Origin of the sequence: Amphritea balenae (assembly GCF_003858655.1) — a bacterium.
Classification (GTDB): Bacteria; Pseudomonadota; Gammaproteobacteria; order Pseudomonadales; family Balneatricaceae; genus Amphritea; species Amphritea balenae.
Genome location: NZ_RQXV01000010.1, coordinates 115,343 through 159,520, shown reverse-complemented (window position 1 = coordinate 159,520; position 44,178 = coordinate 115,343). Strand labels below are relative to the sequence as shown.

The following is a 44,178-nucleotide window of genomic DNA, read 5'->3' as shown; positions in this document are numbered from 1 at the left end:
TGGCAATGACGTAATGCGTGGTGATGCGGGCAGTGACAGTATGACCTCAGGTGCGGGTAACGACCTACTGGAGGGCGGTGCTGGTGATGATAGTCTGAATGCAGGCGACGGTAATGATCAGATGGAGGGCGGCGAAGGCAACGATACTCTACAAGCCCGTTTTGGTCATAACAGCCTGTCTGGTGGTGATGGCGATGATGTTCTGAAGATCGACCGCTACAGTAACGGTTATAGCCAGCGGGGTTACAGCAACACGCTGGTTGGCGGGTTGGGTAATGACCGGCTGGAAGGCTGGACCGGAGCCGATACCTATCGGTTCAACCGGGGTGATGGTCAGGATACGATAAACGACTATAACAACGCTAATTACGGTGGTGCGGATAAGGTGATCCTGGGTGAAGGGATCCTGCGCGAGCATGTGTCTGTCAGCCGTGAGGGCAATCATATTGTGTTGTCGATCACCGATCCTGCCGGGGTGGCGGATGACAAGATAACGCTGATCAATGCGTTTAGTAACGCATACTCCAAGATGGAGTCGGTGGAGTTCGCCGACGGTACGATTTTGAGCAGTAGCTACCTTACTGAAGCTGCTTACAACAACGCCCCTCAGCTGATTGCTGAAATCTCAGATCAATCATTATCCGAAGGTTCTTTATTCTCCTACACTATCCCTCCTGAAAGCTTCACTGACCCCGATGCTGGAGATACTTTAAACTATCAGGTGACTGACGCCGATGGATCTGCTCTACCAGAGTGGCTGGCCTTTGATGCTGAAACACTGACTCTCTCAGGTACTCCTCCAATGGATGCCCCAAACTTGCAGCTAAAAGTCACAGCGACCGATAGCTACGGACTATCTGTCAGCAATGAATTCTCGCTAACGATCGAGCCTCTATATAATGAGATTGTGGGTACAAACAGTAAGGACGACATGCGGGGTACTGATGGAACTGATCATCTTTTAGGCTTGAATGGTGATGATATTCTTAGCGGACTTCAGGGTGACGACTGGCTTGAAGGTGGTGAAGGTAGAGATACCCTTTACGGTAATGAGGGAGATGATCGTCTTGAAGGGGGGAATGCCGTCGATAAGCTCTATGGCCATGCCGGTAATGATCACATTGTCGGTGGTGCTGGTAATGATGTGATGAACGGCGGTGATGGAGATGACATCTTCGTATTAACCGCAGGCGATAATGGTTTTGATACTGTATTCGGTGATCTCGGCTATGACATCTTGATGGGCACTGAGCAGGACGATCAAATTGCCCTTAAAAAACACAAACCTTACCAGTCTCTTGAACTGATTGATGGGGCTGAAGGCCACAATGTGATTATCGGGCATGACGGTAAAAACTACCTCGATTTATCCGAAACAGAATTAATTAATATTGCTCATATCGATGGCAGAGGGGGGAACGATACTCTGAAAGGCTCCGCTGGCAATGACCTCCTGATAGGGGGATTAGGCGATGACAGTCTCTTTGGTGGTGAGGGCGATGATCGATTCCTGACAGCATCTGAACAAGGGTATGACCGTTATAACGGTGGAGAAGGTTTTGATAGGGTGATAGCTACGGATGCTGATGATCAGATTGGCTTAAAGAGCCATGCCGCGACCAGTAGTATTGAACAGATCGATGGCGGTGCAGGCAGTAATATTATCCTGGGTAATCACATGTCTAACCGATTGATATTTACACAAACGGAACTTATTAATATTGCTGCAATAGATGGCGCTGCTGGTAACGATTATATCAAAAGCACTGATCTGAATGATGTATTGATCGGTGGAACAGGTAATGACCGTTTGTTGGGAGGCCTTGGCGGAGATGAATATCTGTTTGATGAAGGTGATGGTCAGGATGTTGTCTATGAGCTGAACGGAGGTGGAATAGATGATCTTGATCGCATTGTCTTCGGTCAGGCCGAAACCACCGATAGCCTGTGGTTTAGCCGTAACGGTGAAGACCTGGTGGTTGATGTGATTGGTAGTGATGATCAGGTAACGATTCAGCGCTGGTATAAAAGAGATACTTATAAGGTTGAACAGATAGAAACCCGCGATGCTATTTTGCACGATGAAAATGTCGATGCTCTGGTACAAGCAATGGCGGCATTTGATGCACCAACAGGTGTGGGTAGCGTGATACCGGATGAGGTTAAAGAGCAGCTACAGCCGTTGCTGTCATCGAGCTGGACGGTTGTTTAAGTGAACCTGAACCTGAACAAGCACTAAGAACCTGTCGTATAGCGGGTTTTTATGCCTACTGCCATGTAGTACTTATGCTTGGTATTGCCGGTTTTGAAGGTAGGATTAAAAAAGGGCTTATATTAAGCCCTTTTTTTTGTCGATAATTTATTATGCCGATAATTATTTCGCGGATCAGATCGTCGGACAGAACATCTCGTGTAGGGTATGGATAATACGGGTCGCAGTATTGCCTGACAGGGAGTAGTAGATAGTTTGAGATTCTCGGCGGGTGTTTACCAAGCCATCTTTTCGCAGTACCGCCAGATGTTGTGACAGCGCGGACTGACTCAGGTCCAGGCATTGATTAAGTTCGGTCACGGAAAGCTCTTTGCCATCCAGATAGCAGAGTATCAGCAGTCGACTCTCATTCCCCAGTGCTTTCATCAGCTTTGCGGCTTTGCTTGAATTCTCTTTCATCATCGCCAGGGTCTCTGGGCTCATCTGCTGATCTGTAATACTCAATGGTTTCTCCATCATCTTATTATTGCTGCAGCATTTTAAGGATCACTTTAAACCCCGCATATATCAGCCGATTCTAGAGTATTACCGGCTAAATCTCAATTTTCTAATGTAGCTCTTTAAAATATTAGTATATTCTAATATAATACATTCATTCGACAAAAAGTTATAACGTAAAACAGGTCTTCAACATGCTTAAATCCGCACTGATCAATCTGAGTATGAATCGCCCGAAAACGGTGTTCTGGGGGGTATTTCTTCTTGTTGTTCTGGCAGGCTTACAGATCCCTTCGATCAAGGTGGATACCGACCCGGAAAACATGCTGCCCCATGATAATGCGGCACGTTTATTCCATGATCAGGTTAAACAGACCTTCGGCCTGCATGACATGATTGTCCTGGGTGTGGTTAATACCGGTGAGCAGGGGATTTATAATCGTCAGAGTCTGACCGAGTTACAGACACTCTCTGAAGCGATCGTCGGGATGGAGGGTGTGATCAGTCAGGATCTTATGTCGCTGGACCGGGTTGATAACATCAGTCAGCTAAGCTCTGATAGCGACGGACCAGGTACTATCCGTTTTGAATGGATGATGAAACAGGTACCACAGGATCAGGCCGGCATCGACCAGATCCGTACTGCAGTTGAACGCTTGCCCCTGCTGAATAATACTCTGGTGTCCGGTGACGGACAGGCGGCGGGTATCTATATCCCGATTGTCAAAAAGTCCGAAAGCTACCGCATCTCCAATCTGATTCAGACAGAGATTGATAATCTGAAGGGTAGCAGTGAGTATTACATTTCAGGTTTGCCGGTCGCTGAGGATACCTTTGGTGTAGAGATGTTTATCCAGATGGCGATTTCAGCACCTTTAGCTGGTCTGATGATTTTTATTCTGATGTGGTTCTTCTTTCGTAGTCTGTTACTGATCAGTGCGCCAATGATTGTGGCGATGGGCTCAGTTATTATCACTATGGGACTATTGATTGGCCAGGGCTACACCGTGCATATCATGAGCTCAATGATCCCGATATTTCTGATGCCGATCGCGGTGGTTGATTCAGTGCATATCTTGTCGGAGTTTGCCGATCGCTATCGTCCGGGAGAGGATCCCAAAGCGGCGTTGAAAGAAGTGCTGAGTCATCTGTTTACACCGATGTTATTTACCTCAGTGACCTCGGCGGTAGGTTTTGCCTCGCTAGCCTTTACACCGATTCCACCGGTACAGATCTTCGGACTGCATGTGGCCTTCGGTATTATGCTGGCATTCCTGTTGACCATTGTTCTGGTGCCGGCTTATATCATCAGCTTGTCACCTAAGCGTATGGCCCAGTTGCAGGATCACAATATCGAAGAAGATGATCGCTCTCGCTTGGGACGGTTGCTGTCATATACCGGTCGCTTTTCTATTGCCAAAGCTAAGACATTGCTGGTGCTGTTTGTGCTGGTTATTGTCGGTAGTGGTTACGGCGTCGCACAGATTCAGATTAATGATAACCCGGTGCGTTGGTTTAAATCAGACCATCCGCTAAGGGTTGCTGACCGGGTGATGAATCACCATTTCCCAGGCACTTATAATGCATTCCTTGTGTTAGATAAATCAGGTGATCTTAAAACTGAACTACTGCAATCACTCAATGACAGAGCCGCTGAGCAGGGTGTCGATCTGCAGCCGCAACTGGCCGGGGTGTCCGGTGAAGACTTTACCGCTTATAGTGATGAGTTGATTAACCTGTTTGATCAACTTAGTTATGACGATGCAGATAATGAATCTTTATGGTTAGCGTTACTTGATCTGACTGAGCAGGCACAAAGCGAAGGGAAGTATTTTTTAACCCCTGAGGCGCTGCAATATCTGGACAACCTACAGAACTATCTCGATGGCTCTGAATATATTGGTAAGAGTAACGGCCTGCCTACTTTACTGAAAACCGTATACCGTGAATTGCAGGGAGGAGAGCAAGAACAGTATCGCTTGCCATCAAATGCAACCGCGGCGGCGCAGACAATCCTGAGTTTTCAGTCTTCACACCGACCTGATGATCTATGGCACATGGTAACCCCTGACTATCGTTCGACTGTTCTCTGGCTGCAGTTAAGTAGCGGTGATAATCAGGATATGAGTCAGGTGCTGGCACTGGTGGATGCCTATGTAGCTGAGCATCCTCTGCCGCAGGACGTAAAGCTTAACTGGGCAGGGCTGACCTATATCAACGTGGTATGGCAGGATGCCATGGTTAACGGCATGCTGAAGAGCCTGATGGGCGCTTTTGTGATGGTGCTGGTGATGATGGTTTTATTGTTCCGTTCGGTGAAAATTGGTCTGCTGTCGATGTTGCCTCTGACGGTCACTATCCTGTTTATCTATGGTCTGATAGGGGTAATCGGAAAAGATTACGATATGCCAATTGCGGTTCTGTCAGCGCTGACGCTGGGGCTGTCGGTTGATTTCGCCATTCACTTTCTGGAACGTACCCGGGCTATCTATCGTCGGTGTGGTGACTGGCAGCAAACCGTTAATGAAGTTTATAAAGGGCCATCCCGTGCCATCAGTCGTAACGCAGTGGTTGTCGCTATTGGCTTTACGCCACTACTGTTTGCGCCATTAGTGCCATATATTACGGTTGGTTTCTTCCTTGCCACCATTATGGCGGTATCGGCGGTTGTTACCATTGTTCTGTTACCTGCTGTAATGCAGATGATTAGTAATAAAGATGCACTATTCGGCGTTAAGAAAGACCAGTTAGAGAAGGAGAAAAGTCATGTTTAAGCATTTTTTAAGTATTGCTCTGGCTGGGGTATTAGGCCTGACTACAGCGGTGCAGGCTGAGGAACTAACCGATGTAAATGAGATTGTGAAAAAGGCCAATGTCGCATCCTATTATCGGGGTGATGATGGTCGCTCAGAAGCCCGCATGCTGATTGAAGACGCACAAGGTCGTAAGCAGCAGCGTCAGTTTACTATTCTTCGCCGTGATCACGCCGATGGTGGTGATCAGCAGTTTCTGGTGGTATTCAGTCGCCCTGCCGATGTGCGCAATACGGTATTTCTGGTTGAAAAGCATGCTCAGGGGGATGACGATCGCTGGCTCTATCTGCCGGGGCTGGATCTGGTTAAGCGTATCTCTGCCGGCGATAAGCGTACCAGCTTTGTTGGCTCACACTTTTTCTATGAAGATGTTTCAGGTCGCAATCTGAGCGATGATAATCATCGTTTACTTGAAACAAATGCTGAGCATTATGTTTTGGAAAGTAGCGCTAAAAATGCGGCTTCTGTCGAATTTAGTCGTTATCAGGTATGGATCGAAAAGAGCAGCATGCTGCCGGTTAAAATTGAATACTATAACGCCAACGATAAACTCTATCGTCGGGTAGAAGTGCTGGCTACTGAGACTATTCAGGGCTTTCCGACAGTGACTAAGTCAAAAGTCAGTGATCTGCTGAGTGGTGCCAGTACCACAATGGAGTTCCGTTTTATTCGTTACGATCTGGGTATGGAGACGGCTGTGTTTTCAGAACGTTCGTTACGTAACCCACCTCGTCAGTGGCTTAAGCGTCCGAAACAGTAGTGGAGAGCCGGAATGCTGAATAAAACTCAGACTGTATTGTTCCCTTTGTTGTTAGCGGGTTCTCTCATCACAAATCCCGTTATGGCCCAATTAGATGATCAATCAGATAATCAGTCTTCTGGCGATGCCCGGGCGGATGAAAGAAATGATGATAGCTGGGGTGATGACAGCTGGTCTGAAGAGGAATCGAGTGTTTGGAACGGCTTTATAGAAGCCGGCACAGGCCATCGGTTACAGGACGATCCGGCCCTCGATGAAGAATATACCTTAGCGGATATCCGGGTCAGACTGGAAACCAGCGGTTTTCACAATGACAACCGCTACAGTCTGAAGGCTGACTTTTATGCTGACGGCATAAAGCATGGAATGCGGGCGGATCTGCGCGAGGCATCATATAGCTTCAGCGCCACTGAATCGGTTGATATTAAACTGGGCCAACAGATACTGACCTGGGGAACCGGGGACCTTCTGTTTCTCAATGATATGTTCCCCAAAGACTGGCAGTCCTATTTCGCCGGGCGTGATACCGAATACCTTAAAGCGCCGGTAACCGCCGCGAAGGCCAGTTATTTTGGTGACACAGCCAGTCTGGATCTGGTGTGGATGCCTGATTTCACCTCTGATCGCTACATTAATGGCGACCGCTTCTCATGGTTTTCACCTCAGGTCGGCCAGAATGTGGCGGCACCTGCCGGTAAAATAGATGCTGAGGAGCCGTCTAACAGCTTTGCAAATGGCGAGTTAGCTGTACGTATTTCCGGTACTGTTAACAGTAACGAGTGGGCGCTTTATGGTTATCGTGGCTTTCAGAAACAACCCAATGGCCTGAATGCTCTGAATGAACCGATTTTTACCCGATTGGATGTGCTGGGTGCCAGCATGCGGGGTAATCTGGGGCAAGGGGTGGCTAACGCCGAAATCGCTTTGCATATGGCTGATGATAGCGCTGGCGATGATCCACTAAAACCCAATGATCAGTTTCGTTTTCTGTTGGGATATGAGCGGGAGCTGCTGCCTAAGTTAACCCTTGGGGTGCAGTATTATCTGGAACAGACGCTGGACTATACCGCTTTAGAAAGCGCGTCGGCATCTCCTTATCATCCCGCTCAATATCGGAACCTGTATACCGCCAGATTAAATTATCGAATGTGGCAGGATAATCTTATCTGGTCACTCTTTAGTTATTATTCGCCCAGTGATGATGATTATTTTATCCGACCATCGGTTAGCTATCGCTTTGATGATAATCTGAGCATGGCGCTGGGTGGCAATCTGTTTGGGGGCGATAACCCGCATACCTTCTTTGGTCAGTTTGAAGATGCCAGTTCGGTTTATGGGCGAATAAGGTATGCTTTTTGAGATTTAAAAAAAACGGTCTAAAGGCCGGTTTTTTTATTGAATACAGATGTTTAAGTTTATTATTCGGTACCCTGTGACTGCTGTTCCGGATTTAGCATTGTATCCATAAAGGCATTGAGCTTGGCCTGCACCAGATCGTAGGTCTGATCGATATTTGCAGCGATATCACCTTCCAGCACCTGTAAACCATCCAGAATCTCCCGGGCTTCGCTAAAACCCTGATCGATACCGCCTGAGATCAGATCAGTAAAAGAACGAACCTGAGTTTCAAAGTCCATTTCAGGATGCTGCGTCTGATAGCTGCTGAAAAAACCGGTGGTCATACTGACAATGCGTTCAGCGGTTGCTTCCGGGCTGACATCCAGGCCTGAGTCATAGGCCTGTTGGATTGAATTGTTACCCAGATCAGTTTCTAGCACCTTGTTCAGCTCTTCTACGGCGGTACGATAGAGCAGGGCAAGGGAATCGTTGCCACTATTAATACTCACCTGCAATGAGCTTTGTAGAATGGCCTGATTTTGTTGGGCTTTAGCCTGACTGGCAGAGGACTCGGTTTGCTTTGCGGGTTGGGTACCGGTCGAATTAGTCTGGCTTTGAAGTGGATTGATATCCATCACAACAGCTCCGTTAGAGTTTTAGTATGTATAGCGTAAAGAGATTATCGGCCGGTTGTATAGCAAGTTGCGTGAAAAATGTTCATGCGGTTGCCGTTACTTTAGGTTTTCGCGGTGACTTTGTGTGACTGGCAATGCAACGGTTCCGGCCTTGTTGTTTTGCCATATACAGGGCTTCGTCGGCTTGTTTTATCACCATCTGACTATCTTTATGCTGGTCTGTTTTTTGACATAAACCAATACTGATACAGACCTGTTCAGTGTCTTTGGTCGGGCCTCTCTTTTTACGCTTTTTACGACCTTGTTTTTCATCATCCGGTCGATCTTTATCCCTGATTCGCATGGGATAATCGGCAATGGCTTGTCGTACTTTATCGGCAATAGGCAGGGCTGTCGCTTCGTCCATTCCGCGGAATACCAATGTGAACTCCTCACCGCCGTAGCGGTAGACCGATGCACCTTTAGCCGCTTTCTTCATTTGGCTGGCGACCATTCGTAAAACCTGATCGCCCACATCATGGCCATAAGTATCATTAAACTTTTTAAAATGATCCACATCGACCATCGCCAGTGTATAGCGGCGTCCGGCGCTACTCAGGGTGTTCTCAAGCGCTCTGCGGCCGGGTAGCTGGGTTAGTTCATCAATAAAGGCCATGCTGTAGGAGTTAAAGAGAATGGTAAACAGAATCAGCAGTAAGCAGACACTGACGGCTGTCAGTGAAATGTAAGGCAGATTGAATAGCGAAATCATAATAGCACAGCCCAAACTAGCCGTTAGCAAGGCTGCATCAGCCAGTGTGCCTCTGAAATAGAGAATCAGGCTGCCAGCCAGTCCGGCAAGCAGAAATACAAATGCAGCCCACTGACTAATAAGCCAGTTCTCAAATGCCAGCTGAATTAATCCAACGGGTAGACTGCTGATCCAGTCGGATAGCAGATTATTGACGGCAGCCAGCCAACAGAACAGATAACCGGCAACAATGATAGGTAACCGTCTCGCCAGCCAACGCATACTTAGTCCCCGTTCGGGCAGGAAACTAATCAATATCTGAAGCGCAGGGAAGAGCAGGCTAAGTAAACTAAAGAGCACAAAGTTTGACGGAATATTCAGCGAGCTTTGTAACTGATGCTGAATCACCAGATACAGCAGTAACAGGTTTACCGTTGCCAGTAGTAACCTGCCCTGATTAAAACTGATGCAGAGCAGCAAGCTAATCACTGCCAGAAGCGTGGGTAGATGGCCTAATAATTTAAGAAGCGCGTAATCAAACTCCTGCAGCCAACCGTAGAATAGCGGTGATAACAGCGCTAAAGCCAACGCTGGTAACAGTAATTTAAGTGTTTTTAGTAGGTTATATTGCAGCAAACCGAATCCCCTGAATCTATGCCAACATCCTAGCATGATGTGCCCTGGCTGATGGCTTGACAGTAACCGGTTTGAGTAACCTGTTGTGTTGCCGAGAGTTTTTCATACAAGCTAAAGCTGTATCGATATTGAGCTATGCTCAAAAGATGGATGACATTCTTAATTATTTTGCCTATGGCTCCAATATGTCACTGGCTCGTATCAGAGCCAGAGTGCCTGGTTGTGTTTTTAAAGGTCGGGCAGTGTTAGCCCGGCATCAGTTGAGATTCCATAAAAAGGGCCGCGACGGTTCGGCCAAGTGTGATGCGTTTTATACCGGGGATAATGAGCATGTTATTCATGGCGTCTTATTCAGCCTGACAACGGGCGAAAGGATTGTGCTGGATAGTTATGAAGGTTTGGGGAAGGGATATGAGCGAAAACAGATCCTGCTACAGCAGGATAGCCTGAGCTTTTCCGCCTTTCTTTATTACGCCACTGCTATTGATGCCAGGCTACAGCCTTTTAACTGGTATAAACAGCACGTTATAACTGGCGCTGAAGAGGCCGGTTTACCCTCAGCTTATATCAATTATCTTTGCTCTATCAGTTCTGTCAACGACCCTGATGTTCGGCGAACAGCTGAGCAGCTGGCGATTTATCAGACAGATATCCTTGCCTAATATTGGCTCTATTTCAAGGCGATAGCTGGTGCTGTTTATGCATTAGTTAAAGCCGGACACTGAAAGAAGCGTTAGGGGCTTATTCGCCGGCTCCTTAATTCGTCATCTTTCATGGAGTGTCTAATGTCGCCAATAGAATGGCTGTTGCTGGGTCTTGTCGTTATGGTTGCCGGTTTAGTCCGGGGTTGTATCGGGTTTGGCTTTTCGTCATTGGTGGTGGTTTCAGCAACGCTATTTTTAGAACCCGTGCTAGTGGTGCCTATGCTGGCGATGTTAGAAATAGTAGCCAGTGCTCAGATGATTATTCATTCCTGGCGTGATACTGCCTGGTCTGTGTTGTGGCCTCTGTTAGGAGGAACACTCATAGCAACGCCGGTGGGGGTTATGCTGCTAGTGATATTGGAGCCGGATATAGTGCGTTTGCTGATCTCAGTGATGGTGCTGATACTCAGCCTGTTGCTCTTCAGCGGCTGGCAGTATAAAGGCAGCAGTGGCGTGAAGACCTTAGCGGTACTCGGGATGGGATCGGGGATCTGTAATGGCACGGCTGCGGTAGGGGGGCTGCCTGTTGCTGTGTTTCTTACCGCCACCAATATTGAGATCCGCACGTTAAGGGCTACGTTGGTGATGTTCTTTCTGGCCACCGATATTATTCTGCTGATGTCATCGGCGGGGCATGGTCTGGTTAATAAAGCCTTATTACTGCAAAGCCTGGTAATGGTCTTGCCTATGTTATGCGGTATCTTTATCGGCTCTCATCTGTTTGAGCGTCTGCCTGAGCAACTATTGAGACGATGTGTAATCGGCATGTTGATGTTGCTGTCTATTACCGGAATTATGCTGGCTCTGATGTGAACGAATAAGGGGGTATTTTCCAGGATGCCGGCTATCACTGCCTGATCTGAGCGACCAATCTGGTAATATAGCGGTAAATTTTCAGACAGAAAGCGGCTATGCAATTCAGCGAAACAGGTATTAACGCAGCACTGATCAGTGCGGTAACTGAGAAAGGCTATCAGGTAGCGACTCCCATTCAGGAACAGGCTATTCCGGTAATTTTGCAGGGTAAAGACCTGATGGCCGGAGCCCGCACCGGTACCGGCAAAACAGCGGCCTTTGCTCTTCCATTACTACAGCGTATTACTGAGGCAAAGTTCAAGGCCGAGCGCTCACAACAAGAGAGAGACGTTTCTGTTATCAGGGGATTGGTATTGATTCCGACCCGTGAACTGGCGCGACAGGTGCACCGGAGCTTTATCGCTTACGGTTGTCATACTCAGCTCAGGTCGGTACTTGTGTACGGAGGGGCCTCAATTGACGAGCAGATACTGCAGCTGGAACAAGGTGCAGATATCGTTATCGCCACACCGGGCAGGTTATTAGACCTGTTGTTTAAGCAAAAACTTGATCTGAGTGCCGTAGAAACACTGGTATTGGATGAAGCTGACCGGATGTTGGATATGGGGTTCAGTGAAGATATCGCTAAGATTCTAAAACAACTTCCCATTGAACATCAGTCACTGCTGTTTTCGGCGACCTTTGATAATCAGATATTTAAGTTTAGTAAGCAGTTGCTTAACAAGCCTGCGCTAATCGAGGTTGATAAGCGTAACAGTGCCGCGATTGATGTGTTACAACGGATTTATACTATCGATCCTGATCGCAAAGCGGCAGCCACTGAATATTTGTTGAAAACCCAGGCCTGGCAACAGGTGCTTATCTTTTGCCGGACAAAGCAGCAGGTAGATAAGCTGACACAGACTTTGACAGAAGCGGGTATCAGTAGTGCTGCAGTGCACGGGGATAAAAGTCAGAAGCATCGTAATACTGTGTTAGAGCAGTTCCGGGAGGGGCAGCTGCAAGCGCTGGTGGCCACAGATCTGGCGGCCAGAGGCCTGGATATAGAGCAGTTAAGTGTAGTACTTAACTATGCATTGCCATTTAATTCTGAAGATTATATCCATCGAATCGGTCGAACCGGTCGGGCAGGTAATAGCGGCGAAGCTATTTCACTGGTCAGCCCAGAAGAGTCTGAGCTGTTGGATGCAATTCAGGAACGCCTGGATAGCCAGTTATTACAACAGTGGCTAACCGGCTTTGAGCCGGATATGAATCGTAAACTCAACAGGGCTCGTAAAGGCAGCAAGGGGAGTCAGAAAAAGAAAGCGTTAGCCCGTGCTTTAGCGAAATCGAAGCAGCGTTAATGAATCTGGAAGCCGTTAGAACTCTCTCAATACAATTTAAAATCATAAAAAAACGCCGTTAAACGGCGTTTTTTTTGGTGTGCTAATGACCCTTCATATTAGGTGGCTTTCTTGAAACCCAGCAGGCCTGCAATAGTAAATGCCGGGCACCAGCCAGAGAATGCGGATTGTAAAAGACTCGCACCCATGATTGCTGTGATGTACAGCACCCATTGAGGAGCATTGAAGAACATAAATGCAGCGACAGTAATGAGTACCGCTGAACCAGCAATAATATGTACTCCCTGATGTACGCTCATGCCGGTCATGCAGCTTTGCTCTTTCAGCTTGAACATACGGAAAATAGTCACCGCGGGGCACCATTTAGTGATACCTGATTGCAGCAGGTTCAGGCCAACAAAACCGGTCAGATAGAACCAGGCTGGGTTAACATAAGTACCTAGTGCAAGGCTGATAAGAATTACGGAACCGGCCATCAGGCGCAATGCAGCATTAAGCGTCATGATAAAAACCTCAGAACTGTTTAATTAAAGTTATAAGAAGGCCAGTAGGCCAGAATTTTTATATTATATATTGCTAATATCTAATATAAAAGAGATTTATAGGACTCTGAGAGTAAACCTCATGTTTAAAGGATAATTTTAAAGCTCTTACTCGTCTCACCTGTAAAGCCCTAAGCCGATAATTAGGACAAGCTTTGTGTTTAATTGAAGATTAGATTTGCAAATTGGCCTGTCTGAATCATGCTTATGTGAGGACTTGAGGTACTGGAGGCTTTAACGTGGATATCCGTAAAATTCTGGTGAACGTAGAGCAGGGCAAGGATCTCTATCTGCTGATAGAGAAAGTATTACGAATGGCAGAGGGCAGCGGTGCAAAGGTTGAGCTGTTTCGTTGTTGCTATAACGCATCTCTGCGTAACAGTTATCTGTTTGATAAAGAGTCGTTGTTGCGTGCGGAGCATGGCTATATTCATAAAGCGGAAGACGACCTTGAGCTTATCGCCAGTCAGTTAGAGGCTCAGGGCATAGAAGCGGCTACTGACGTGTGTTGGGAAAGGCACCACGCGGAATCGATAGTACGTAAAGTATTACGGTATCAGCCAGATATGGTGATACATCAGGTTGAACAACACAGTCGATTGGGACATTACATCTTCGATCAGAGTGACTGGATGCTGATCAGACAGTGTCCAGTGCCCTTGCTACTGGTTAAGCAGAAGCCCTGGTCGGATGGCGGGCATATTGCTGCTGCCGTTGATCCATTCCATGAGAGTGATAGCCCGGCGGCGCTGGATAAACAGATTTTAAATTGGGCCCGCCGTATAGTGCAGACGATTGAGGGGGACCTGAAGGTGCTGCATAGTTTTAATGTGCTGCCGCATTCGGCAATTTTTGATGAACATCTGGTAACAGATTTTGAGGGAATGCAGCGTAAGGTGCGTGGCGAGCATGTCGAAGCCCTGAATCTGCTACTAGAGCCTTTTGGGCTAAGTACACATAGTACAGCGGTTACTCTGAAGGAGACTGAAGCCCATCGGGCTATGCTTGAGTACGTTGAAGAAGCGCATATTGATGTGCTGGTTATTGGTGCAGTCGCCCGAGGGATACTGGATCGCTGGTTAATCGGCAGTACCACTGAACGTATTCTGGATAATTTGCATGCGGACCTGTTAGTAGTTAAACCGCCAGGTTTTGTCAGTAGCGTCTCTGAATAAACAAACAGGGCCTGATCAGGCCCTGTTTTTTGCCAGGCTAAACGTCAGCCTTTAATATCACTTATTTAAATTCAGCCCAGATCGGTGCGTGATCCGAAGGCTTTTCCATCGCCCGGATATCATAATCGATATCGGCGGCTACACAGCGCTGATAGAGTGAATCTGTGACCAGTACGGCATCAATCCTAAGGCCACGCTTAGGCTCTGCGTCAAAGCCTTTACTGCGATAATCAAACCAGCTGAATCGATCATCGGTATCCGGTTGTAGTTTACGGAAAGTGTCTTTAAGTCCCCAGCCCAGTAATTTGCTGAGCCACTCCCGCTCTTCTGGCTGGAAGCTTGCTTTACCGGTTTTTAGCCAGCGCTTGCGGTTGGGTTCACCGATACCGATATCTTTATCTTCGGTTGATATATTCAGATCCCCCATAACCACTAACGCCTGTTCTGGATCGCATTGCTGCTCCAGGTAGTCCTGCAGGTCGGCATAATATTTTCGTTTGGCTGGGTACTTAGTTTCGTGAGCAATATTTTCGCCCTGAGGAAAGTAACCGTTAAGCACTTTAATACGGCAGCCATCGATATCGTACTCGCCCATGATCATGCGCTTTTGAGCATCCTCGTCGTCGCCGGGGAAGCCTTTTTCAATACTAAGTGGTGCTTGCTTAGAGATCAGACAAACCCCGTAATGTCCCTTCTGACCGTGGAACTCTACGTGATAGCCCATGTCTGTGATCATTGATACCGGAAACTCGTCATCGTGAACTTTGGTTTCCTGAATACCGATCACATCTGGCTGGTGGGATTCGATCAGAGCTTTGATCTGGTGTGGGCGGGCACGTAGACCGTTGGTATTAAAAGAGATCAGTTTCATGGAGGTTCCGGTGGCGGGTTAACAGTGGGCGGATACGTTAACGCTCTCTTTAGTAAAGTTCAATCGGCATCTTATAGAAAAGCACTATCAGCTATTTTGCTTAACTCTATTGGCATCAGGGCATAACTACAGGTAGATTAGGTGCCATCTTAAAAAAGGCCTGTGCGGCGACTTAATTTTTTTGCCTGCATATAATTAAAAGGTCTTTATTTCGTTTCAGTATTGAGGGGATTCCTGTGGCAGAGTTTGATTTTGATCTGTTTGTTATCGGTGCCGGTTCCGGTGGTGTACGTGCCGGACGTATGGCTGCCGCGATGGGTGTACGGGTAGGTATGGCTGAAGACCGCTACATGGGTGGTACCTGTGTGAATGTGGGTTGTGTGCCTAAGAAACTGTTTGTTTATGGCTCTCATTTTAGCGAAGAGTTTGAAAATGCAGCTGGATTTGGCTGGAATGTTGGCAAAGCGAAGTTTGACTGGCCAACTCTGCGGGATAACAAAACCAAGGAAATCGAGCGTCTTAATGGAATCTACCGCAATATGCTGGCGAATTCCGGGGTAAATCTAATTGATGGCCGGGCCAAAATATCCGGACCGAATTCGGTTGTTGTTGCCGGGAAAGAATACACCGCTGAGCGCATTCTGATTGCGACGGGCGGCTGGCCTTTTGTTCCTGAATTTCCGGGTAGCGAGCATGTTATCAGCTCGAATGAAGTTTTTTATCTGGATCAGTTCCCGAAGCGGGCTATCGTGGTTGGCGGTGGTTATATCGCAGTTGAGTTTGCTGGTATCTTTGCCGGGCTTGGTGCTGAAACGTCTTTGATCTACCGTGGTGATATGTTCTTGCGCGGCTTTGATCAGGAAGTACGTGAATTTACAGCAGAAGAGGTCGCTAAGAAAAACGTTAACCTGCGTTTCAATACCAATATTGAGAAAATTGAAAAGCAGGCCGATGGTTCTCTGTTAGCATATCTGACCGACGGTACTACGCTGGAAGCCGATACTATTATGTATGCAACAGGTCGGGTTCCTAACGTGATGGATCTAGGCTTGGAGAACATTTCTGTAGAGCAACAGAGCAATGGTGCTATTGTCATTAATGATCAGTTTCAGACAGCTACACCTTCGGTTTATGCCGTAGGTGATGTAATTGACCGGGTTCAGTTAACACCGGTTGCGCTGGCCGAAGGGATGACGCTGGTACGCAATCTGTACGCAGGAGAGAGTAAGCAGGTTGATTATGATCTGATCGCAACTGCAGTATTCTGTCAGCCCAATATCGGTACTGTTGGTTTAAGTGAAGAAAAAAGTCGTGAACTCTACCCTAATGTCGATGTCTATAAATCCACGTTCAGAGCAATGAAGCATACGATCAGTGGTAGTGACGAAAAAACCTTCATGAAGATGTTGGTTGATCGTGATACCGATAAGGTTCTGGGAGTACATATGGTTGGGCCAGATGCCGGTGAAATTATTCAGGGTATCGCGGTTGCACTTAAAGCCGGTGCGACTAAGGCTGTGTTTGATTCCACCATAGGTATTCATCCGACTGCGGCTGAAGAGTTTGTGACTATGCGTGAACCAGCAAGTTAAGTAATACCTTCATCGATTATTATCCCCGGCTGATTTCAGACCGGGGATTTTTTTGTCTGAATTTAAGCTGGCTAAATAAGCGTACAAAAAAAGCCCCGGAAGGGGGCTTTTTTAAAAAGAACTTGTTAAAAAGAACTTGCTTGATGGGAGTGGGTCCCGTCTGGATTTGTTCTAATCCGCCGTCTGAACGTTGTTCCGACCAGCTTCTTTCGCTTTATATAGCGATGCATCCGCTCTGGCAATCAGGCTTTCCACTGACTCTCCTGGCGCTAGACGGGCCACACCGAAAGAGGCTGTGACTGAACTGATCACATCGCCGGTTTTCTTTTGCTTTATTCTGATCGACTGAATCTTTAACCGTACCTTCTCCGCCAGTGCTGCAGAAGCTGAGGTATCTTGCCCAGGCAGCAGCATGGCAAATTCTTCGCCGCCAAAGCGCACCGGAAGAAATGGAGCGGGGCATTCATTCATCACCAGCTTTGCGACATACTGAAGCACTTTGTCGCCCATTTGATGGCCGTAGGTATCGTTAAATTTCTTAAAGAAGTCGATATCAACCATCACCAGAGATACATCAGGTTTGGCTGCACTGGAATACTGCTCCAGTTCCATATCAAACACCCGGCGATTAAACAGCCCGGTAAGAGGGTCGATAGTTGCATCCTGACGGGTTTGTTCCAGCTCTTCCTTTAGGGTATTTATCTCGGCCTGGGCATCATCGATCTTCTTTTGAAACTGACGTGCACTTTCGCTAATGGTTTCGGTATTTACAGCCAGCTTCTGGATAATAGTTTCAAGTGACTGATCATCACTGCTGTCACGTAGTGCTGCAAGACTATCCTGCAACACTTCATTAAATGCTTCAGTATCCTGCGCGGTGGATGAGGCGGAAGATTCAAGATCCCCCATCACAGAAAGCAGAGCATTCTGGATATCTTCTGCGTTTTCTATTTCACCTTTAAGCAGATACTCCCTGAACATTTTTTCACTGACAATATTGGGACAGGTCCCGTATACCTCCAGTGTTTTGTCCATCTGTGTATTTAACTCAGGTAGAGCCTGAGAAACATAGGCATACCACAGAGAGTAGTTGAGCGGGTTAGGCGGAATACTATGCTTAACCATTAATGGAATTGCCTGGCGCAAAAATTCAGCAGCTTGCTTCGGATTATCGGCGAACTTCATATAAACCCTTGGTTATCTCGCTGTAATCAAATGAAATGACAGGTTACAGCAGTTCAATGAAACACAATAACATTTAACTCACTGTAAGGTTGATACTTTATCTCTCAAAGTGATGATTATCAAACAGTTGTTTTAAAGAATTTTTTCCATCGTTAGACTAAATATTCATTGTGCCAGCACAGCTGCTGAGTGAATCTTGTATTTTAGATAGCGACAGCCCCCGAAGAAAATAACAATAAAATATCATCAGGCTAGCCAATGTCACTGATCCACGGGCTTCATTTTAATAACCTAAAAGGCGACCTGCTGGGGGGAGTAACGGCTGCGGTTGTGGCTTTGCCCCTGGCGCTGGCATTTGGTGTGTCTTCCGGTGCGGGTGCGATAGCCGGACTTTACGGTGCTATTTTTGTCGGCTTATTTGCTGCACTTTTTGGTGGCACGCCGGCACAGGTCTCAGGTCCCACCGGGCCGATGACTGTCGTTATGGCTTCTGTCTTTACTCAATTTGTTGCGATCGATCCTGCAACAGGCCCTGTATTAGCCTTCACTGTGGTTATTATGGGAGGAATATTGCAGATGCTGTTTGGTCTGCTAAAACTGGGCAAGTATGTCACTCTGGTCCCATTTCCGGTGATATCAGGATTTATGAGTGGTATTGGTCTCATTATTATCCTGCTACAGTTAGGCCCGTTGTTTGGCTTTAGTGCGTCTTCCAGTGCTAAAGAGGCGTTGTTTCTTATTCCAGAGTATCTCAACGGTGCAGATAGTCCGGCACTGATGCTGGGGCTGGTGAGTCTGGCAATCGTTCTCTTCTGTCCCCGTTCTATCAGTGTCACAGTGCCACCGCCATTATTGGCATTGGTGTTGGGTACACTGATCTACCTGTTGGTATTTCTGGATTCTGGCTTGACGGTTATCGGAGCTATTCCTACTGGTCTACCGCAGCTGTTGATGCCCGCTTTGTCTTTAGATCTGCTTAGCGAGATGTTATTTGCTGCATTAATGCTGGCGGTATTAGGCTCAATAGATTCGCTGTTAACGTCGCTGGTGGCCGATAACATGACCAAAAATTATCATGATTCTGACCGTGAACTGATCGGTCAGGGCGTTGGTAATATGATGGCTGGTCTGTTTGGTGGTCTGCCGGGTGCCGGTGCAACGATGCGTACGGTGGTAAATATTAAAGCGGGTGGCAGTACGCCGATTGCCGGTGTCGTGCATGCTTTAGTGTTGGTTTTTGTGGTGCTGGGGGCAGCCCCGCTGGCAGAAAATATTCCCCATGCTGTACTGGCGGGTATTCTGATAAAAGTTGGCCTGGATATTATCGACTGGCGCTTTCTGTTGCGCTTGCATCATGCACCGCTGTTTGTTGCGGTATTAATGTTACTGGTGCTCTGCCTTACAGTGCTGGCAGATCTGGTCACCGCGGTGTTTGTAGGCGTGTTTATCGCCAATGTTGTTACTGTTAAGCGGTTGTCAGATAACCAGCTGGACAGTATCAGGATAATCGATAGCCACGCCGGTAATGATGAGAGCTTAAGTAAACGCGAACGAAAGCTATTGGCAGAGACCCGGGGGCGGGTTGTGTTGTATCAGTTTGACGGGCCTGTCAGTTATGCCGCAGCGAAAGGCCTGTCCGGTAAACTTCAGGATTGTCGGCCTCATGATGCTTTGTTATTGGATTTTAGCCGGGTTCCTCTGATCGACGTATCTACTGCGCTGGCTATCGAAGATATGATAGTTGAGGCACAGGGAGTAGGGCGGAATGTCCATATCATCGGTCTCAATCCTATTGTGCAGGAGATCCTGCAACGGTTAAAAATTCTGGATCTTATTCCGGCTAGTTTTTGTCATACGAAGCGTAGTAAGGCGCTGGAAACCGCTCATGCGATGGTGTTTAGGGATGAACTTAACTGAGTTCAACTCAATTGATGCATACTCAACAGAGCTTAAGGGAGATGAGGTGCTGGTGAGGCGTCAGGGCCGTTTTAAGCTCCGCCAGCCGGGTTTCTTCTATCAGCGCGACGACAGTTAGATCTGAGTCAAAGCTTCTTTCGCACTGGCTAAGATTAAACTGAACGATCAGTTGTTCAAGCTCACCGGTCAGGCTGTAGGGTGCGATTAAGCGAATCTGTTTTTTAGGGATAATGGTTTCAGTATCACAACGGGCCAGTGCTGATTGAACTGACTGGCCGTAGGCTCTGACCAGACCGCCGGTGCCGAGTTTTATACCACCAAAATAGCGGGTGACTACGGTACATATATTACCCATACCGCTGTGACAGAGAATATTCAGCATCGGCTGACCCGCGGTGCCTTTTGGCTCACCATCATCACTGAAATTCCACTGATGGAAGTCATCCGGGAGACCCGCGATATAGCTCCAGCAATGGTGGTTCGCTTTAGGGTGACGCTCCCGGATAGCGCTAATAAACTGATCTGCCTGTTGGCGGCTCTCAACAATCTCCAAATTGCAGATAAAGCGGCTGCGATTGATCTCAATTTCTGTTTCAACCGCAGCAGCGGGGCGCAGGTAACTCATCGTCTGGTGGTCATAATTTTATGGCTTTAGTGCCATACCAGATATGCAATCCACCAAACCAGGGGTAATGACTGAAGTGCTGACCTAGTTGTTGTTCCAACTCGGAGGTATTAACCGAACGATTTAACTCGCTATCAAGTAGCATCAGATCAATTTCTATCGCATCGCTGCGATAGTGCAGAGTCAGACGACTGATATCCAGGTGAGGGGCATGGCACTGATCTAATGCATCCCAGAGGATACCACTGACTTCAGTACGCATCGGCAGGGTTTTACAATAGTTTTCTTCCTCTTCATCATCGTAGGTATCGATATGGAAGATAACATGGCCGATGTCTTCAAACTGTCCCTTAAGGCGGTACACGGCGGCGTCGCCAATATAATGTCCTTCAGAGGCGCTCAGGTGCGGTGCAACCTGAAGATGCATTTCCAGTAGGCTCTGGCTTCCCATATTACGGCTTTTAAAGCTGTGCACGCTGATAACGCCTTCTACCTGCATGATGCTCTCGGTATAGGCTTTCAGCTGTTCTTCAGGTAAGGCGGTATCAACCAGTTCTTTGATACTTTTCCAGGTCAGTTCCCAACCAATTTTTGCAACAATAAATGCAACAATAATAGCGGCAAAAGCATCCAGCCATGCCAGCCCGGACATTGCGCCGGCAACTCCGACAAACACGACAATCGAAGAAAATGCATCGGTACGGCTGTGCCAGGCATTGGCGATAATCAGGTCTGATTTTATCCGTTGTCCTACCGCCAGCGTATAGCGGAAAATAGCTTCTTTACTGGCAACGGAGATGGCCGCAATCACCAGTGCCGGCCATTCAGGTAACTGAGCTGTGGCAGACTCTAATAATGCCAGTACACTTTCATAAGCCATGGCGCCGGCAACAGCAACAAGTATGCAGCCGAGAATAACGGTGCCAATGGTTTCAAAGCGGGCATGCCCCCAGGGATGATCCTCATCGGGTTCCTGGTGGGAGTATTTAATGATTGCGACAACCAGAAAGTCGGTCAGCAGATCAGACAGTGAGTGAATGCCATCCGCAAGCAGTGCGCTTGAATGGGATATGACACCGAATACTATTTTTAATAATCCCAGTATCAGATCAATAAAGGCACCAATAAGGGTGATCCGTTGGGCTTCTGCCTGATTATTTGTTGTTGAATTCATTAGATGAAAAACTGTGGTTAAAAGTGCGATGCCATATGTTAAGGGGAACTATGTTAATTGACCAGTTTAAGAACGTTTTTTTATAGCTTTTTATTACTAGAAAAGTGTTGACTTCTCTCAGTCACAGTAATGACGCGGAATAGCAACAAATACTGGATAAAATCACAAAAACGGGCTTTGGATTCAATTTATTCTTTTATAACTGATTGTTTTAAAAGACATAAAACAGGTGGTTAAATTTTAATCAGTTTATCTGGAAAGGCTATTAACCGGGTCTTCAGAAGGGTATTTGTCGCTGTACCCACAACGTTATCCACAGCTTGTGTGGGTAGATTGAGACAGCCCTTTGACTGTGGGTTGTCAGGCGGTTGTAATAGCATCCACAGGGCAATAATATAAGCCCTCACTAATTTAGCGACAGATGGAAATTTAAACCTATGGAAGGCGGAAGCGCTCTCTCGATATTACTACCCGCGGCGCTCTTTATCATTATGTTGGGTATGGGGCTTAGTCTTAACCTGAGCAATTTCAGCCGATTAATTGAACGCCCTGGAGTTATCCTGGTAGGTCTAGTTTTTCAGCTTTTCTGTTTACCTGTATTGGCGTTCATTCTGGTGACATCGTTTGAGCTATCTCCGGCACTGTCTGTAGGGCTGATGATAGTGTCCTTTGCACCGGGTGGCGCAACATCAAATATGATCAGTTATCTGTGTCGTGCCGATACCGCTTTATCGATTACCTTAACGGCTATTTCAAGCCTGTTAGTCCCGCTGACATTGCCCTGGTTGGCCTGGTTGAGTCTTGAGTATTTTATGGCACAGGGGGTGATGATCAATTTACCGGTGATAACAACAATTATGAAGTTGTTAATGGTGACCATTATTCCGGTATTGCTGGGTGTAATGATACATGTCCGATTGCCTGAGCTGAGTCAGACAATGCAAAAACCGGTAAAAATCATATCGCTGATATTTATGTTCAGTGTGGTTTTGCTGATTAGCTGGGCAAACAAAGAGCAGCTGCCTGAACTACTGCCAGTATTAACACCCGTGGTGCTGCTATTATCGGGCGGGGCTATGCTGATGGCGGTATTAATAGCACGCTATCTGTTTAAATATAGCGCCGAAACAGCGCTAACCCTGGGTATTGAAACCGGAATTCAGAATGCGGGTACGGGACTGATGATCACGGGTGCTATTTTACAACAGCCTGAGATGTCTATGAGTGTGCTGATGTACGGTATTCTGATGCAGATTCCAGCGTTATTGCTTGTTATCTGGCGTAATCTACCACAAGGTAATATCGTCGGTTCAGTCAATTCCCAGTAGTTTATGGGTTTGCAGACTTAGTTTCCATTGCGGGTTGTTCAGGCAGTACTGTATGCAATCTGATGAATTCATGCTTTGCATAGGTCCATCCATCGGCTGCAGATAGAAGTGTTTGAAATTCAGCTTATCAAAGGTCTCCGGCAAAGCTAATGGCTGAGGGTAGACCAGTTTAAGTTCATCGCCATCGGTAACCACTATTTTACTGTCGGCTTTAGGGCTGACGCAGACCCAGTCGATACCTTCAGGCAGGGGTAGAGTACCGTTAGTTTCTATAGCGATCTCAAGGCCTTCGCTATGGAATGCAGTGATTAGTTGTGGGTCCAGCTGCAAGAGGGGCTCTCCACCGGTACAGACAACATAGGGCTGGCCTTTATCACCGGGCCATAACTGTCTTACTGCTTTGGCCAGACTCTCAGCACTATGGAACTTTCCACCATTCTGGCCGTCGGTGCCTATGAAATCAGTATCGCAAAAGTCACATACGGCTTTACTGCGATCCTGCTCTCTTCCTGACCAGAGATTACAGCCTGTAAAACGGCAGAATACTGCAGGTCTGCCTGCCTGTGCTCCTTCACCCTGAAGGGTATAAAACATCTCTTTTACGCTGTAAATACTGCTCACAAAATCACCTGTATATCGGAATGCGCGTAGTCTACACCCTGACTAGCATAGTGCAACGGAGATTTAACAAAAGATAAAGCCGGGAACTGATCAGAATGTACATAAGGTATTAAAAGTACCTGCATGTGGTGCGTCAGGTTTAACAACGGTTAATTACATAAGCCCCTGTATGAGTACCGAAGCTTAGCCGCTGATGCTGAGTAAAATCTTGATAAATATCAGACTAATTCACTAGAGCGATTAAATGACCCGTTCTGAAGATTGATGTATAAATACAATATAACTTAACGAGATTAGCTTATAACTATAAGTTAGCAGGTGGGTTGATTGACTTAGTTGAATAACAATAATCAAAAAAATTAACAAAGATTTTCAAGGTGCGGAAAATGATCAAGAAGGCATTTGCAGGTGTAGTGTTAGGCGCTGTAGTACTCAGTTCACCATTGGCTCAGGCTGAGAGAAAGGCGATGATTGCGCCGGATCTGTATTCTTTCAAGGTGTCCCATGAGGGGGATATGGTTGAAATTATGCGTAATCAGAATCCGGATAACACAATTTCTGAGCTGTATAGCACCACTTTTCGTGGTACACCTCAAGCGATGAATCCATTTGCACCGCACGATGTCGAAACTCTGGGTGAACGTGAATTCACCAGTTATATGATGGATGCCCAGAAAGATGAAAGCATCATGATAGTTGATACTCGTACTGTTGGTTGGCATGCACGGCTGACTATTCCGGGTTCTGAAAATTATCCCTATACCCTGATGGATGACAAGGATGATATGGAAGATGCGCTGGATGATTTTGGTGTTGTGGTTGAGGGTGATAATTACGATTTCAGTAAGGCTAAAAAACTAGTGATGTTCTGTAACGGCTACTGGTGTGGACAAACGCCGGCGATGGGACGCGCGCTATTGGAAGCGGGCTACCCTGAAGAGCAGCTTAAATATTATCGCGGTGGCATGCAAGCCTGGACCAGTTTGGGTCTGACCGTTGTCGGTGAAGCGGTAGAGTAAAGCTTAGTTAATAAAAAACGCGCCTGTTAGAAGTGATTTCATAACGTTGGCGCGTTTTTACATGTAAGGCAATACTCGGCATTGCCTTTACTTGTTAGTGACGATTCCGTGACCCATCAGGGACGCTGAGCTTCCCCGCCGAAGGCTTCAGTTAATGCCGGTACCAATCGGGTCAGTTCCAGCGACATCTGAACAAATTCTGCGTCAAACTGGGCAAAGGCTTCATCCGGGCTATCCTGATCCAGCTTCTCTTTAAGTTGATCAGACAACTTAATACGCTTGATGCAGAGATCATCCTGTATGATGAAGTTAAGACTTTCCTGCCACTCTACTGCCAGCTTAACCACACGTTTACCTGCTTCCAGGTGGTGGATGATTTCATCACTGCCCAGGTCTTGTCCTTTACAGCGAATGACGCCTGTTTCGATAGCACTATCGCGCAGTTCGCACTCATCCAGAGGCTCAAGACCGGCGAAACGATCTTCCGGCTTTTCCAGCCACTGCGTCATAATTGCCGAAGGTGAATGGTTAACATCGGGCAAGACTACCGGCAGAGAGCCTAGCAGGCTGCGCAGATGACTGAGTAACTCTTCAGCTCGTTTATGGCTACTGGCATCAACAATTAGCAGGTTGTGCTCGGGGGCGATCAGAGCCCAGGTTTTCTGATACTTGCTGAACGCTCGGGGCAGCAGGTCCAGTACGATCTCATCTTTGAGCTGATCCTTCTCTTTTTTGTAGACTTTGCGAGCCTGCTCATGCTCGATGACTTTTACTTTTTCATCGAGTTTCTGGCGGATAACGCCTGCAGGGAGGATCTTCTCTTCTTTCTGTCCGGCTATCAGTAGAAAACCGTTACCCGCGTGAACCAGCATGTCTGACAGCCCGTTGCTGGGGCTGACCCAGCCAAAGCGGCTCAGTTCCTGGCTACCGCAGGGGGTGAAGGCTTTTTCATTTAGTTTATCTTCGAGGGCTTCCGGGGTGTAACTGAACGGCTGACTGAAACGATAATAGATGGCATTTTTAAACCACATGAAACGCGCCCTTAGTATGTAAGAAAAGAAATAACAGGAGTTGAGTCGCTATTGTAAAGAGATAAGTGGTTGCGGAACAGGACCTGATACAGATTATTATTTTAAGCCGAGCATTTTTTTATGGGCTTTACGTACCGCTTTCTCAACATAAAATCCATACATTTCAGGGGTACTGATACCGATCATTTTTTCGATAAGCTGTTCTCCGTTAGCGGGATTGAGAAACAGCAGGGTTGGCGTTAGAGGGCTGTCATAGCGATGGGCAAAGCGGGTCGCTGAAACAGTGTTGCCTGCACTGTCAATCAGCTCCTGGCCATCGTGAATAATGAGATTACGAAACAGTAGCCGCTGGTCATAATGGCCGCTAATCTGCATAGGCTTAAGGATCTCCTCTTCGACTAGCTCACAGTAGCTACAATCAGGCTGGCTGATCAGTACTAACAGGAAGCGGTTGCCGGCCTGTTGTTGATCCTTTTGCAGGTCTTCAAGCAGTGGCAGTGGGCTGGCTTGAGCCGACAGGCTCAGGCACAGCCAGAATATTGCCATGCTGTAGTTCACGAATGAAACAGGTAACTTCATAGGGTTTCCATAAATTCGACGATGCCTTCGACGACTTCATCGGCATACAGGTCTCGAAAGTAATGATCAGCACCTTCGATGATAATGGATTGTACCTTATCGTTCTTTACCTGCATCATTCCTGATTCTAGATTAGCTACTGTTTGATCTTCTGAACCAATAAATACCAGGCTAGGTGTCTGGCTGTTCTTTAATAGTCGGGGTGTATCGAACATCGGGTCAGGCTGGTAATAACTAATAAAGCTCCGGGCGGTTACTTTTGCATCAGCGCAGTAGATAAATCCGGTATTACCCATCCAGTGGTCGGGCTTTAGCTTATAGGCTGTGGCTAATGTTGCATCCAGAGGGGCGTTGTAGCGTTGTTGATAGTTTGCACTGGCCTGTTGTTCATTCCAGGTGGCTGGGGCGATAAGAACCTGAGCCAGGGGCTTTTGTGAGGCTGTTTGGCTGAACCATGCTGTTTGGTTTCCGCCCCTTGAATGCCCGATCAGGATAATTTCTTCAGCCCCGTTTTCTAATAACCAGTTTTGCCACAGACCGATCTCGTCTACAGCATCGGTATGTTTATGGTTATGTGGGACGCTGCAGTCATACATCCCCTTACGTTCAGTTATTCCCAGATTTAGATTGATAGCCAGACTGGGCAGGTCTTCGTCGGCAAGCAGTTCCTGCAGGCTGGCAATAATTTCCATACCGTTATGGGCGAGCGTGCCATGGGTAATTAGCATCACCCGACCGCTTAAAGGCTGGTCATCTATTCGTTGGAGGTTGGCATTCAGAGACAGGTTATTGTGTCCGAGTGTTACTTCTTCTGCCTGAGCAGAGCAGGTCAGTGCGAAGATGCATGAGCTAAGCAGAATTTTATTGAGCATAGAATATCCAGAGTTGTTTTTTATTTTTGGTTATATTCTTATAACCAAACAAGATTAGCAACTATAGAATAGTAGAATAGATGAGCCGGGAAGAGCGATGTGTAACAAGGACTAAAAGCAGGAGCGAGTGTTAAGAAAATGGTTTTACAAGCTTGTGAAGGGCTGCAGGTTGAAGTGATTCAACCTGCCTCCTGATTACAGGCCTTCGTAGGCCAGTAGTGTATGAACAGGAATACCGGTTTCCTGGATCTTTTCAGAACCTTGGAGATCTGGCAGATCAATCAATGCTGCGGCTTCATAAATTTCCGCGCCCAGTTCTTTAATAATAGTGCTGGCAGCGAGAATCGTACCACCGGTAGCGATCAGATCATCAAAAATCAGTACTTTATCGCCTTCAGCTACCGCATCAATCTGCATCTCGACAACCGCTTTGCCGTACTCAAGATCGTATTCACAATGAATTGTCTTGCCTGGCAATTTGCCTTTCTTTCGTACCAGTACCAACGGGATATTTAACTGATAAGCCATGATAGAGCTGATCAGAAACCCCCGGGCATCGATGCTGGCTATATGGGTAATATCAGTATCTATGTAGCGCTGAATAAATGAATCAGAGATCATTCGCAACGCTTTAGGATCTTTAAATAGTGGCGTAATATCACGAAACATGACACCGGGCTCAGGCCAGTCCGGAATCGTACGCATAACAGACTTGATATAACATTCATCAAAAGACATTGGGCTACCTTAAATAAAACAAAAGAAACATTCCTGAACAGAAAAAAAATACCCGCCGTAGCGGGTATTCTGTCCCGGCGCAGATCAGGCGCTAGGGCAGGTCTTATCTTCGCAGATATCCGCATCAGGCGACTCACCCGACAGGTTGTAGATCTCTTCCAGATCGGTTAATACGATCTCTTTGCCATCTACCCTAATCAGCTCCATTTTCTGGAAGCGGGTAAAGATACGGCTTACCGTTTCTACCGCCAGGCCAAGATAGTTACCAATCTCGTTACGAGACATGGAAAGGCGGAAGTTAGTGGCGGAATAGCCACGCGCTTTGAAGCGGTTTGATAATTTAACCAGGAAAGTCGCTACCCGCTGTTCAGCATTTTTCTTGCTGAGCAGTAGCATCATCTGCTGATCTTCACGAATCTCTTTGCTGAGTGTGCGCAAAATCTGGCGACGCAGTTCAGGCATCTGACCGGAGAGGTCATCGAGTCGTTCGAAGGGTATTTCACAGACGGTAGTGGTTTCAAGAATTTTAGCCGAAACGGGATACTCTTCGTTATCAAAGCCGCTCATGCCAACCAGTTCGCCTGGGAAATAAAACCCGGTAATCTGTTCTTCACCCTCGTTAGTCAGGGTGTAGGTTTTAATGGAACCGGCACGCAATGCGTATACCGATGAGAATGGTTCACCCTGGTGAAACAGATGGTCGCCTTTTTTAAGCGGTCGGCTTTTATCGATAATATCATCGAGCCGGTCCATCTCTGTCATGTTTAAAGAGACGGGTAAACATAACGAACTTAAACTGCAGGTGCCGCAATGAACCTGCTGTAAGCTGTGTAGTTTCCCTTCTGTTGCCTTATGGTTGCCCATAATAAGGTCCTGTTATTTCGTTATAATTTTTTGTGTAGCTAATCATCGATTATCTACTAAATCCTATACAGGGTGAAGCGTTTCCCGTATCAAATGATACGGGAGAAGCCTTTAGTTGGCTGCTGCTTAGGAATATAGGCGTCAAAAGACATGCATATACGGCGAATCAGCAAGCGGCCAGCAGGTGTTACTTCGATATGTTTGTCATCGAGAATAATGAGGCCATCCTCAGTAAAGCGTTGCAGATCTTCCAGTTCTTCTGCGAAATACTCGGCGAAGCAGATATCAAATCGTTCTTCGATATCACTCATTGTCAGTTCAAACTGGCAAATCAGCTGAGTGATTACTGCGCGACGAATGCTGTCGTCACGGGTCAGAGTAACGCCACGTTTAATCGCATCGTCACGCTCTTCAACAGCGACGGTGTAGGCCGCAATATCGTGTTCGTTCTGGTAGTAAACATCGCCAATCTGGCTGATAGCTGAAACACCCATGGCGACCAGGTCGCAGTCGCTGTGAGTAGTATAGCCCTGGAAATTACGGTGTAACTTACCGTTTTGCTGAGCCAGTGCCAACTCATCATCGGGCTTGGCAAAGTGGTCCATACCGATATACACGTAACCCGCAGCGATCAGTTTATTGATCGTTGTTTCGAGTATGGCAAGTTTTGTTTCCGGGCTCGGCAGGTCATCAGCATTAATATGCTTTTGTGAGCGGAACCGGTCTGGCATGTGCGCATAGTTGAATACGGACAGGCGGTCTGGATCAAGGTCGATGATGGTATCCAGGGTTTTGCTGAAGCTTTCCAGTGTCTGATGCGGCAGACCGTAGATCAGGTCCATGTTGATGGAGCGGAAGCCTAAACGACGGGATTCTGCTAAAACAGCAGCAACCTGTTCAACCGGCTGTACCCGGTTTACCGCTTCCTGAACTTTTAGTTCTACATCCTGAACACCAAAGCTAATGCGGTTGAAGCCAATTTCGCGCAGTACTTTCAGGGTTTCATTGTCGACTTCGCGAGGATCGATCTCGATAGAGTAATCACCTGAATCGTCATCCAGCAGTTTGAAGTTATCACGCAACTTCTGCATCAGCTCAGTCATCTGCTCGTTGCTGATAAAGGTTGGTGTGCCACCGCCCCAATGCAGTTGTTCAACAATCTGGTCGTTGGCATACCATTTGGCCAGTTGTTCCATCTCTTTATAAACCGTATCGAGATAGGGCTGTGCTTTCTTACGGTTGCGGGTAATGACTTTATTACAGGCACAGTAATAACAAACATGGGCGCAGAAAGGGATATGTACGTACAGCGATAGTGGCGCAGTAGTATCAGAACTTTGTTGTCCGGTTGCTACCAGATCTGCAGGTGACAGTTCTGGATCAAACTGAATAGCAGTAGGGTAAGAGGTATAGCGCGGACCTGAAAGGTCATAGCGGCGGATCAGGTCCAGATCCCATTTAATCAGATTGTTCGGGTTCACAATGTTTCTCACTTCATACTGCAAAAGGCCGATTATAGCGGTTTAAATCCGGCCGGTATTGATGTTTATCAAGATTGCTACAGGCCAAGCCCCCGCCAGGGAATGGTATACAGGCCAAACATAATAATCAGCAGGCCAGCAATAGTCTGTGCGTTTCGATTCTTTAATAGTGATTGTACCTGACGTGCAAATAATCCTGTTGCAAACATGGCAGGCAGAGTGCCTATACCGAAGCAGGCCATCATCAGCGCAGATATTTTCCAGTCTGTGGCGGTAGCGCTCCATATTAATGTGCTGTATACCAGACCACAGGGCAGCCAGCCCCACAAGGCGCCAAGCGCCAGGGACTGAGATATGTTCTGTACGGGCAGCAAACGACGGCTGAAGGGCTGAAGATGACGCCAGATCAGATTACCCTGTTTTTCTAACCAACTCAGGCCTTTCCAGATCTGAGCAACATAAAGGCCCATTAAAATAAGAATGGCCCCGGCCAGTGTGCGCAGGATCAGCGAGACTTCGGGTGATCTGATCAGCCAGCCAATACTACCGATCAGTGCGCCGGCAACGGCGTAGCTAAAAATGCGGCCGGTGTTAAAGCCAATCAGCAAAAGCAGGGGGTTACGATTCTTTTTATCGATACCCATGGCTACAGCGCTGGATATGCCACCGCACATTCCCAGACAGTGGGCGCTACCGAGCAGACCCAGCATAATGGCGGTCGCTATGGTCAGGGTCTCTGTCATCAAGATTGATCTTTGTTGCGCTCAGGCTTGGCGTCGTTTGGAATCAGGTGTTCATCGTCATCAAACAAAATGCTGTGGGCAGGGGACTCAAGGTCATCGTACTGACCGCTGTTGACGGACCAGAAAAACCCCCAGATAGCGAGACCTGCAAGTATGATAGCGATAGGGATAAGCAGGTATAAGATATTCATGATTCGGTTGTCTGTATTGATGTATCAGGTAATTCTACCCGATTTATCCGGCTAAGTTTAGAGAGTCTTAGGGCGTTGCCTACGACAACGAGCGAGCTGGCAGACATGCCGATTGCTGCCATGTATGGCGCGATCATACCGGTTGCCGCTAATGGCAGTGCGATCAGATTGTAAATGATTGCCCAGCTCAGATTCTGGCGGATAATGGCCTGGGTTTTTCGTCCCAGATAAAGCGCCTGAGGTAAGCGTTGCAGTTCACCGGATATGAGTACCGCATCGGCATTGGTTTTCGCCAGATCAGTGGCTGAGCCCATCGCGATAGACGTCTGTGCGCCGGCCAGGACGGGGATATCATTGATACCATCGCCGACCATAATGACCCGGGCGCCACTGTCCTGTAATTGTTGAATATGTTGTAGCTTTTGTTCCGGTGTTACACCGGCAATAACTTTGTTGATACCGAGCTCTGATGCAACTTGTTGAACCGCCGCTGAGCTGTCTCCGGTTAGCATTTCTATCTGGAGCCCCGCAGCTTTGAGCTGTGCCAGGGTTGTCTGGGACTGCTTGCGGGGAGGGTCGGTCAGACCAAACCAGGCGATCGGACCGGTTTCGGATGACAATAATAGCCACTGGCTGTGATTATCCGGCGCATCGCAATAATCCAACACTCTGTTGCTATGTTGACTGGCAAAACGGGGTTTGCCGAGATAATAGCGTTTCGAGTCGATACAGCCTTCCAGTCCCTGACCTACGTGGTTGGTTATTTCAGCGCTCTTAATAGCAGGGAGGTACTGTGCCTGCTTATGAAATGCTTTAGCTATGGGGTGTTCTGAGTGTGCTTCAAGGGCGCAGGCAATGGTCAGGGCCTGCTCTCTATCCTGATCTTCTAATACAACAACCTGTTGTAAAGAGAGGTTGCCTTCGGTCAGGGTGCCGGTCTTATCAAATATGATATGCGTAGCGCGGGACAGGCTTTCAAGTACGTGGCCACGAGTAACCAGTAGGCCGTTTTGGCGGAGTGTACCGGTTGCTACAGTCAGAGCGGTAGGCGTTGCCAGTGACAGTGCGCAAGGACAGGTGACAACAAGTACTGATAACGTGATCCAGAATGCGTGTTCCGGGGCGATAAACCACCAGGTGATACCGACCGTCAGTGCGGTAATAAGTACCGCGGCAACAAAATAGCCGGCTAACTTATCTGCCGCCCTGGCAACTGGCGGTTTTTCTTCGTGGGCGCGTTCCAGTAGTCGCACGATGGCAGACAGTTGAGTCGATGCGCCGACCTGAGTGATCTCAATCTGAATCGGGTTTTCAACATTGATCGTGCCGCCAACGATAGGGTCGCCAGCAGATTTACTAACCGGTAGGTACTCGCCGGTCAGGGCTGATTCGTCAATGCTACTCTGGCCAACCAGAATAACGCCGTCTGCCGGCACGGTATGGCCCGGCTTAACCAGAACTCTGTCGCCGGCATTCAGATCGGTGGCGGGAATCATCTGTTCCTCACCGTTGCTGATGATAATAGCGCTGGCGGGCAGTAGGTTAAGCAGTGAGTTACCCGCGCGGCCGGTGCGATGGCGGGCCTTCATTTCAAGGAAGCGGCCAATAAGCAGGAAAAAAGTAAACATGGTGACCGAGTCATAATAGACCTCACCAGAGGCGGTTATGGTAGCCCAGATACTGGATAGATAAGCGCCGCCTATGGCAATGGATACGGGCACATCCATGGTGAGATGGCGGGTTTTAATGTCCCGGATTGCCGCTTCGAAAAAAGGCCGGGCAGAATAGATGACAACGGGAGTGGCGAGGGCAAAGCTGGCCCAGCGAATAAAAGTGACCAGGTGGTCTTCAAGGCCCTGAGTATCACCGGCATACAAGGCGACAGCCAACATCATTACCTGCATACAGAATACGCCGGCAATACCAAGTCGGCGAGTCGCCTTACGGGTTTCAGTCGCCAGCATCTGCTCTTCTTTATCAGGATGGTAAGGGTGACCCTGATAGCCTATGCGGTATATTTCGCTGAGAATATCACTCAGTTGGATGACATCATTATCCCAGTTCAGGCTGGCCCTGTGATTGGTCAGGTTAACGGAGATTTTATTTACGCCTTCGAAGTTGGCAATGTGATGTTCAAGTAGCCAGACACAGGCGGCGCAAGTAATACCTTCAATGACAAGGGCGGCATGTTTGGTGCCATCATCGCTGTCAGTAACAAAGGCTTTTTGAATCGAAGGCTGATTATAGAGCGCAAGTTCAGCCAGAAGTTGTTCAGGTATCGCCTGATCCCTTAGCTCGGGGGAGCGAATCTCACCGGTGCGATGCTTATAGTAGTTATCCAACCCACCATCAGCGATCGCCTGTGCGACAGCCTGGCAGCCCGGACAGCACATGCGGCGGGGCTTGCCGCTAATCTCGGTAACGAAGTTACTGTGCACAGGTACATCAAGGCCGCAATGGAAGCAGCCCTGATCTGTATCGGTACTATCTTGATCAACCGGATTTTGATCAGCCGGATTCGGATCAACCTGATGGGTCTGATGAGCGTTCATTTATGATATTTACTGAACGCCCAGTTTGAAAGTCTGCTCGTCATATGGCGGTTCAACTTCCAGGCCTAATTGCCAGGTTTTATCCGCTGGCTGAATAATCAGAAACTTACGACCAAGCAGGTTTTTCTCTACAGAGCCTACGTAATTTCCCTGTTGCAATTCACGCAGTTGGACCATGATATCCAGAGACGCTTTAGTCGGATGGCCAATAATTAGTTCCAGTTCGGCTGGCAGTTGGACATCGCCATCGCCTTGTAACTTAACCACGATATCACCGGTCAGCTGATCCATTCGCAGATCACCAAACAGGCCCATTGAGCGTGCATTTTCTCTGAGTTCATTATTCTCATGAAACGCTTTGGCTTTCTTTGTGTACTCTTCCAGAACGACACCGTCGTGGGTCACTATTGATGCTGTTATGTACACGGTAGAGTAAAGCAGGGTGGCAATCAGCGGGGCTAAAATAAACCAGAGCCACGGTTGTTTGTACCATGGGGCTACACTATCTTGATCAGTCATATAATACCTTAAACAAAGAAATAGCTGCACGGAGATTATCCGCGCAGCTATTTTAACTCAGACATGATGTTTGAGGGTAGGGCTATTAGCCTTAAATTACCCTCTCTTTAGATGTAGTTATCGACGTTTGGCCGGACCGATGAACCGGTTTTCCTGTTCTAACACAATATCTTCATCATCCAGAGCCTGGACCCGGAAGAAAATATCGTAATTAGACTTCTCCAGGAAGCGCGGATCAATCTGCAAACTAACCGGGTGATCCAATAGTTCACCGGAGCGAATCACTACTTCACTGGCGCCAATCATCGACAGACCATCAATACCAGATACTTCGATGCTGTAGCTGTGATCATCCTGTGATTTGTTTGCCAGCTTTAGCCTGTAGACGTTCTCAATCTTGCCGTTAGATGCCTCTACAAACAGTTGTCCCCGGTCACGAATAATATCGACTTCGAGCGGAATTCGGCTATACAAGGTGTAACTGAAAGCGATAAACATAGCGCACAGGCAGATAAAGTAGGCGATCAGGCGTGGGCGCATAATATGTGTGGTTCCACCATCAAGGGCGTGTTCAGTGGTGTAGCGAACCAGTCCCCGGTCGTAACCCATACGGTCCATCATATCGTCACAGGCATCGACGCAGGCACCGCAGGCAACACATTCATATTGCAGGCCGTCACGAATATCAATGCCGACAGGGCATACATGAACACAGGCGTTGCAATCGATACAGTCGCCCATACCTTCCGCTTTGTAATCAGCGCTTTTCTTACGCTTGCCCCGGTTTTCACCGCGTTTTTCGTCATAGGAGATCACCAATGTGTCCTGATCAAACATAACGCTTTGGAAGCGTGCGTAAGGGCACATATAGATACAAACCTGTTCCCGTAACCAGCCCGCGTTAGCGTAAGTGGCAACAGTCAGGAAGCCGATCCACCAGGTTTCCCAAGGACCCAGATTCCAGGAAAATACAGCAGGGCTGAGTTCACGAATAGGGGTAAAGTAACCAACAAAAGCGATTGCTGAAGCGGCAGCAATGATGAGCCAGAGTGTATGCTTAGCTGCTTTTTTAGCGAGCTTTTGGCCGGACCAGGCGGCTTTATCGAGGCGCATACGCTGGTTGCGATCACCTTCCGTTACTCGCTCTGCCCACATAAAGAACCAGGTCCAGACAAACTGAGGGCAGGCGTAGCCACACCAGAGACGTCCGGCAAATACGGTAACAAAAAAGAGTACGAAGGCCAGAATAATCAATAGCCAGGACAGCAGCATGAAGTCCTGTGGCCAGAAAGTAAAACCAAAGACGTGGAACTGGCGGCTAGGCAGATCAAACAAAACTGCCTGGTGGCCATCCCATTGGATCCAGGAAAAACCATAGAACATAACCAGCATCAAAAAGCCGGATATGGTGCGGAAATTTTTGAACAATCCTTTGTAGAATTTTACGTAGATATGTTCGCGCTTGGCGTACAGGTCATAGGACTCAGCTTTGCCTTTGCTTTTCGGTGTAACATCTTTCACTGGTATCTGGTTCATACCATCCCTCACCTAAGTATGTCGAATTGCGGTCACCGCAAAACCAGGGCTCAACTGGTTTATTAGCGAGTTTGAATATTATACTCTGTTTGGCGCGTCAGAAAACCAGTGGCTCAAAAAAAAAGGCGATATGATCAGTATCATATCGCCTTTTCTGTGATCAAAGCCTTACTTGTTAGACAGGCTGTATACGTAAGCGGTAATCAGATGAATCTTCTCATCGCTTAGCAGATCTTTATGAGCTGGCATAACACCACTACGACCCGTACGGATAGTGTGGCTGATCTTGTCGAATGTAGAGCCATACAGCCATACATTGTCAGTCAGGTTAGGTGCGCCCAGTGCCTGAACACCAGTACCATCCTGTGCGTGACAAGCAGTACATAGCGCCTGGAACTGTTGCTCACCGCGGGCAGCCGCGTCGGCATCGGCTTCCTTGCCGCTCAGAGACATAACATAGCTGGTTACGTCACGTACGCCTTCTTCACCCAGTACAGCACCCCAAGGTGGCATTGCACCGGTACGACCAGCAGCAATAGTGTGCTTGATGACGTCTGGTGTACCACCGTACAGCCAGTCGCTGTCGGTCAGGTTAGGGAAGCCGTGTGCGCCAGAACCGGTTGCACCGTGACACAGTGAACAGTTATTGGCGAACATCCGCTGACCCATTTTCAGGCCTTCAGACTGAGACTGCAGGTCTTCAACAGACATGGCAGCATACTTAGCGAAAACAGGCTTATAAACCTCTTCCGCATGCGCCATCTCTTCTTCCCACTGACCAGTAGAAGTCCAGCCCAGGAAACCTTTGTAGTTACCCAGACCCGGATAAGCAGCCAGATAAAGCAATCCGAAGATGATAGTTGCAACAAACATATGCAACCACCAGCTTGGTAGCGGGTTATCGTACTCTTCAATACCGTCGAATGCGTGACCCAGGGTTTCCTCGGTCGTTTCTTTGTGCGGCTCACTCCGGCGTGTAGACCATAGTAACCATGCACAACCTAATATAACTGCCAGAGTAATAACAGTTATCCATGCGCTCCAAAAAGCACTCATTGTTCTTTTCTCCCGTTATCAGTGCTTAGCGTCCGTTGATCCTGCTCATCATCATCGAAGGGCAGGTTAGATGCTTCATCAAATCCTTTGCGGTTGCCGGGTAAAAGAACCCAGATAAATAAACCGACAAAGGTGATTAACATCAACACCGGAAGATAAGGACCGTAAACTTCGTAGCTCACTATAATTACCGCTTATTGTTGTAAACGGAGTGCAGTTTGCCGAGCGACTGTAGGTAAGCTACCAGAGCATCAACCTCTGTTTTACCTTCAACCTGCTCACGAGCTGCTGCTGCGTCCGCTTCGGTGTATGGAACACCCATCTTAGCCAATACCTGCATCTTAGTTGCAGTATCCTGACCAGATAGTTTGTTTTCAAACAACCAAGGGTAAGACGGCATTTTAGACTCAGGTACAACATCACGAGGGTCATATAAGTGGGCACGATGCCAGTCATCACTATAACGACCGCCTACACGAGCCAGGTCAGGACCTGTACGCTTGGAACCCCATAGGAAAGGGTGCTCCCAAACGCCTTCGTTGGCAGTTGAGTAGTGACCGTAGCGCTCAGTTTCAGCACGGAAAGGGCGGATCTGCTGGGAGTGACATACGTTACAACCTTCACGGATGTAAATGTCACGACCTTCAAGTTCCAGCGCAGTATATGTGCGCAGTCCTTCGATCGGCTTAGTTGTAGAGTTGCTAAAGAACAGAGGTACGATTTCAGCAAGACCACCGCCACTGATCACCAGGATGATCAGTAGGATCATGATGCCAATGTTCTTTTCAATCGTTTCGTGTTTGATCATTTCAATGTGCTCCTCTGATCCTTAAGCTGCTTGCGCAGATGCATCAGCTACAGGAGCTGTGCTGTCTTTGCGTACAGTCTGCCATACGTTGTATGCCATCAGCAGCATACCAGTCAGGAAGAATGCTCCACCTAACGCACGTACGAAGAAACCAGGGTGGCTTGCTTCCAGAGCTTCTACGAAGCTGTAAGTCAGAGTGCCGTCTTCGTTAACTGCACGCCACATCAAACCCTGCAGGATACCGTTTACCCACATTGCACAGATGTACAGTACGGTACCGATAGTCGCCAGCCAGAAGTGAGTGTTGATCAGGCCAACGCTGAACATCTGGGTTTTGCCCCACAGTTTAGGAATCATGTGGTAAACAGCACCGATAGAGATCATCGCAACCCAGCCAAGAGCGCCGGCGTGTACGTGGCCAACAGTCCAGTCAGTGTAGTGAGACAGTGCGTTTACAGTCTTGATAGACATCATCGGGCCTTCGAAGGTAGACATACCGTAGAAGGACAGAGATACAACCAGGAAGCGCAGTACCGGATCGGTACGCAGCTTGTGCCATGCACCTGACAGGGTCATCATGCCGTTGATCATACCGCCCCAAGAAGGTGCCAGCAGAACCAGAGACATTACCATCGCTACTGACTGAGTCCAGTCTGGCAGAGAGGTGTAGTGCAGGTGATGACCACCAGCCCACATGTAGGTCGCAATCAGCGCCCAGAAGTGAACGATAGACAGACGGTAAGAGTAGATTGGACGCTCAGCCTGCTTAGGTACGAAATAGTACATCATGCCCAGGAAGCCTGCAGTCAGGAAGAAACCAACCGCGTTATGTCCGTACCACCACTGAACCATCGCATCAACAGCACCAGGGTATACAGAATAAGACTTGAACAGAGAAACAGGCATCGCTGCGCTGTTTACAATGTGCAGAACTGCAACAGTGATGATGAATGCCATGTAGAACCAGTTACCTACATAGATGTGAGATGTCTTACGCATCTTAACTGTACCCAGGAATACGACAGCGTAAGCTACCCATACTACTGTGATCAGCAGGTCAATTGGCCATTCCAGTTCAGCATACTCTTTAGAAGAGGTGATACCCAGAGGCAGAGTAATCGCTGCGCTCAGGATTACCAGCTGCCATCCCCAAAAGGTGAAAGCGGCTAGTTTGTCAGAGATCAGGCGAACCTGACTCGTACGCTGTACAACGTAGTAAGAGGTTGCGAACAGTGCGCAGCCTCCGAATGCAAAGATAACCGCGTTGGTGTGTAACGGACGTAAACGACCGTAAGTCAACCAGGCAGTATCAAAGTTAAGTGCAGGCCATACCAACTGCGACGCGATTAACACGCCCACGGCCATTCCAACAATGCCCCATACCACTGTCATGATGGCGAATTGACGCACCACCTTGTAATTGTAGGTTGGGTGTTCAGCTGCTGTGCTCATATCAGGCTCTCATCAACAAGCTATTAGAAAGGTTTAGAAAGTAAATTTCCGTCGGCTATTATCATGAAACACTAGTAACATTTCAATGCGTCTTGTGTATTAGTTGCGACATACTGCCGCACTGCAAAAAACGTTACATCTGTCTATTTACATATCGCAAAACACTGATATAAACAGTCAAGCTGTTGATTAATAAGAAGTTAATTTGTTAATTATTATTGGGAAATTAAGCTAAATCCATGTTTTTTCTACTTTTTGATCAGTTGCAACAAGGTTATTTTCCAGTATCAAAAGTTACTATTTTGTGTTTTCTTGATATGGATCAAGCGCTATTTTAGTCTGATTTTTCAACTTATTAAGCTAAACAGGGTAAGAAATGCTAATACAGGGTGAGCCAAACATTGGTCGTTTACTGCTTGCACATGGTGCAGGTGCAGCAATGGACAGTGAATTTATGGACAAAATTGCAGCCGGATTAGTGGCCGGAGGGCTGCAGGTTATTCGGTTTGAATTCCCTTATATGCAAAAACGTCGGGAGGATGGAAAAAGACGGCCACCGGATCGTCAGCCTAAACTGCTCGAACATTATAATCATCTGTTAGACGAGCTTGATCCTCTTGCCGTTCCCACCTTTGTAGCAGGAAAGTCGATGGGGGGAAGAATGGCGACAATGATTGTTGAGCGGGCCGATATAGCGAGCTGCTTCGTTTATGGATACCCGTTTTATGCCACAGGTAAAAAAGATAAGCCCCGTACTGAGCATCTGACTGATTTAAAAACGCCGGTACATATATTTCAGGGAACCCGGGATGCGATGGGGAATCTTGAGACTGTGAAAGGTTATTCACTTTCAGATACTGTCTCGCTGTATTGGCTTGAAGATGGCGATCATGATCTTAAACCCAGAAAAATGTCTGGATTAACTCAGGACGAACATATAGCAAATGCAGTAGAATCAACCCTCCGAATTTGTCGGCGTTATTCCTGAGGAAATACTGAGTGAACCATCTGTTACTTTATTGTCGTCCAGGCTTTGAGAAAGAATGTGCAGCTGAAGCCCGTGAACTGTGTGAACAGAACGGTATTTATGGTTACTGTAAGCTTGAAGAGAACAGCGGCTATGCACTGTTTGTCAGTCATCAGCCTGACGGCGCAAGGCTGGCGGTTGAGCAGCTGGATTTTGATCAACTGATATTTGCCCGGCAGTGGGTGGTTTGTGAGGCCTTGATCAAGGATATTGATACCGATGACCGAATAGGTTCGCTAACCGGTACTGTTGAACAGCTACCTGTTTGCTGTGAGTTAGTCGTTGAGCCGGCTGATACGACAGAAGGGCGTGAAATGCAGCGCTTCTGTAATAGCTTTGGTTCTGCTTTCAGTCAGTCATTGAGAAAAAAGGGGTTATTAGATAAACGAGCGCCGAACAGACTGCATATATTTGCCCTGTCTGGGAGTGAGTTTTATGTGGGTTATGCGCCGGTTGATAATTCAGCACCCTGGCCGATGGGTATTATGCGGCTGAAATTTCCTAATCAGGCGCCCAGTCGTTCGACTCTTAAACTGGAGGAGGCCTGGCATTGGTTTATTCCTCAATCACAGTGGCATCAATATATCAGTAGCGGTAAGCGCGCGGTTGATCTGGGGGCAGCACCCGGCGGTTGGACCTGGCAGTTGGTCAATCAGAATATGTTTGTTACCGCTATTGATAACGGGCCGATGGCTGAATCGCTGATGGAGTCAGGGCAGGTTAAGCATCTGACTGAAGACGCCTTTACCTATGAACCGCAAAAACGGTTTGACTGGATGGTCTGTGACATCGTAGATAAGCCGGCCCGGGTGATTATTCTAATGACATCCTGGTTGGTCAATGGCTGGTGTCGTGAGACTATTTTTAATCTGAAGTTGCCGATGAAACAGCGCTACCCGGAAGTCAGGAGTTGTCTGAATTATCTGCAGGAAGAGTTGGATAAAGTCGGTCTGAAAGCCAGTGTTGCTGCAAAGCATCTGTACCATGACCGGGAAGAGATTACGGTACATGTGAGGTTGTTGGATTATCACGGCTGAGTGTCAGCCGTGATAATGCCGGTGCAAAAAGCATATTGCTAATGCTTAGTCGCTCCGGTTTGCCGCTTTAGTGCTCTAGAACGGTGATCTTTTCTTCTGTTTCAAGCATTGGCATGATGGCTTCCATGATCTCTTTACGCTCAGGGGAGGCGTGCCAGCGCTGCCAATCCTGGATGGTGCGAAAGGTGGCTAGCACTATGCGATGATTAGAGTCATTGCTATTGCGCAGCGACTCACCGGAAATGAATCCATGCGCCTGCATAGCGGTCTGTAAAGTGTTGCGGGCGGCTTTTTCGTAATGTTCGGCAAGATCGTCAGCGATATGTCGTTCAATCAGAACACGAATCATTGTGGTCTCCTTTGAATATTTACTGCTTTTATTTCAATATAATAGCTAACTATGCCCGGGTAAAATGATATCTTCGCAAAAGTAGGGTTTTTCTATACCTCTGAATTTGCGACAATATAGGCCAAAGTAGTTTCTGAGGTTGAATGATGGTTGAAGTAAAAGCGGATCAGGTCATGGATGCCAGCGGCCTGTTCTGTCCTGAACCGGTGATGTTGTTGCACAACAAAGTACGTGAGATGACAACAGGTGAGGTGTTGCAGGTAACAGCTACAGACCCCTCAACCCAGCGCGATATTCCAAAGTTCTGTACTTTTCTGGGGCATGAGTTAATTGACCAGAAATCAGAAGATGATCAATTTTTGTATCTGATCAGAAAAGGCGAGTAGTTAACTCGTCTTCTAATCAGGTTATGAACAAACTTAACGGGCCTGCTATCCGGGCCTGATGATTAATACAGTTGAGAGATATTACTGTGACTGCGACAGCAACAGACGCAAATACTGCAACAGAAGTACCCGCGGATAAAGCTAAATCCCGTACCCGTTCTAAAAACAGAGCTGCTAATCAGGCGGCCCTGCAATTACTTTGCGATGCATATCCACAAGTATTCAGCCGCGATAACATCAGGCCTTTGAAAATTGGTATTCAGGAAGATCTGATTGCCGATGAGAAAGTCGCTAAAAACAAAATTAAACGGGCACTGGCGTCTTATGTTCGTTCACCTTACTACTTCCGTAGTCTGAAAGAGGGTGCAGATCGTATCGGCCTTGATGGTCAGGCTTCAGGTACCGTGTCGGATTCAGAAGCTGAGCATGCTAAGCAGCAGCTAAAAGAGATCAATAAGCTTCGTCAGCAGAAGCAGCGCGATGAAAAAGCCAAGCAGCGTGAAGATCGTATCAGCAGTAAGCTGGATATGCTGGTAACTAAGCGCTGATATATAGGTTTAGTTACCCGTAAAAAAACCGCCTTAGGGCGGTTTTTTTGTGGTTCTGAGGTAGGTGATGATACAAGCGGTTTAGTTGAGTGCTTCCGGCTGTCCGTGAATCCATCCCTGTGAGCCATCAATCTCAAGTTGTCGAAGGCTATCTAACTGGCTGTCCCGTTCCACATGTTCAGCAAACGCCTGAATGTCGAGGCTGTGGGCCGCGGTTACCAGGCTACGGACAAAGAACCTGTCTTCGGCGCTGCTGTCCAGCTCTCTGACCAGCGAACCATCAACTTTGATGTAATCAGGATGGAGCGTATACAGGTAAGAAAAGCCCGCCGGGTTAATACCAAAATTATCAACACCGAATTTAATACCCAGCTGACGTAGCTGTTCACGAAACGCGGTAATGCGTTCCATATTGTTCAGTACGGATGTTTCGTTAATCTCGATACAGAGCTGTTGTGGTTGCGGTAACGTCGCTGCGATCTCTATTAACCAGTTACAGAACGACAGGTCTTTCAGTGAATCATTACTCAGGTTAACGCAGATCGGCGAATCGTACGCCTGCTCAAGCTTTTTAAATACCGATTGCAGAACTTTCTTATCCAGGGCGGACATTAAATTTAACTGCTTTACTACGCTGATAAACTCGCCGGCCATTGAAGGTAGCTGTGACTGGTTAAGAATGCGTGCGTAGACCTCACTGTGAAGAATGTCAGACTGATCTGCGACGGACTTAACCGGTTGCGCTTGTAGAAAAATATCACCATTACTGATCTTATCGCTGACGTGCTGATGCCAGCTTTCCTGTCGCTCTGCGCTGCCTATTTCATCGCAGTGTACCGGCGTAGCGTTATTGGCAGCCTGATCCGCAGCTAGTCGTGCATTAGCTAATAGCTGCTCTGAGGCGTAGCTTTCAATATAGGGCGTTGCGCCAATGCAAGCCGGCTTCTCAGCGGGTTTGTGGCTTAGCTGATGATAAAAATCGTTCAGATTCCTGATAACTGTGTTCATCTCTCTTTGTAACTGATCGGGATCAGTCAGGGAGCTGAGCAGTATAAAGTCTGATCCGGTAATGCGGCCCAGCACCGGGTCATCGGTTTTTTTCGACAATAGCTCTAACTGAGAGGCGGCAGCCCGGATAAAGTTGTTTGCTTTTTCCATGCCCAGTTCAGTATTAAGTTGTTGCAGGTTAGTGATGTGAAGATGGATCAGGCTACCATTGCCAAAGTCATTGCGATAATCAATACGTTCATTTAGCCGGGTTTTAGTGGCGCGCTGATTGGCTAGTCCGGTCAGTTCATCCTGATAGGCTGCACGGCGAATCTCTTCGATATTTTTGGCTTGTTCATCAAACATTGTACGTACCCGTCGTACCATCATGTTCATTGCCAGAACAACCTGTTTTAGTTCCCGGGTACCGGGAATCCGGCTTTGTTCAATATATTTTTGTTGAGATAGCGCCAGAGCCTGCTCTTCAACCCCTTTTAACGGGCTCAGAATGTACTTCATTAATAAGCTGATAAAAAACATACTTAGCAGTGAAAGCACGACAAACCAGATGAGGGTTTGTTTAGTGCCGCGCCATAGTTGCTCGTACGCATAGCCAGCACGGCTCTGAACAAAGATTGAACCGGCTTTTTGCCACTGATTGGTGACTTCCCGGGTCATTTCCGGTGGCGTGATCTGAACCAGATCAATGAACCAGTCAGGTACTTTATCATTTACCTGAGCATTCGATGTTTTGATAAACAGTGGCTTATTCTCTGCGTCAATAACCCGGATCTGCTGGTAAAAGCCACTGTCGAAAATGGCATTCACTGTGGTTTCTATGGCTGCAGTATCTTTATCAGACATAAAAGGGGCCAGATAGAGGCC

Annotated in this window: 42 protein-coding genes (1 of these 42 running past the window's edge); 16 read left to right on the top strand and 26 right to left on the bottom strand. The window is 47.5% G+C overall.

The features are described from left to right. Positions 1-2,212 (top strand): putative Ig domain-containing protein (locus EHS89_RS16810; RefSeq protein ID WP_211340361.1); only part of this gene is annotated, 2,212 nt, incomplete at its 5' end. A 174-nt stretch (positions 2,213-2,386) separates the two neighbouring features. Here the strand turns inward: EHS89_RS16810 and EHS89_RS16805 are convergent. Further along, positions 2,387-2,695 carry an ArsR/SmtB family transcription factor gene (locus EHS89_RS16805; RefSeq protein WP_124927336.1) on the bottom strand — a complete coding sequence of 103 codons (309 nt, stop codon included), beginning with the start codon at positions 2,693-2,695 and terminating at the stop codon, positions 2,387-2,389. Positions 2,696-2,904: 209 nt separating this feature from the next. Here EHS89_RS16805 and EHS89_RS16800 point away from each other — a divergent pair, with 209 nt between their 5' ends. Genes EHS89_RS16800 through EHS89_RS16790 form a run of 3 tightly spaced genes read left to right on the top strand, consistent with a single transcriptional unit; the run spans position 2,905 to position 7,642 of the window. Next, positions 2,905-5,484, top strand: a complete 2,580-nt coding sequence (locus EHS89_RS16800) for an efflux RND transporter permease subunit (RefSeq protein ID WP_124927325.1) — start codon at positions 2,905-2,907, stop codon at positions 5,482-5,484. Then, on the top strand, positions 5,477-6,283 hold the full coding sequence (locus tag EHS89_RS16795) for an outer membrane lipoprotein-sorting protein (protein WP_124927324.1): 807 nt from the start codon (positions 5,477-5,479) through the stop codon (positions 6,281-6,283). Before EHS89_RS16800 ends, EHS89_RS16795 begins: the two co-directional genes overlap by 8 nt. A gap of 12 nt (positions 6,284-6,295) precedes the next feature. Beyond that, the gene (locus tag EHS89_RS16790) at positions 6,296-7,642 is read left to right on the top strand and encodes a hypothetical protein (protein WP_124927323.1); all 1,347 of its coding nucleotides are present in this window, start codon (positions 6,296-6,298) and stop codon (positions 7,640-7,642) included. A 59-nt stretch (positions 7,643-7,701) separates the two neighbouring features. Here EHS89_RS16790 and EHS89_RS16785 read toward each other — a convergent pair whose 3' ends face one another. Then, entirely contained in the window at positions 7,702-8,256 is a 555-nt protein-coding gene (locus EHS89_RS16785; RefSeq protein WP_124927322.1) for a DUF5610 domain-containing protein, read from the bottom strand. 82 nt (positions 8,257-8,338) lie between these two features. Further along, positions 8,339-9,622: a GGDEF domain-containing protein gene (locus tag EHS89_RS16780; protein WP_170167535.1), complete on the bottom strand. Its 1,284-nt coding sequence runs from the start codon at positions 9,620-9,622 to the stop codon at positions 8,339-8,341. A 128-nt stretch (positions 9,623-9,750) separates the two neighbouring features. Between EHS89_RS16780 and EHS89_RS16775 the strand changes: the two genes are divergently transcribed. The 3 genes from EHS89_RS16775 to EHS89_RS16765 all read left to right on the top strand — a co-directional run bounded on the left by EHS89_RS16775 (position 9,751) and on the right by EHS89_RS16765 (position 12,488). Beyond that, positions 9,751-10,284 carry a gamma-glutamylcyclotransferase family protein gene (locus EHS89_RS16775; protein ID WP_124927320.1) on the top strand — a complete coding sequence of 178 codons (534 nt, stop codon included), beginning with the start codon at positions 9,751-9,753 and terminating at the stop codon, positions 10,282-10,284. Between the two features lie 123 nt (positions 10,285-10,407). Continuing rightward, positions 10,408-11,139 carry a sulfite exporter TauE/SafE family protein gene (locus EHS89_RS16770; protein ID WP_170167534.1) on the top strand — a complete coding sequence of 244 codons (732 nt, stop codon included), beginning with the start codon at positions 10,408-10,410 and terminating at the stop codon, positions 11,137-11,139. Between the two features lie 98 nt (positions 11,140-11,237). After that, positions 11,238-12,488, top strand: coding sequence for a DEAD/DEAH box helicase (locus EHS89_RS16765; RefSeq protein WP_124927318.1), 1,251 nt, complete (start codon positions 11,238-11,240; stop codon positions 12,486-12,488). 98 nt (positions 12,489-12,586) lie between these two features. On the opposite strand, the gene EHS89_RS16760 is transcribed toward EHS89_RS16765, so the two are convergent. Continuing rightward, a complete protein-coding gene (locus EHS89_RS16760) occupies positions 12,587-12,991 on the bottom strand; it encodes a YgaP family membrane protein (RefSeq protein ID WP_124927317.1) in 405 nt (134 codons plus the stop codon). A 278-nt stretch (positions 12,992-13,269) separates the two neighbouring features. Here EHS89_RS16760 and EHS89_RS16755 point away from each other — a divergent pair, with 278 nt between their 5' ends. Then, entirely contained in the window at positions 13,270-14,205 is a 936-nt protein-coding gene (locus EHS89_RS16755) for a universal stress protein (protein ID WP_124927316.1), read from the top strand. Between the two features lie 61 nt (positions 14,206-14,266). Here the strand turns inward: EHS89_RS16755 and xthA are convergent, their stop codons facing one another. Continuing rightward, entirely contained in the window at positions 14,267-15,076 is an 810-nt protein-coding gene (gene xthA, locus EHS89_RS16750; RefSeq protein WP_124927315.1) for an exodeoxyribonuclease III, read from the bottom strand. 236 nt (positions 15,077-15,312) lie between these two features. Between xthA and gorA the strand changes: the two genes are divergently transcribed. Next, positions 15,313-16,668: a glutathione-disulfide reductase gene (gene gorA, locus EHS89_RS16745; RefSeq protein WP_124927314.1), complete on the top strand. Its 1,356-nt coding sequence runs from the start codon at positions 15,313-15,315 to the stop codon at positions 16,666-16,668. A gap of 171 nt (positions 16,669-16,839) precedes the next feature. Here gorA and EHS89_RS16740 read toward each other — a convergent pair whose 3' ends face one another. Beyond that, positions 16,840-17,853 (bottom strand): diguanylate cyclase, encoded by a 1,014-nt coding sequence (locus EHS89_RS16740; RefSeq protein ID WP_124927313.1) that lies wholly within the window; start codon positions 17,851-17,853, stop codon positions 16,840-16,842. 258 nt (positions 17,854-18,111) lie between these two features. Between EHS89_RS16740 and EHS89_RS16735 the strand changes: the two genes are divergently transcribed. Next, a complete protein-coding gene (locus EHS89_RS16735) occupies positions 18,112-19,770 on the top strand; it encodes a SulP family inorganic anion transporter (protein WP_124927312.1) in 1,659 nt (552 codons plus the stop codon). 22 nt (positions 19,771-19,792) lie between these two features. Here the strand turns inward: EHS89_RS16735 and EHS89_RS16730 are convergent, their stop codons facing one another. Together EHS89_RS16730 and EHS89_RS16725 are read right to left on the bottom strand one after the other, a co-directional pair. Further along, the gene (locus EHS89_RS16730; protein WP_124927311.1) at positions 19,793-20,395 is read right to left on the bottom strand and encodes a YigZ family protein; all 603 of its coding nucleotides are present in this window, start codon (positions 20,393-20,395) and stop codon (positions 19,793-19,795) included. 10 nt (positions 20,396-20,405) lie between these two features. Continuing rightward, positions 20,406-21,569 carry a cation diffusion facilitator family transporter gene (locus EHS89_RS16725; protein WP_124927310.1) on the bottom strand — a complete coding sequence of 388 codons (1,164 nt, stop codon included), beginning with the start codon at positions 21,567-21,569 and terminating at the stop codon, positions 20,406-20,408. A 437-nt stretch (positions 21,570-22,006) separates the two neighbouring features. Here EHS89_RS16725 and EHS89_RS16720 point away from each other — a divergent pair, with 437 nt between their 5' ends. Further along, positions 22,007-22,897 (top strand): bile acid:sodium symporter family protein, encoded by an 891-nt coding sequence (locus EHS89_RS16720; protein WP_124927309.1) that lies wholly within the window; start codon positions 22,007-22,009, stop codon positions 22,895-22,897. Here EHS89_RS16720 and queE read toward each other — a convergent pair. Beyond that, positions 22,880-23,509 (bottom strand): 7-carboxy-7-deazaguanine synthase, encoded by a 630-nt coding sequence (gene queE, locus EHS89_RS16715; RefSeq protein WP_124927335.1) that lies wholly within the window; start codon positions 23,507-23,509, stop codon positions 22,880-22,882. The genes EHS89_RS16720 and queE overlap by 18 nt on opposite strands. Positions 23,510-23,904: 395 nt before the next feature. Here queE and EHS89_RS16710 point away from each other — a divergent pair, with 395 nt between their 5' ends. Next, entirely contained in the window at positions 23,905-24,537 is a 633-nt protein-coding gene (locus EHS89_RS16710) for a rhodanese-like domain-containing protein (protein ID WP_124927308.1), read from the top strand. Between the two features lie 116 nt (positions 24,538-24,653). Here the strand turns inward: EHS89_RS16710 and rdgC are convergent, their stop codons facing one another. From rdgC to ccoN, 15 genes are all read right to left on the bottom strand, one after another. Continuing rightward, entirely contained in the window at positions 24,654-25,568 is a 915-nt protein-coding gene (rdgC, locus tag EHS89_RS16705) for a recombination-associated protein RdgC (protein WP_124927307.1), read from the bottom strand. Positions 25,569-25,664: 96 nt separating this feature from the next. After that, on the bottom strand, positions 25,665-26,147 hold the full coding sequence (locus EHS89_RS16700) for a thioredoxin family protein (RefSeq protein ID WP_124927306.1): 483 nt from the start codon (positions 26,145-26,147) through the stop codon (positions 25,665-25,667). Continuing rightward, on the bottom strand, positions 26,144-27,019 hold the full coding sequence (locus tag EHS89_RS16695) for an alpha/beta hydrolase (RefSeq protein WP_124927305.1): 876 nt from the start codon (positions 27,017-27,019) through the stop codon (positions 26,144-26,146). Before EHS89_RS16695 ends, EHS89_RS16700 begins: the two co-directional genes overlap by 4 nt. A gap of 195 nt (positions 27,020-27,214) precedes the next feature. Further along, a complete protein-coding gene (locus EHS89_RS16690; protein WP_124927304.1) occupies positions 27,215-27,757 on the bottom strand; it encodes an adenine phosphoribosyltransferase in 543 nt (180 codons plus the stop codon). Between the two features lie 84 nt (positions 27,758-27,841). Then, a complete protein-coding gene (gene fnr, locus EHS89_RS16685) occupies positions 27,842-28,621 on the bottom strand; it encodes a fumarate/nitrate reduction transcriptional regulator Fnr (RefSeq protein ID WP_124927303.1) in 780 nt (259 codons plus the stop codon). Between the two features lie 89 nt (positions 28,622-28,710). Further along, the gene (hemN, locus tag EHS89_RS16680) at positions 28,711-30,102 is read right to left on the bottom strand and encodes an oxygen-independent coproporphyrinogen III oxidase (RefSeq protein WP_124927302.1); all 1,392 of its coding nucleotides are present in this window, start codon (positions 30,100-30,102) and stop codon (positions 28,711-28,713) included. A gap of 77 nt (positions 30,103-30,179) precedes the next feature. Then, positions 30,180-30,845: a sulfite exporter TauE/SafE family protein gene (locus EHS89_RS16675; protein WP_124927301.1), complete on the bottom strand. Its 666-nt coding sequence runs from the start codon at positions 30,843-30,845 to the stop codon at positions 30,180-30,182. Continuing rightward, positions 30,845-31,036, bottom strand: coding sequence for a cbb3-type cytochrome oxidase assembly protein CcoS (ccoS, locus tag EHS89_RS16670; protein WP_124927300.1), 192 nt, complete (start codon positions 31,034-31,036; stop codon positions 30,845-30,847). The genes EHS89_RS16675 and ccoS overlap by 1 nt, the downstream gene beginning before the upstream one ends. Next, complete coding sequence (locus EHS89_RS16665; protein WP_124927299.1) at positions 31,033-33,588, bottom strand: heavy metal translocating P-type ATPase; 2,556 nt, start codon at positions 33,586-33,588, stop codon at positions 31,033-31,035. Before EHS89_RS16665 ends, ccoS begins: the two co-directional genes overlap by 4 nt. Positions 33,589-33,597: 9 nt before the next feature. Beyond that, the gene (locus tag EHS89_RS16660) at positions 33,598-34,107 is read right to left on the bottom strand and encodes a FixH family protein (protein ID WP_124927298.1); all 510 of its coding nucleotides are present in this window, start codon (positions 34,105-34,107) and stop codon (positions 33,598-33,600) included. A gap of 117 nt (positions 34,108-34,224) precedes the next feature. Next, positions 34,225-35,643: a cytochrome c oxidase accessory protein CcoG gene (ccoG, locus tag EHS89_RS16655; RefSeq protein WP_124927297.1), complete on the bottom strand. Its 1,419-nt coding sequence runs from the start codon at positions 35,641-35,643 to the stop codon at positions 34,225-34,227. Positions 35,644-35,811: 168 nt separating this feature from the next. Further along, the gene (ccoP, locus tag EHS89_RS16650; protein ID WP_124927296.1) at positions 35,812-36,699 is read right to left on the bottom strand and encodes a cytochrome-c oxidase, cbb3-type subunit III; all 888 of its coding nucleotides are present in this window, start codon (positions 36,697-36,699) and stop codon (positions 35,812-35,814) included. Continuing rightward, on the bottom strand, positions 36,696-36,881 hold the full coding sequence (locus EHS89_RS16645; protein WP_124927295.1) for a cbb3-type cytochrome oxidase subunit 3: 186 nt from the start codon (positions 36,879-36,881) through the stop codon (positions 36,696-36,698). Before EHS89_RS16645 ends, ccoP begins: the two co-directional genes overlap by 4 nt. Positions 36,882-36,886: 5 nt before the next feature. Further along, positions 36,887-37,507 carry a cytochrome-c oxidase, cbb3-type subunit II gene (gene ccoO / locus EHS89_RS16640; RefSeq protein ID WP_124927294.1) on the bottom strand — a complete coding sequence of 207 codons (621 nt, stop codon included), beginning with the start codon at positions 37,505-37,507 and terminating at the stop codon, positions 36,887-36,889. Positions 37,508-37,528: 21 nt separating this feature from the next. Continuing rightward, positions 37,529-38,959, bottom strand: a complete 1,431-nt coding sequence (gene ccoN, locus EHS89_RS16635; protein ID WP_124927293.1) for a cytochrome-c oxidase, cbb3-type subunit I — start codon at positions 38,957-38,959, stop codon at positions 37,529-37,531. 376 nt (positions 38,960-39,335) lie between these two features. On the opposite strand from ccoN, the gene EHS89_RS16630 reads away from it, so the two are divergent. Beyond that, positions 39,336-39,947, top strand: coding sequence for an alpha/beta family hydrolase (locus EHS89_RS16630; RefSeq protein WP_124927292.1), 612 nt, complete (start codon positions 39,336-39,338; stop codon positions 39,945-39,947). Positions 39,948-39,958: 11 nt separating this feature from the next. Continuing rightward, positions 39,959-41,023, top strand: coding sequence for a 23S rRNA (cytidine(2498)-2'-O)-methyltransferase RlmM (rlmM, locus tag EHS89_RS16625; protein WP_124927291.1), 1,065 nt, complete (start codon positions 39,959-39,961; stop codon positions 41,021-41,023). A gap of 67 nt (positions 41,024-41,090) precedes the next feature. Here rlmM and EHS89_RS16620 read toward each other — a convergent pair whose 3' ends face one another. Next, positions 41,091-41,372 carry an antibiotic biosynthesis monooxygenase family protein gene (locus EHS89_RS16620; protein WP_124927290.1) on the bottom strand — a complete coding sequence of 94 codons (282 nt, stop codon included), beginning with the start codon at positions 41,370-41,372 and terminating at the stop codon, positions 41,091-41,093. Positions 41,373-41,518: 146 nt separating this feature from the next. Here EHS89_RS16620 and tusA point away from each other — a divergent pair, with 146 nt between their 5' ends. Further along, entirely contained in the window at positions 41,519-41,758 is a 240-nt protein-coding gene (gene tusA / locus EHS89_RS16615) for a sulfurtransferase TusA (protein WP_124927334.1), read from the top strand. Between the two features lie 71 nt (positions 41,759-41,829). Then, entirely contained in the window at positions 41,830-42,306 is a 477-nt protein-coding gene (locus EHS89_RS16610; protein WP_229753782.1) for a ProQ/FINO family protein, read from the top strand. Positions 42,307-42,387: 81 nt separating this feature from the next. On the opposite strand, the gene EHS89_RS16605 is transcribed toward EHS89_RS16610, so the two are convergent. Continuing rightward, positions 42,388-44,178, bottom strand: the 3' portion of a protein-coding gene (locus EHS89_RS16605; protein WP_124927289.1) for a bifunctional diguanylate cyclase/phosphodiesterase. Its footprint extends 147 nt past the window's final position; the window shows 1,791 of its 1,938 coding nt (coding positions 148-1,938); the start codon falls outside the window, past its right edge; it ends in the stop codon at positions 42,388-42,390.

What these genes read in the sequence shown, in the direction of transcription:
- EHS89_RS16805 (WP_124927336.1), bottom strand. Translation starts at nt 2,695, where the DNA reads ATGAGCCCAGAGACCCTGGCGATGATGAAAGAGAATTCAAGCAAAGCC.
- EHS89_RS16800 (WP_124927325.1), top strand. Translation starts at nt 2,905, where the DNA reads ATGCTTAAATCCGCACTGATCAATCTGAGTATGAATCGCCCGAAAACG.
- EHS89_RS16795 (WP_124927324.1), top strand. Translation starts at nt 5,477, where the DNA reads ATGTTTAAGCATTTTTTAAGTATTGCTCTGGCTGGGGTATTAGGCCTG.
- EHS89_RS16790 (WP_124927323.1), top strand. Translation starts at nt 6,296, where the DNA reads ATGCTGAATAAAACTCAGACTGTATTGTTCCCTTTGTTGTTAGCGGGT.
- EHS89_RS16785 (WP_124927322.1), bottom strand. Translation starts at nt 8,256, where the DNA reads ATGGATATCAATCCACTTCAAAGCCAGACTAATTCGACCGGTACCCAA.
- EHS89_RS16770 (WP_170167534.1), top strand. Translation starts at nt 10,408, where the DNA reads ATGTCGCCAATAGAATGGCTGTTGCTGGGTCTTGTCGTTATGGTTGCC.
- EHS89_RS16765 (WP_124927318.1), top strand. Translation starts at nt 11,238, where the DNA reads ATGCAATTCAGCGAAACAGGTATTAACGCAGCACTGATCAGTGCGGTA.
- EHS89_RS16760 (WP_124927317.1), bottom strand. Translation starts at nt 12,991, where the DNA reads ATGACGCTTAATGCTGCATTGCGCCTGATGGCCGGTTCCGTAATTCTT.
- xthA (WP_124927315.1), bottom strand. Translation starts at nt 15,076, where the DNA reads ATGAAACTGATCTCTTTTAATACCAACGGTCTACGTGCCCGCCCACAC.
- EHS89_RS16740 (WP_124927313.1), bottom strand. Translation starts at nt 17,853, where the DNA reads ATGAAGTTCGCCGATAATCCGAAGCAAGCTGCTGAATTTTTGCGCCAG.
- EHS89_RS16735 (WP_124927312.1), top strand. Translation starts at nt 18,112, where the DNA reads ATGTCACTGATCCACGGGCTTCATTTTAATAACCTAAAAGGCGACCTG.
- EHS89_RS16730 (WP_124927311.1), bottom strand. Translation starts at nt 20,395, where the DNA reads ATGAGTTACCTGCGCCCCGCTGCTGCGGTTGAAACAGAAATTGAGATC.
- EHS89_RS16725 (WP_124927310.1), bottom strand. Translation starts at nt 21,569, where the DNA reads ATGAATTCAACAACAAATAATCAGGCAGAAGCCCAACGGATCACCCTT.
- EHS89_RS16720 (WP_124927309.1), top strand. Translation starts at nt 22,007, where the DNA reads ATGGAAGGCGGAAGCGCTCTCTCGATATTACTACCCGCGGCGCTCTTT.
- EHS89_RS16710 (WP_124927308.1), top strand. Translation starts at nt 23,905, where the DNA reads ATGATCAAGAAGGCATTTGCAGGTGTAGTGTTAGGCGCTGTAGTACTC.
- rdgC (WP_124927307.1), bottom strand. Translation starts at nt 25,568, where the DNA reads ATGTGGTTTAAAAATGCCATCTATTATCGTTTCAGTCAGCCGTTCAGT.
- EHS89_RS16700 (WP_124927306.1), bottom strand. Translation starts at nt 26,147, where the DNA reads ATGAAGTTACCTGTTTCATTCGTGAACTACAGCATGGCAATATTCTGG.
- EHS89_RS16695 (WP_124927305.1), bottom strand. Translation starts at nt 27,019, where the DNA reads ATGCTCAATAAAATTCTGCTTAGCTCATGCATCTTCGCACTGACCTGC.
- EHS89_RS16690 (WP_124927304.1), bottom strand. Translation starts at nt 27,757, where the DNA reads ATGTCTTTTGATGAATGTTATATCAAGTCTGTTATGCGTACGATTCCG.
- fnr (WP_124927303.1), bottom strand. Translation starts at nt 28,621, where the DNA reads ATGGGCAACCATAAGGCAACAGAAGGGAAACTACACAGCTTACAGCAG.
- EHS89_RS16675 (WP_124927301.1), bottom strand. Translation starts at nt 30,845, where the DNA reads ATGACAGAGACCCTGACCATAGCGACCGCCATTATGCTGGGTCTGCTC.
- ccoS (WP_124927300.1), bottom strand. Translation starts at nt 31,036, where the DNA reads ATGAATATCTTATACCTGCTTATCCCTATCGCTATCATACTTGCAGGT.
- EHS89_RS16665 (WP_124927299.1), bottom strand. Translation starts at nt 33,588, where the DNA reads ATGAACGCTCATCAGACCCATCAGGTTGATCCGAATCCGGCTGATCAA.
- EHS89_RS16660 (WP_124927298.1), bottom strand. Translation starts at nt 34,107, where the DNA reads ATGACTGATCAAGATAGTGTAGCCCCATGGTACAAACAACCGTGGCTC.
- ccoG (WP_124927297.1), bottom strand. Translation starts at nt 35,643, where the DNA reads ATGAACCAGATACCAGTGAAAGATGTTACACCGAAAAGCAAAGGCAAA.
- ccoP (WP_124927296.1), bottom strand. Translation starts at nt 36,699, where the DNA reads ATGAGTGCTTTTTGGAGCGCATGGATAACTGTTATTACTCTGGCAGTT.
- ccoO (WP_124927294.1), bottom strand. Translation starts at nt 37,507, where the DNA reads ATGATCAAACACGAAACGATTGAAAAGAACATTGGCATCATGATCCTA.
- ccoN (WP_124927293.1), bottom strand. Translation starts at nt 38,959, where the DNA reads ATGAGCACAGCAGCTGAACACCCAACCTACAATTACAAGGTGGTGCGT.
- EHS89_RS16630 (WP_124927292.1), top strand. Translation starts at nt 39,336, where the DNA reads ATGCTAATACAGGGTGAGCCAAACATTGGTCGTTTACTGCTTGCACAT.
- EHS89_RS16620 (WP_124927290.1), bottom strand. Translation starts at nt 41,372, where the DNA reads ATGATTCGTGTTCTGATTGAACGACATATCGCTGACGATCTTGCCGAA.
- tusA (WP_124927334.1), top strand. Translation starts at nt 41,519, where the DNA reads ATGGTTGAAGTAAAAGCGGATCAGGTCATGGATGCCAGCGGCCTGTTC.